The sequence below is a fragment of the Dactylosporangium sp. NPDC050588 genome (genome assembly GCF_040654975.1).
In the GTDB taxonomy this organism is placed as follows: Bacteria; Actinomycetota; Actinomycetes; order Mycobacteriales; family Micromonosporaceae; genus Dactylosporangium; species Dactylosporangium maewongense.
The window spans coordinates 63,729-117,242 of sequence record NZ_JBFAJA010000032.1 but is presented as its reverse complement, the minus strand read 5'-3'; the positions used below and the strand labels follow the sequence as shown (position 1 = coordinate 117,242).

The following is a 53,514-nucleotide window of genomic DNA, read 5'->3' as shown; positions in this document are numbered from 1 at the left end:
GTCGGGTTTTAAGTGGTGTCCACGTCCGAACCGGGGGGCTACGCGGGCGGGCGGCGCGATGTGCGGGCGGCCCCCCCCCCCCCCCCCCCCCCCCCCCCCCCGGCGCAGTTCCCCCCGTCCAGCACCGCCGGCCGGGGCATGTTCGGCGTGCACGGCACGGGCGACACCTCCGGCTTCGGCGGTCTGCGCCGGCGCCGCGAGGTCGAGCTGGACTCGCCGCGGCCGTTCGGCGGGGACTTCGACGAGGTCGTCGACGCGCTCGAGGAGGCCTACCCGGGCTTCAACGACGCGATCGAGCGGATCGTCGTCGACCGCGGCGAGCTGACGCTGCACATCGTGCCCGAGCGCATCGCCGAGGTCGCCCAGATCATGCGCGACGACCCGGCCCTGCGCTTCGAGCTGCTGTCATCGGTGTCAGGCGTCGACTACCTGGGCACCGACGGCCGGCGGCTGCACGCCGTCTACCACCTGACCTCGATGACGTTCCGCCGCCGGGTCCGGCTGGAGGCCGCGGTCACGGCCGAGGACCCCCACCTGCCGAGCGTCACCCAGGTGTACCCGACCGCCGACTGGCAGGAGCGGGAGACCTACGACATGTTCGGCATCGTCTTCGACGGCCACCCCAACCTGACCCGCATTCTCATGCCCGACGACTGGGAGGGCTTCCCGCAGCGGAAGGACTACCCGCTCGGCGGCGTGCCGGTCGAGTACAAGGGCGCCGAGATCCCACCGCCGGACCAGCGGAGGAGTTACCAGTGACCACCGATTACGCAAGCGCCCGGGAGACCACGGAAGGCCGGGTCTTCACCGTCACCGGCGGCGACTGGGACTCGGTCGTCAACGAGGCGGGCGCCGAGGAGCGCATCGTCGTCAACATGGGCCCGCAGCACCCGTCGACCCACGGCGTGCTCCGGCTGGTCCTGGAGCTGGAGGGCGAGACGGTCACGGAGGCCCGGACCGTCATCGGCTACCTGCACACCGGCATCGAGAAGAACCTCGAGTTCCGCAACTGGACGCAGGGCACCACGTTCGTCACCCGCATGGACTACCTGGCGCCGATCTTCAACGAGACCGGCTACTGCATGGCGGTCGAGAAGCTCCTCGGCATCGAGGACCAGATCACGCCCCGCGCCAAGACCATCCGCGTGCTGATGATGGAGCTCAACCGGGTCGCCTCCCACCTCGTGTGGCTGGCGACGACCGGCATGGAGCTCGGCGCGCTGTCGATGATGATCTACGGGTTCCGCGAGCGGGAGTACATCCTCGACATCTTCGAGATGGTCTCCGGCCTGCGGATGAACATGGCCTACGTGCGGCCGGGCGGCGTCGCGCAGGACGTCCCCGAGGAGGCCCTCGCCAAGATCCGCGAGTTCCTCGGCTGGATGCCCGAGCGCATCGACATGTACGAGGACCTGCTGTCGGGCAACACGATCTGGAAAGAGCGCACGCAGGGCGTCGCCGTGCTGGACGTGACCGGCTGCCTGGCGCTGGGCATCACCGGCCCGGTGCTGCGCTCCGCGGGCCTCGGCTGGGACATCCGCAAGCAGCAGCCCTACGCGGGCTACGAGACCTACGACTTCGAGGTCCCGACCGAGTCGACCGGCGACGCGTGGGGCCGTTACAAGGTCCGGCTCAACGAAATGCGCCAGTCGGTGCGGATCATCCAGCAGGCCATGGACCGGCTCGAGCCCGGCCCGATCATGATCGGCGACAAGAAGATCGCGTGGCCGGCGCAGCTGGCGATCGGCGGCGACGGTCTCGGCAACTCCCTCGACCACGTCGCGAAGATCATGGGCCAGTCGATGGAGGCCCTGATCCACCACTTCAAGCTGGTCACCGAGGGCTTCCGGGTGCCGGCCGGCCAGGTGTACGTGCCGATCGAGGCGCCCCGCGGCGAGCTCGGCGTGCACGCGGTCTCCGACGGCGGCACCCGCCCTTACCGGGTGCACTACCGGGAGCCCAGCTTCGTCAACCTGCAGGCGATTCCGGCGATGGCCGAGGGCGGACTGCTCGCCGACGTCATCGTGGGCGGCGCCTCGCTCGACCCCGTCATGGGTGGGTGTGATCGTTAATGGCGTTCAGTGAGGTCACGCGCGAGCGCGCGCGGCAGATCATCGCGCGGTACCCCGAGGGCCGGTCGCGCTCGGCGCTGCTGCCGCTGCTGCACCTGGTGCAGTCGGAGCAGGGATACGTCTCGCCGGAGGGCATCGCCTTCTGCGCCGAGACCCTGGGCATCACCAAGGCGCAGGTCGGCGCGGTCGCGACGTTCTACACCATGTACAAGCGCAAGCCGACCGGCGACTACCTGGTCAGCGTCTGCACCAACACCATGTGCGGCGTCCTCGGCGGCGACAAGGCGTACGAGGCGCTGCGCGACCACCTGGGTGTCGACCACGACGAGACGACCGCCGACGGCAAGATCACGCTCGAGCACGCCGAGTGCCTGGCCGCCTGCGACTACGCGCCGGTGATGACGGTCAACTACGAGTTCTTCGACCAGATCACCGAGGACAGCGCGCTCACGCTGGTCAAGCAGCTGCAGAACGGCGAGCGCCCGCAGCCGACCCGCGGCACGCGCCTGTGCACGCTCAAGGAGATGGCGGTCCAGCTGGCCGGCTTCGCCGACGACCGGGGCGACGACGTCATCGCCGACGGCCCCGCGGGCGAGCCGACCCTCGCCGGCAACCGGCTCGCCGAGCGCTTCGGCATCGCGGTCCCGGGCTTCGACCCGGAGACGCCGATCGCCAAGAAGGCGGAAGAGGCACCGAAGCCGGCCGAGACCATGCCGAAGGCCGCCTCGGACGCCAAGCCGGCCGGCGACAGTCCCACGCCTCAGAAAGACGCAGTGAAGGAGGCGAAGGCGTGACCCTCGACTACCAGCCTTCCCAGGAGTCGCTGTCGAAGCTGACGCCGGTGCTGACCAAGCGCTGGCTTTCGCCCGACGCGTGGAAGATCGACGTGTACGAGCGGCTCGACGGCTACACCGCGCTGCGCAAGGCGTTCAAGGCCCACCCTGACGAGCTGATCCAGCTGGTCAAGGACTCGGGCCTGCGCGGCCGCGGCGGCGCCGGCTTCCCCACCGGCATGAAGTGGGGCTTCATCCCGCAGAACGACGGCAAGCCGCACTACCTCGTGGTCAACGCCGACGAGGGCGAGCCGGGCACCTGCAAGGACCTGCCGCTGATGATGGCCGACCCGCACGCGCTGGTCGAGGGCGTCATCATCGCCTCCTACGCCATCCGGGCCAACTTCGCCGCGATCTACATCCGCGGCGAGGCCGTCCACTCCGCCCGCCGCCTGCGCGCCGCGGTCGAGCAGGCGTACGCCAAGGGGTACCTCGGCAAGAACATCCTCGGCAGCGGCTTCGACCTCGACCTGGTCGTCCACAGCGGCGCCGGCGCGTACATCTGCGGCGAGGAGACGGCGCTGCTGGACTCGCTGGAGGGGTATCGCGGCCAGCCCCGGCTGCGGCCGCCGTTCCCCGCGACGCACGGGCTCTACGCGTCGCCGACGGTGGTCAACAACGTCGAGACGATCGCCAGCGTCCCGTACATCGTCCTCGGCGGCTCGGCCTGGTTCCGCAGCATGGGCACCGAGAAGTCGCCCGGCCCGAAGATCTACTCGATCTCCGGACGGGTCAACAACCCCGGCCAGTTCGAGTGCGGCCTCGGCGTCACGCTGCGGCAGCTCATCGACCTGGCCGGCGGCATGCAGGCCGGCCACCAGCTCAAGTTCTGGACGCCGGGCGGGTCGTCGACGCCGATGCTCACCGACGAGCACCTCGACACGCCGATGGACTTCGAAGGCATGATGAGCGTCGGCACGATGCTCGGCACCACCGCCGTCCAGGTCTTCTCCGACCAGGACGACATCGTCTACGCGACGTACCGGTGGATCGCCTTCTACCACCACGAGTCCTGCGGCAAGTGCACGCCGTGCCGCGAGGGCAACTACTGGATGGTGCGGATCCTGCACCGCATCCTCGCCGGCCAGGGCACCCACCAGGACCTCGACACCCTGCTGGACGCCTGCGACAACCTCCTCGGGCGCTCGTTCTGCGCGCTCGGTGACGGTGCCACCAGCCCGGTGACGTCCTCGATCAAGTACTTCAAGCAGGACTACCTGGACTACATCGAAGGCCGCAAGGCCCCGATGTTCAAGGGCGAACTGGTAGGAGCCCACTGATGACGGACGTCGTTCCGAAGGTCGAGACGGTCAAGCTGACCATCGACGGCATCGAGGTCGAGGCACCCAAGGGCGCCCTCGTCATCCGGGCCGCCGAGCAGATCGGCATCTCCATCCCCCGCTTCTGCGACCACCCGCTGCTGGCTCCCGCCGGCGCGTGCCGCCAGTGCCTGGTCGACGTGGAAGGCCAGCGCAAGCCGGTGGCCTCGTGCACGCAGCCGGTCGCCGAGGGCATGGTGGTCCGCACCCAGATGACCTCCGACGTGGCCAAGAAGGCCCAAGAGGGCATCATGGAGTTCCTCCTGATCAACCACCCGCTGGACTGCCCGGTCTGCGACAAGGGCGGCGAGTGCCCCCTGCAGAACCAGGCGATGAGCAACGGCCAGGCCGAGAGCCGGTTCGTCGAGCACAAGCGGGAGTACCCGAAGCCGCTGCCGATCAGCACCCAGGTGCTGCTCGACCGCGAGCGGTGCGTGCTGTGCCAGCGCTGCACCCGGTTCTCCGACGAGATCGCCGGCGACAAGTTCATCGACCTCATGGAGCGCTCGTCCAACGAGCAGATCGGCGTCTTCCGGGGCAACCCCGAGTCGCCCGAGGACGACGCGCCGTTCAACTCGTACTTCTCCGGCAACACGATCCAGATCTGCCCGGTCGGCGCGCTCACCAGCGCGCAGTACCGCTTCCGGGCCCGGCCGTTCGACCTGGTGTCCACGCCGAACGCGTGCGAGCACTGCGCGGCAGGCTGTGACCAGCGGGCCGACCACCGCCGCGGCAAGGTCATGCGCCGCCTGGCGGGCGACGACCCGGCGGTCAACGAGGAGTGGAACTGCGACAAGGGCCGCTTCGCGTTCCAGTACACCAACGCCACCGACCGGCTGACCAAGCCGCTGGTGCGCGACGCTAAGACCGGTGAGCTGCGCGAGGCGAGCTGGCCCGAGGCCCTCACCGTCGCGGCCGCCGGGCTCGCCGCGGCGAAGGACAACGGCGGCGTCGGCGTCCTGACCGGCGGCCGGCTGACGGTCGAGGACGCGTTCGCGTACTCGAAGTTCGCCCGGGTCGCCCTCGGCACCAACGACATCGACTTCCGGGCCCGCCCGCTGTCCACGGAGGAGACCGAGTTCCTCGGCTCGTCGGTGGCCGGCCAGGTCGAGGTCACGTACTCCGACATCGAGCGCGCCGGCGCGGTCGTCTTCGTCGGGCTGGAGCCCGAGGAAGAGTGCCCGATCATCTACCTGCGGGCCCGCAAGACCTACCTGAAGCGGGGGCTGGCCAGCTACGCGGTCGCCCCGTTCGTCAGCCGCGGGTTCGAGAAGCTCGGCGCGACCGTCCTGCTCACCGCGCCGGGCGCCGAGGCGGAGGTGCTCGGCGGGTCCGAGCAGCTGCGCGAGGCGCTGTCGGCCGAGGGCGCGATCCTGTTCGTCGGCGAGCGGCTGGCGAGCGTCGAGGGCGGCCTGTCCGCCGCGGCGCGGATCGCCACGGAGACCGGCGCCAAGCTCGCCTGGGTGCCACGGCGCGCGGGTGACCGCGGCGCGGTCGAGGCCGGCGCGCTGCCGACCCTCCTGCCGGGTGGCCGTCCGGTGTACGACCCGGCCGCGCGCAGCGAGGTCGCCATCGCGTGGCAGCTCGACGCGGGCGTCCTGCCCAGCGCCTCGGGACGGGACACCGACGCGATCATCGCGGCCGCGAAGGCCGGCCAGCTCGGCGGGCTGCTCGTCGGCGGCGTCGACACCGGCGACCTGGCCGACCCGCGGGCGGCCGAGGAGGCGCTCGACGCGGTCGGGTTCGTGGTCAGCCTGGAGCTGCGGCTCAGCGCCGTCGCCAAGCGCGCCGACGTGGTCCTGCCGATCGCCCCGGCGGTCGAGAAGAGCGGCTCCTACGTCAACTGGGAAGGCCGGGTCCGGCCGTTCGTCACGGTGCTGAAGACCGCCGCGATGAGCGACGCCCGCGTGCTGGACGCGCTCGGCCGTGAGCTGGGCATCGAGCTGGGTGTCGGCGACGTCGACGCGGCGCGGGCGCAGCTCGCCACGCTCGCGGAGCTGCCGCTGCCGGGCACCGCCACGGCCGGTGCCGCGCTGCGCGCCAGCGTCCGGGCCGAGGTGCCGACGGTGGCCGCGGGTGTGGCCGCCACGCCGGCCGGCGGCCAGGCGATCCTGGCGTCCTGGCACCACCTGATCGACAGCGGCTCGCTGCAGGACGGCGACGGCCACCTGGCCGGCACCGCCCGCACACCGGTCGCGCGGATCTCCAAGAGCACGGCCGCCGACCTCGGGGTCGCCGACGGTGACCCGGTGACGGTCGGCACGGCACGGGGCGCGATCACCCTGCCGGCGCTGGTCACCGACATGGCCGATCGCGTCGTCTGGGTCCCGACGAACTCGCCCGGCTCGACCCTGCGGCGCACGCTCGGCGTGGCCGAAGGTGCGCTGGTCGAGATCAGCACTGGGGGTACCAACTCATGATCCTCGCCGCGAACCTCGACCAGTTCGGCAAAGACCCCTGGTGGCTGGTGCTCGCCAAGGTCGTCGTGATCTTCGCGTTCCTGGTCGTCATGACGCTCTTCGCCATCTGGTACGAGCGCAAGGTCGTCGCCCGGATGCAGGTCCGCCCGGGGCCGAACCGCAACGGCCCGTTCGGCCTCCTGCAGTCGCTCGCCGACGGCCTGAAGCTGGCGTTCAAGGAAGACATCATGCCGCGCCTCGCGGACAAGGTGGTCTTCTTCTTCGCGCCGGTGATCTCCACGATCTGCGCGTTCACCGCGTTCTCGGTGATCCCGTTCGGCCCGACGGTGTCGATCTTCGGCCACCACAGCCCGCTGCAGCTCACCGACATCCCGGTGGCGGTCCTGCTGGTGCTGGCGTGCTCGTCGATGGGCATCTACGGCGTCGTGCTCGGCGGCTGGGCCTCCGGCTCGACCTACCCGCTGCTCGGCGGCCTGCGCTCCAGCGCCCAGATGATCTCGTACGAGGTCGCGATGGGCCTGTCGATCGTCTCGGTCTTCCTGGTCTCCGGCACGATGTCGACCTCGCAGATCGTGGAGCAGCAGGCCGGCAACGGCACCGTCGACATCGGCGGCTGGAGCGCGGACCTGCCCGCCTGGTACGTCATCCTGCTGCTGCCGAGCTTCCTGATCTACTTCACCGCCGCGGTCGGCGAGACGAACCGGGCGCCGTTCGACCTCCCCGAGGCCGAGTCGGAGCTCGTCGGCGGCTTCCACACCGAGTACTCGTCGCTGAAGTTCGCGCTGTTCTTCCTCGCCGAGTACGTCAACATGGTCACCGTCTCCGGCCTGTGCGCGACGCTGTTCCTCGGCGGCTGGCGGGCACCATGGCCGATCTCGCTGTGGGACGGCGCCAACCAGGGCTGGTGGCCGGTTCTCTGGTTCACCATCAAGGTCCTGCTGCTGCTGTTCGTGTTCGTCTGGCTGCGCGGCACGCTGCCCCGCCTGCGGTACGACCAGTTCATGCGGTTCGGCTGGAAGGTCCTCATCCCGGCCAACCTGATCTGGATCCTGACCCTCGCCGGCATCCTGCTGACGATCAACACCGACAGCCTCAGCTCCGGCGGCAAGTTCGGCGTCTCCGTCGCGATCATCGTCGCGGCCCTGGCGCTCGGCCTGGTGGCGATCGTCCTGTCGCGGCGCGGCGCCACGGTCGTCGAGATCCCGGAGGCACACCCCGGCGGCCGGGTCGGTGGCAGCAAGGGCTTCCCCTTGCCGCCGCTCAACCTTGAGGTCCCGCCCAGCCCGCGGGCCAAGCGCGTGATCGTCGAGCGGGAGCCCGTCTCGACCGGCAAGGAGAACGCATGAGCGGCCAGCGGAGCGGCTCGGGCCGCTCATCGGCATTGCAGATTGGCTCAGGCCGACGCCGGAGCGAAGCGGAGGTGGCGAAATGAGCATCGGTGGAACGCTGAAAGGCTTCGGCGTCACCTTCTCGCACATGTTCAAGAAGGTGGTGACCGAGGAGTACCCGGAGCAGCGCAAGCCTCCGGCCCCCCGGTACCACGGCCGGCACATCCTCAACCGGTGGCCGGACGGCCTGGAGAAGTGCATCGGCTGTGAGCTGTGCGCGTGGGCGTGCCCCGCGGACGCGATCTTCGTCGAGGGCGCCGACAACACCGAGGACGAGCGCTTCTCGCCCGGTGAGCGGTACGCCCAGACGTACCAGATCAACTACGCCCGCTGCATCTTCTGCGGCCTGTGCATCGAGGCCTGCCCGACCCGTTCGCTGACCATGAGCAACGAGTACGAGCTGGCCCGCGACAACCGGCGCGACCTCATCTTCACCAAGGAGATGCTGCTCGCGCCGCTGTTGCCGGGCATGGAGCGCCCGCCGCACGACATGCGTCTCGGTGACACCGAGAAGGACTACTACGTCGGCGCGCTCGACAACCCCGGCACGTCCGCGGGTGCCGAGCACTACAAGGGGGGTCAGGCGTGAACTACTCCCTGGAGCTGCTGGCCGCCGCGGGTGACGTGAAGGGCGGCGAGGCCGCCACCTTCTGGATCCTCGCCCCGATCGCGGTCCTCGGCGCCATCGGCATGGTCTGGGCGCGCAACGCGGTGCACTCCGCGCTGTTCCTGGTGATCACGATGATGTGCCTGGGCGTGTTCTACGTCCTGCAGGCCGGCCCGTTCATCGGCATGGTGCAGATCATCGTCTACACCGGCGCCATCATGATGCTGTTCCTGTTCGTGCTGATGCTCGTCGGCCGCGACTCCTCGGACTCGCTGATCGAGACGTTGCGCGGCCAGCGGATGGTGGCGATCCTGCTCGGCGTCGGGCTGGCCCTGCTGATGGGCATGGGGCTGTACCGCGCGCTCGGCGGGAGCGCCCCGAAGGGGCTGGCCGAGGCGAACGCGGCCGGCAACGTGACCGGCCTGGCCAGCCTCATCTTCACCAAGTACGTGTTCGTCTTCGAGGTGACCTCGGCGCTGCTGATCACGGCGGCGGTGGGCGCGATGATCCTGGCGCACATCGAGAAGCGCAAGGAAGACAAGGTCAGCCAGCCGGAGCGGATGCTCGCCCGGTTCCGGCCGGGCAACTACCCCGCGCCGAAGCCCGGCCCGGGTGTGTTCTCCACCTCCGACTCGGTGGCGACGCCCGCGCGGCTGCCCGACGGCACCCCGTCGGACCGCAGCATCTCCAAGATCCTCCCGACCCGGGAGTTGACGTCGGCAGACGTCGCACCGAAGGGGACCGAGAAGTGACACCGACGTACTACATCGTGCTGGCGTCGATCCTGTTCACGATCGGCGCGGTGGGTGTGCTCATCCGGCGCAACGCCATCGTGCTGTTCATGTGCATCGAGCTCATGCTCAACGCGGCCAACCTCGCGCTGGTCACGTTCAGCCGGATCAACGGCTCGCTCGACGGCCAGATCATGGCGTTCTTCGTCATGGTCGTCGCGGCGGCCGAGGTCGTCGTCGGCCTGGCGATCATCATGTCGATCTTCCGGACTCGACGCTCCGCAAGCGTCGACGACGCGAACCTGCTGAAGTACTAGGGAGCGGGTTGTGGAACAAATCGCCTACACGGCGGCGTCCGGGTGGCTGGGCTCGTTCTGGCTGCTCGTCGCGATCCCGCTGGCGAGCGCGGCGGTGCTGCTGCTGCTCGGCAAGCGCGCCGACCGTTGGGGACACTGGCTCGGCGTGCTCAGCGTCGCCACGTCCTTCGTGCTGGGACTGACCTACTTCTTCACGCTCCGCGGGCTGGAGAACCGCAGCGGCGTCGAGCTGAAGCTGTGGGACTACATCGGCGTCGGGGACTTCAAGGTCGAGCTGGGTCTGCTGTTCGACCCGCTGTCGGCGATGTTCGTCCTGCTGATCACGGGTGTCGGTTCGCTGATCCACCTGTACGCGGTGGGCTACATGGACCACGACCCGGGTCGCCGGAAGTTCTTCGGCTACTTCAACCTGTTCGTCGCGGCGATGCTGCTGCTGGTCCTCGGCAACAACTACGTGATGCTCTACTTCGGCTGGGAGGGCGTCGGTCTCGCGTCCTACCTGCTGATCTCGTTCTGGTACCTGCGCCCGAGCGCGGCGACCGCCGGTAAGAAGGCGTTCCTGATGAACCGCGTCGGTGACGCCGGTTTCGCGATCGCCATCTTCATGATGTTCGCCTACCTCGGCACGGTCGACTACGCCGAGGTCTTCAACAACGTCGACAAGCTCAGCGGCGGCGTGATCCTGACCATGGCGCTCCTGCTGCTGCTCGGCGCGGCCGGCAAGTCCGGCCAGTTCCCGTTGCAGGCCTGGCTCCCGGACGCCATGGAGGGCCCGACCCCGGTGTCGGCGCTCATCCACGCCGCCACGATGGTCACCGCCGGCGTCTACCTGGTCGCCCGGTCGCACGCGATCTTCGACGCCAACTCCACGGCGCAGACGGTCGTGGTCGCGGTCGGCGCGCTGACGCTGCTGATGGGCTGCATCATCGGCACCGCCAAGGACGACATCAAGCGGGTCCTCGCCTGGTCGACGGTCAGCCAGATCGGCTACATGTTCCTGGGTGTCGGGCTCGGCGGCGCCGCCTACGCGCTCGCCCTGATCCACCTGCTCGCGCACGGCTTCTTCAAGGCCGGCATGTTCCTCGGCGCCGGTTCGGTCATGCACGGGATGCACGACCAGACCGACATCCGCCGCTTCGGCGGGCTGTGGAAGTACATGAAGATCACCTGGGTCACGTTCGGCCTCGGCTGGCTGGCCATCATCGGCATTCCGCCGCTGTCGGGCTTCTTCTCCAAGGAGCCGATCATCGTCGCGGCGTTCGAGCGCGAGGGCTGGACGGCGTGGCTGTTCGGCGGCGCGGCCCTGCTGGGCGCCGGTCTGACCGCGTTCTACATGACCAGGCTCTTCTGGCTGACGTTCCACGGCCCGGAGCGGTGGACCGACGACATCCGGCACCCGCACGAGTCGCCGAAGATCATGACGATCCCGCTGATCCTGCTGGCGGTCGGCTCGGTCGGTGCCGGCTATCTGCTGTCGACGTCGGTGCCCGAGTGGCTGACCCCGGTGTACGGCAGCGAGCACGTCGAGCACGAGCCGGTCATGGGCCACACGCTGATCACGATCCTGTCGATCGTGGTGACGCTCGCCGGTGTCGGCCTGGCGGTCGCGCTGTTCAACAAGGGCACCGCCCTGCAGGAGCAGCCGGCCGGCGTGCTGGTCACCGCGGCCCGCAAGAACCTCTACACCGACTCGTTCAACGAGGCGGTCTTCGAGGCGCCCGGCCGCTACCTGACCCGTGCGCTGGTCTACCTCGACAACCGCGGCATCGACGGGCTGGTCAACGGCCTCGCCGCGGGCGTGGGCGGCGGCTCCGGCCGGCTCCGCCGGGCGCAGACCGGTTTCGTGCGCTCCTATGCCCTGTCCATCCTTGGAGGCGCGGTGCTCGTGGTGGCCGCCATGCTGGCGGTGACGTTCGGATGAGCTCCTTTCCGTACCTGACCGTGCTCACGGTCGCGCCGCTCGTCGGCGCCGCCGGGATCGCGTTCCTGCCGAAGGACAAGCCGGAGCTGGCCAAACGCGCCGCGTTCGGCTGGTCGCTGCTGATCCTGGCGCTGACCGTCGGGCTGTGGCTGCAGTTCAAGCCCGACGGCGAGCGGTTCCAGTTCCGCGAGTCGTACACCTGGATCCCGCAGTGGGGCGCCAAGTTCACGTTCGCGGTCGACGGCATCGCCCTGGTGATGGTCGCGCTGATCGCGCTGCTGGTGCCGCTGGTCGTGCTCGCCTCGTGGCACGACGCCGACAAGAGCAAGCGGTCGGTGCCGGCGTACTTCGCGCTGCTGCTGGCCCTCGAATCCACGATGATCGGCGTCTTCGCCGCGCAGGACGTGTTCCTGTTCTACGTGTTCTTCGAGGTCATGCTCGTGCCGATGTACTTCCTCATCGGCTCCTACGGCGGTCACCAGAAGCAGTACGCGGCCGTCAAGTTCTTCCTGTACTCCCTCGTCGGCGGCCTGTTCATGCTCGCCGCCGTGGTCGGGCTGTGGGTGCTGGGCGGGCACACCTTCGACTGGCAGACGCTGGTGTCCGCGGACTTCAGCGTCACCGCCGAGCGGTGGCTGTTCCTCGGCTTCTTCCTGGCGTTCGCGATCAAGGCGCCGTTCTTCCCGTTCCACACCTGGCTGCCCGACGCCGGTGGCGCCGCGCAGGCCGGCTCGGCGGCGCTGCTCGTCGGCGTCATGGACAAGGTCGGCACGTTCGGCATCCTGCGCTACTGCCTGCCGCTGTTCCCCAACGCCTCGAAGTACTTCGCCTGGCTGGGGCTGACGCTCGCGCTGGTCGGCATCGTGTACGGCGCGCTGGTGGCGATCGGTCAGCAGGACCTGAAGCGGCTGGTCTCCTACACGTCGATCGCCCACTTCGGCTTCATCGGCATCGGCATCTTCGCCTTCACCACCCAGGCGGGCACCGGCGCCGTGCTGTACATGGTCAACCACGGCCTCGCGACCGGCCTGCTCTTCCTGGTCGTCGGCATGCTGGTCAGCCGGCGCGGCAGCGCCCTGGTGAGCGACTTCGGCGGCGCCGGCAAGCTCGTGCCGGTCCTCGCCGGCGTCTTCTTCATCGCCGGTCTCGCCTCGCTCGCACTGCCCGGCACCTCGCCGTTCGTCTCCGAGTTCCTGGTGCTGATCGGCACGTTCACGGTGAACAAGACGGTGGCCGTCATCGCCACCGCCGGCATCATCCTGGCCGCCGGCTACGTGCTCTGGATGATCCAGCGCACCACGCAGGGCACCACGAACCCGAAGCTGCTCGAGATCAAGGCGATGACCCGCGACCTGTCGCTGCGTGAGGCCGTCGTCGTCACGCCGCTGATCGTGCTGATCCTGGTGCTCGGCTTCTACCCGAAGCCGGTCATCGACGTGATCAACCCGGCGATCAAGGCGACGATGACGGACATGCACGTCACCGACCCGAAAGCCACCGCAGGCACCGTGGAGGCCGGCAAGTGAACGACAAACTCCAACTGCCGCACCTGGATTACGCGGCCCTGTCGCCGATGCTGATCCTCTTCGGCGTCGCGTGCGTCGGCGTGCTCGTCGAGGGCTTCGTACCCCGGCGGATCAGGCACACCGTGCAGCTCTCGCTGTCGCTGCTCGGCATGGTCGCCGCGCTCGTCATGGTGATCAACCAGGGCAGCAAGGAGGTGCTCACGGCGCACACCGCGGTCGCCATCGACAAGCCGGGCCTGTTCCTGTCGGCGTCGGTGATCGTCCTCGGCATCGTGTCGCTGCTGCTGATCGGGGAGCGGACGCTGGAGACCGGCGGCGCGTTCGTCGCGCAGGCCGCGGTCACCGCCAACACGGACGCCGACCGCGACCAGGCCACCCGCACCGCCGGCGCCACCGAGGTCTTCCCGCTGGCGATGTTCGCGTTCGGCGGCATGCTGCTCTTCTGCACGGCCAACGACCTGCTGGTCATGTTCGTGGCGCTCGAGGTCTTCTCGCTGCCGCTGTACCTGCTGTGCGCCCTCGCCCGCCGCCGGCGGCTGCTCTCGCAGGAGGCCGCGCTCAAGTACTTCCTGCTCGGCTCGTTCGCCTCGGCGTTCTTCCTCTTCGGCATCGCGCTGATCTACGGGTACGCCGGCCAGGTCGACTTCAAGGCGATCGACACCGCGATCCAGAGCTCCGCCAACGACGACATCCTGCTCTACGTCGGCCTGGCGATGCTGTCGATCGGCCTGCTCTTCAAGGCCGCCGCGGTCCCGTTCCACGTGTGGACCCCGGACGTCTACCAGGGCGCGCCGACCCCGGTCACCGCGCTCATGGCGGCCTGCACCAAGGTGGCCGCGTTCGGCGGTCTGCTGCGGCTGGTCAACGTCGGCTTCTCCCGCACCGAGTGGGCGCTGCAGGACGTGCTCGGCACCGTGGCGGTCATCACGATGCTCGTCGGCGCGATCCTGGCCGTCACGCAGACCGACATCAAGCGCCTGCTCGCCTACTCGTCGATCGCCAACGCCGGCTACCTGCTCGTCGGTGTCCTCGCGTTCGGCAAGGGTGTCTCCAGCTCGATGTTCTACCTGGTCGCCTACGGCTTCACGGTGCTCGCCGCGTTCGCCGTGGTGACCCTGGTCCGCGACGCCGACGGCGAGGCGACCCACCTGTCCCGCTGGGCCGGGCTCGGGAAGCGTTCGCCGCTGTATGCGACGCTCTTCACGTTCATCCTGCTGGCCTTCGCCGGACTGCCGCTGACCAGCGGTTTCACCGCGAAGTTCGGCGTCTTCGCCTCCGCCATCGACGCCGGCCAGACGTGGCTGGTGATCGCCGGCGTGGTGAGCAGCGCCATTCTGGCCTTCCCCTATCTGCGGGTGGTCGTCATGATGTGGCTGTCGGAGCCGGGCGAGACCACCCCTGCGGTGTCGATCCCGGGCGCGATGACGGCAGCGGCGCTGGTCATCGGGACCGTCGCGACCTTGGTGCTTGGTGTCGCCCCGAGCGTGCTGCTCGATGCGACCGAGCACGCCGGGGCATTCTTCGGAAAATAGCCCCGCACACCGTGACGTCCCCCGTGGCCAACCACGTGGGGACGTCGCTGTATGAAGGGCGCCGCAAGCTGATCGGACAGGCTATGGCATCGTTGGAGCTGTGGTGAGTACGGGAACCGTGCAATCGGGTGCGTCTGTCGGCCTGACTTTCGCCGATCCGGCGTTGGAAAGCAGCGTCATGGCGATCCTCAAGGACGTCGAGACGGTGCTGATCGACTCCGTCGACAGCGCCAACCCGCTGGTGACCGAGGCGGCCCGCCACCTGGTCAACGCGGGCGGCAAGCGCTTCCGCCCGCTGCTCGTGGCGCTCGCCGCGCACTTCGGCGACCCGAGCTCGCGCGACGTCGTGATGGCCGGCGCGGTGGTCGAGCTGACCCACCTCGCCACGCTCTACCACGACGATGTCATGGACGAGGCGGACGTGCGCCGCGGCGCGCCCAGCGCGAACTCGCGCTGGGGCAACTCCCTCGCCATCCTGATCGGCGACTACCTCTTCGCCCGTGCCGCCGCGTGCGCCACCGAGCTCGGCCTCGAGGCGGTCAAGATCCAGTCGAGCACGTTCTCCCGCCTCGTGCACGGCCAGGTCGCCGAGACCGCCGGCCCGATGCACGGCGAGGACGCGATCTCGCACTACCTGCGGGTCATCTCGCAGAAGACCGGCTCGCTGATCTCGACCAGCGCCCGCTTCGGCGGCATGTTCGGCGGCTGCAGCGAGGAGGAGATCGAGGCGCTCGCGACCTTCGCGGAGACCTTCGGCATCGCCTTCCAGCTGTCCGACGACCTGATCGACATCGCCAGCGAGAGCACCCAGTCGGGCAAGACGCCCGGCACCGACCTCCGCGAGGGCGTGCCGACCCTGCCGGTGCTCTACGCGCTGGCCTCCGGCGACGGCGACGCCGCGTCGATCCGCCTCCGCGAGATCCTGTCCGCGGGGCCGGTCACCGACGACGCGCTGCACGCGGAGGCCCTGGGGCTGCTCCGGGAGTCCGCGGCGCTGAAGCAGGCCCGCGAGACCGTCCGCGGCTATGCCGACCGCGCACGGGCGTCCCTGGCCCCGCTGCCGCACGTGCCGGCGCGCGTGGCCCTCGAGTCGCTCTGCGACTTCATCGCCGACCGCACCAACTGATCCCTTTCCGAAGCCCCGGGGTTGGTCATGACGACCGCACCGGGGCTTCGGCATGTCCGGCCATATTGCTCATAGCGACCTGGCGCCGGTACCTGCCCCCGCAACAACTCGCAACGGCGTGATGACAGCCAGGAGCGGCTTGGCGGAACTCGCGCGACGGTTACTCAAGCGGGCACCCATTACTTCCACAGATGACACGCGCGCAGCCTGAGCATTACTCACGCTACACGGCGTGTCGAAAGCGTGACTGCACATGACCGATGTCCAGAATGGGCCATTCATCGCTATGTGTAGAGCCGCCGGATTCCCTGACCTGGCTCCAGAAATGATCAAAGTGTTCCCTGGACCCGCTCCAGTTTCATATGGTGTGAATCCAGTTACTGCTGCGGCTGGGGAGGGCGGCGGTGCGGGATCCACAGGCCGAACCCTCGGACCTCATCCGGAGCGTTTCGAGGGCACTACGAGTCTTGGAGGCCGTGGGTCAGTCACCACGCGGCCTCACCGTGAAGCAGATCGCCAGGCGATGTGACTTCACGGTCGCTACTACCTATCACCTGGTGCGCACCCTCGCGTACGAGGGCTACGTCATCCGCCGCGAGAACGGCACCTACGTGGTCGGCCTGGAGATCGCCGACCGCTATCGGGAGCTGGTGCTCGCGTTCCGGGGGCCCAGCGCCGTCACGGACCGGCTGCGCCGCGCCGCCGCCGAGACGGGGTACAGCCACTACCTGGGGCGCTTCATCGGCGGCAGGATCGCCGTGACGGCCGCGGCCGAGGGCCCGCGGACACCGCCGCTCGACGACCTGGTGCCCGGCTACGACGAGGCCGCGCACGCGACCGCGCTGGGCAAGGCGCTGCTCGCCACGATGAGCGCCGACCAGCGGTGGCGGTTCCTGAAGGAGTACGGGATGCGCGCCTACACCTCGGCGACGCTGACCTCGCCCGAGGCGCTCGACTCCGACCTCGCCGCCGGCGACCGCCGCGGCATGCAGATCGAGATCGGCCAGTTCCGCCAGGGCCTCGCCTGCGCGGCCGTCATGGTCGTCAACGACCGCGACCCCGACCGCCGGGTCGTGCTGGCGTGCGCGCTGCCGCCCGCCGAGCTGATGTCCTCGGCGAAGGTCGTGCGGACCCGCCTGCTGGCCACCGCGCACCACCTGGCGACGGTCCTGGCCGAACAGTGAAGCGGGTGCCTCCCCCTCGTACAGGGGAGACACCCGCCACAGAGATGCGGCTCAGACGCCGATGTTGCGGCCGTCCACCCGCCACGCCACCGCGACGCCGGGCTTGGCGAAGTCGCCGTCGGGCCAGTTGGACGCCGGCTTCTCGATCGAGGCGCCGGTGATCTCACCCGGGTGCTGCACCGCGACGAACGCGCTCTTGTTGTCGCCGTGGATCCACGGGCCGCAGGTCTCGGCGCCGTAGGGCACCGTCAGGAACTGCTTCAGGTGGCCCTTCTCCGGACCCTCGAGCGGCACCGCGAACAGGCCGTCGTTGGTGCCGAGCGCGTTGCCGTCCGTGGAGATCCACAGGTTGCCGGCGCCGTCGAACGCGACGTTGTCGGGGCAGGAGATCGGCGACACCTGGGCCTTGTCGAAGCCCATGAAGTAGGTCGCCGGGTCCTTCGGGTCACCGCAGACGATCGGGATCGTCCAGGTGAACGTCGTGCCCGTGTGGTCGCCCTTGTCCTCGGTGATCTCGAAGATGTGGCCGTGCTTGTTGTTCGTGCGCGGGTTCGCCTCGTCGGCGGGCGCCTTGCCGGCCGGGCCGCGCGCGGTGTTGTTCGTCAGCGCGACGTAGATCTTGCCGGTCTTCGGGTTGGGCTCGACGTCCTCGGGGCGGTCCATCTTGGTCGCGCCGACCGCGTCACCCGCGAGGCGCGTGAAGATCAGCACCTCCTCGACCGACATGCCGGGGACCTGCGACTTGCCGTCCTTGACCAGCGCGACCCACTCGCCGGTGCCGTTGAACGCGCCGTCGGCGGGCAGCTTGCCACTGCCGTCGATCTCCGCCGCCGACGTGAAGCCGAGCTTCGCCACGTACAGCGAACCCGACTCCAGCAGCGTCAGGTTGTGCCGGCGGGCGAAGTAGGACTTCCCGCTGTCGAACTTCTTGTCCGACACGAACTTGTACAGGTAGTCGAAGCGCTCGTCGTCGCCCATGTATGCCACGGCCTTGCCGTTCTTGGCGATGATGATGTTGGCGCCCTCGTGCTTCACGCGGCCCAGCGCGGTGTGCTTGCGCGGGGTGGAGCCCGGCGTGAACGGGTCGATCTCGACGACCCAGCCGAAGCGGTTGGCCTCGTTCGGGTTCTTCGTCAGGTCGAAGCGGGCGTCGGCGCGGTCCCACTTGCGGCTGCCCGACGGGTAGTGGTTGACCGTGTCGATGCCGTACCGGTTGAACCGGGTCTTCGCCGGCTCGACGGCGGTCTCGGCGCCGACGAAGTACTGGTTGAAGTTCTCCTCGCCCGACAGGATCGTGCCCCATGGGGTCACGCCGCCGGCGCAGTTGTTGAGCGTGCCGATGACGTCGCGGCCCGACGGGTCCGCCGCGGTCTTCAGCAGGGCGTGGCCGGCCGCGGGGCCGGTCATCTTGAAGTGCGTCGCCAGTGCGGTGATCCGGCGGTTGTACCGCCGCCACCCGCGGGAAACCGGGGTCCAGCGGCCCGAGTCGCCGACCCGCTCCAGCTCGACCACCGACATGCCGTGCGCCGCCATCGCGGTGCGCAGCTGCTCGACCGACAGCCCGTCGATGCCCGGGAAGTTCGGGAACATCAGGTCTTCGTTGGTGTACTCGTGGTTGCACACGAGCAGCGCCCGCTCGCCCCGGCGGTCCAGCGGCAGCACCGCGACGAAGTCGTTGTTGTAGCCGAACTGCTTGGACTGCGCGTCGGCGGACTGCTTCGCGACGTTGAACCGCGGCGCGCCCGGCACGACCTCGTCGCCCCACTTGATGACGACGGCGTGGTCGTACCCGTTGGGGACGACGATGCCGTCGACCTGGTTGGGCGTGACCGCCTTGAACGTCAGCTGCGACGGCTCGGGGCTCTTCGCCGCGAACGTGTCGACCTCGGGCACCACCACGTCAGGCTCGACGGCCTCCCCGGCCGGCGCGGCGAACGCGGGCGTCCCGACGGCGGCTCCCGCCCCGGCCAGACCCAGCACCAGCGCGCCGGCGCGCATGACGCCCCGCCGCGACACCGCGTTCACCTGGTCGGTGAAGTACGGGTTGTCGGACTGGTTCGGCACCGGGTGCTCGCAGGCGTTGCCGCAGCGGTACAGGCAGGTCATGCGGTCACGGCCGCCGTGCGTCACGTTGGCCGCGCCGATGAACGGTAACGGCCGGCGATGGGTATCCGACATTACGGACTCCTGATCCTGATCAGCGACGGGGGATGACACGCGACCCTAGGGATGTCGGGTGAATGACATGTGACGCCGCCTTGAACCGCTGTGCGTATTAGTGCGTAGAAGCCAGTGGAAGGGATGCGGATAGTGCCAAAGCGTGAGTACAGACGATGCTGACCTGCTGCTGAAGGCGCTCCACAAGGAGCATGGAGACGCGCTGCTCGCCCACGCGCTGCGACTGACCGGCGGAGACCGTCAACGGGCCGAGGACCTCGTGCAGGAGACCCTGCTGCGGGCCTGGCAACACCCGGAGGCGCTCGACCCGGCGCGCGGCTCGGTGCGGGCCTGGCTCTTCACCACCGCTCGGAACCTTGCCATCGATGCGTGGCGGCGACGCTCCGCGCGGGTCGGCGAGGTCTTCACCGACCAGCTGCCGGAGGCTCCGGTCGCGGTCGACGAGACCGAGCGCGCGGTGGAGTCCTGGGTCCTGGCGGAGGCACTGAACCGGCTTTCCCGACCGCACCGCGAGGTCCTGGTGGAGTGCTTCTACCAGGGACGTTCGGTCGCTGAGGCGGCCGAACGACTGGGCGTGCCCCCGGGCACCGTCAAGTCGCGGACCTACTACGCACTGCGTTCGCTGAAGGTCGTCCTGGAGGAGTTGGGGGTGGGCAATGAGGTGTGAACACCTCCATGACTCGGCCGTGTACGTGCTCGGGGCGCTGTCGTCCGAGGAGCGCGACGCGTATGAGCGGCACCTGGCGGGCTGTGCGGAGTGCCAGGCGGAGGTGGCGGAGTTCGGCGACCTGCCGGAGCTGCTCGGCAAGCTCGATCCTGGCGTCGCTTCGTGGGCCGGTCCCTCGGCTGTGCCGCCGTCCTCGCCCGCGTCTTCGTCTTCGTCTCCGGACCTGTCGTGGGCCGGTCCGTCAGTCGCGTCTTCGTCTTCGCCTTCGTCTTCGTCTTTGCCGGACGCTTCGTGGGCTGGTCCGTCCGCCGTTCCTGCGCCGGCCGATGCTTCGGGGGTTGATCCGCTGCTGCCGCGGGTGCTCGACCGGGCGCGGCGCAGCCGGCGCACCGAGCGGCGCCGCCGTCGCTGGCAGACCGCGGGGACGGCGCTCGTCGCCGCCTGCCTGGGCGTGCTCGCGGTGCTCGGGGTGCGGTCCGCGGGGTTCGGCCAGCCCGACTTCGTCGCCATGCAGGAGGTCGCGGCGACGGTACCGGTGACCGCCAGCCTCGCGCTCGAAGGGCTCGACGACGGCACCCTCGTGCGGATGCGGTGCGCGTACAAGCCCGCTGGTGGCTACGGCAAGTGGACGTACAAGCTCTACGTCGTGCCGAAGTCCGGCGAACCCGAGGAGCTCGACTCGTGGACCGCCGGCGCCGGCGACGAGTACGAGCTCAAGGCGCACAGCCAGTTCCGGCGCGACAACATCCAGAAGATCGAGATCCGCGGGGCGGACGGCACGGCCCTGCTCGCCCTCGACGCCTGACCTTCGTCGTCTGACTCACACCGCTTCACGGACGGCGGTCGCCGGTTCCTTCACGGCGGCCGCCCTTCGCTTGTGGCTGTGCCGGATCGCGTCGGCGGTGAAGATCGCGAGCGCGCACCACACGATGGCGAACCCGGCCAGCCGCACCGGCGGCATCGGCTCGTGGAACACCAGCACGCCCAGCAGCAGCTGCAGCGTCGGCGTCAGGTACTGCAGGATCCCGAGACCCGACAGCGGCACCCGGTTCGCCGCCTCCGCGAACAGCAGCAACGGCACCGCGGTCAGCAGGCCGCTGCCCGCCAGCATGATCGTGTGCCAGGCCGACACCGTGCCGAACGTCTCCTGGTGCCGGCTCGCCAGCCACGCCAGGAACGCGAGCGCCGGCAGCGTCAGCACCGCCGACTCCAGGAACAGCCCCTCACCGGCGGGCAGCCCGAGCCGCTTCTTGATCAGGCTGTACGTCCCGAACGACCCGGCCAGCGTCAGCGCGATCCACGGCAACCGCCCGTTGTCCACGCTCAGCACGACGACGGCGACCAGGCCGACGCCGAGCGCGACCCACTGCAGCCGCCGCAGCCGCTCGCGCAGCACCAGCACGCCGAGCAGGATCACGAACAGCGGGTTGATGAAGTACCCCAGTGACGCCTCGACCACGTGATCGGTGTCGACGGCGAAGATGTAGACACCCCAGTTGACGGCGATGAACACCGCCGCCGCGGCGATCCCGGCGAGCCGCTTGCCGTCCTTGACCAGCGCCTTCAGGGTCTTCCACCGCGCCAGCACGGTCAGCAGCACCGCCACCGAGATCAGCGACCACACGATCCGGTGCGCGAGCACCTCCACCGCCCCCGCCGGCCGCAGCGCCCGGAAGTACAGCGGGAACACGCCCCACATGATGTTGGCGGACAATGCGGACAAATACCCACGGCGCAGCGGTTCCACGCCTCTTACCGTAAGGGGCGGTCGGCCAATCGCCCCTCACCGGGTCGTCCGCCTACCTGTAGTTGCGGGGGTAGTACTGCTGCTGCCGGGCCGGCGGGGGCTGCCGGCGCTGGTTGCGGTCCTTGTCGCCACCGTCGGGGATCACGAGGTTGATGATCCAGCTGACGACCCCGATGAACAGCGCCCCGAGCACCGCCGACGGCCAGAAGTTCTCGACGTGGAACGCCAGGTCCACCTGCTCGGCGATCCAGCTCGTCAGCATCAACAGCAGCCCGTTGACGACCAGCGAGATCAGCCCGAGCGTCAGCAGATACGCCCAGCACCCAATAGTCTTGATGATCGGGCGCAACACCGCATTGACGATCCCGAAGATCGCGGCGACGACGAGCACGGTGAGCACCGTCCGCCCAGTCGTCCCCTCAACAGTGATGCCCGGGATCACCAGCGTTGCCAGCCACACCGTGAACGCACTCACGCCGAGCCGGATCAGGATTCCCATGCGGGTGATCGTGCCACGCCCCACCAAGGTGGTGCTAGCTGCGACGCTGTACTTCCGCCGCTGCACTTCCGCCCCACCGCTGCGCGGCGGGTCCCGGCGGGGCTTCCCACCCGACCGCTGTGCTGCCGCCCCACCGCTGTCGCGGCGGGTCCCGGCGGGGATTCTCACCCGCACCCCAATGCTCGCTGCGCTCGCACCGCCTGCCACGCTGCGCTTACTGCGCGCCTACGGCGCGAGGCGGCGGCTTCCGCGCATGCGCGGCGCGTCAGGGGCCGGCGTCCGCCGTGCCCCATGATCCCGTGCGGTTCTGGTAGCCAGGACCACCACAACCATTCGGGATCATGGCGAACCGCCCTGCCCCCAATCCGTCCAGCCATCGACCCTCGCCGTTGCCCAGCCGGCTGCACCGAGCAAGCGCTGACGGCCGTCAAGCCCGACCGGGACGCGGAGAGCTGGTGCATCCTGGTGCCCCCTCTGCACACCTCCACGGCCCGGGCGTTGCGGTGCCCGGGAAGCGTTGGTGGATTGAAGCTCGGGGGAATAGGCGACTCCTGCATCTGGACCAGGGACATCGGCGGCGACAGTGGCATTGCTCGGATCAAGGGTTCGAGAAGGACGAGGCCGGCGTGGTGGCCGCGACGTGGCGTTGTTGAGTTCGTCGATGGTGGTAGCGGCTGTTGGGTCGGATGGGTGTGCTATGCGCAAGGTGGCTCTGATCAGCGGATAGGGCGGCCGGCGAGTTGGAGTTTCGGTGGGGGCTCGGTTCGAGACGACGTGCGTTCCTGGCGGGTCTGAACGCGGCGAGGTGTGGGGGCCGCGATGTGGCGTCGTGGAGTTCGTGGATGGTGGTAGCGGTCACGGTCCGTCGGGTCAGGACGGGAGTTGCCACGCGCAAGGTGGCCTGGATCAGCGGGTGGGGCGGCCGATGAGCTGGAGCTCGATGGGGGTTGGGGACAGGTGGGTCCAGCGGAGGGTGTGGTGGTTGATCACGGTGCCGAGCATCTCGGGTGGGATGCGGGTCAGCCAGGAGGCTGAAGCGGTCAGGCCGAGGACGTCGGTGGCGATGGTGGCCTCGGCTGGGGTCAGGGGCTGAAGGAAGACGAGGTCGGCCTCGGTCAGCAGGTCGGCATCGGCGAGCGTCAGCCCGTCACGGATCACGAGCGTGGCGCGCCAAGCGGACTCGGTTGAGATGGCCGGGAAGCCGGCTCCGACAACGAGATCTGCGTCAGGGCCATCGACGGGAGTGGGAGTGAAGCCGGTCGACGGCGTGGGTGTGGATGCGGGCGCGGGTGTGGGGCCGTTGGCGGGAGCAGAGATAGCGGCCGGCCCGAAGCTGGTGGCAGCGGATGCGGGCGCGGGTGTGTGGCTATCGGCGTGAGCAGCGTTGGCCGACCTGGAGCGGGCAGCAGGCGCGGAAGCAGGTGCCGGACGGCTCGTGTGACCAGAGGCGGCGGCGGGCCTGGAGCCGACGGTGGGGGTGGATGCGGGCGTGGGTGGGCGGCCGTCGACGTGAGGAACTGTGGCGGGGCTGGAGCCAGAACCGGATCTGGGGCTGTTGGCGTGAGCAGGGGTGGCGGCGGGCCTGGAGCCGGCGGTGGGAGTGCGGCGAGCAGCGGTCGCGGGTCGGGCGGTGGGGGCGGTGTCGAGGTCGAGGATCAGGAGTTGGGGATGGGTGGGGGTCGGGGCGGAGAGGGTGGCGGGCCGGCTTGCTGGGAGCAGGGTGATCTGCTCGCCGGTGAGGGACCGCAGGAACGGGGACCAGGTGTCGGGGCGGGACGACTGGACCGTGACGTGGGCGCCGACGGCCAGGGCGCGCAGGGTCAGGAGCTGGGCGCAGCGGGCGCCGCCGATCAGGACGGCGCGGGTGGGCTGGGCGCGGAACGGGTGGATGACGGCGGGGGCGCCGCGGCGGTCGCGGCCGAGCATCAGGCCGGCCGGGGCGGGGGTGGGCTGGAGGGAGGCCAGGTCGGCGGCGGTGACGGGTCGGGCCGGGGTGCCGTCGGGTGTCAGGTCGTCGCGGCCGGTGAGCAGGCCGGCGAGCGCGGCGGTGCTCGACGCGGCGCCGCCGCCGAGGGGGAGCGTGGCGGCCAGCCCGTCGAGCTGGGCGCCGCGCAGACGGGTGACGGCGGCGTCGTGGGTGGTGGCCAGGCGGTGCAGCGCGGCGATCGCCCGGTCCAGGGCGGCCGGAGTCAGAGCCGCGAGGCGGATCGTCAGCTCGGCGCGGCACGGGTCGTCGCCGGCGGCGGTGAGGGCGACCGTCACGGCGGCGCACGGCAGCGTCAGCAGATGTGTGGCGAACGGGCCCTCCCGCGGGCGGCGGCGCAGCCTGAACACCGCCTGGTGCAGGCCGCCGACCTCCAGGCCGCGCCTCGTCCCGCGGGTCGGCAGGCCCGGCCGCTCGCCGGCGGTCTCCGCGAGCGCGGCCGAGGCCGACGGTGCTGACAGGGGGTGGGCGGGCAGGTGGGCCTTGGTGAGCTGGCGGCACGCGCGGCGGACCGCGGCGACGAGGGTGTGCTCCAGGTCCTCGCGCTGGAAACCGCCGGCGCGGCGGGTGCGCACGCACAACAGGACCCGCTGGTGCGCGAGCACCTGGCCGTCGGTGAGCTGCCGGTAGGACACGGCGGAGGGGGACGCGTCGCGGTCGAGGGCGGCGGTCGCGCTGATCAGCAGCTGGACGCGGAGCTCCGGAAGGTCCGGGGCGGGCGGGGGCAGCAGCGTGCTCAGTGGCGGGAGCGGCGGCGGGGCGTCGCCGAGCAGGTCGGACAGGTCGCCGAGCTGGAGCATCACGGCCAGCCCGTCGGCGTCCTCCACCACGCCCGCGGCGACGCCGTCGATGTCGACGGATGTCAAGAAGGGTCGGACAGCGGTGCCACGCGAGCGGGCGAGCAGGCCGACCGGCGCCACCACCAACCCCAGGGCCCACGCCGGGTGCACCGTCCACGCCAGGACGGACAGCGCCAGCGCGGCCTGCGCCAGCACCACGTACAGGACCTTCCTCATATCGCCCCCCGCCTATGCGATCCACGGAATATCGTAAAGCGCCGGTACGACAGTTTCGGAGGGGATGCATGGCGTCGCGGCAGGACCAGCTGCATTCGTATCAGTTCATGGTCCAGCGGGTCGTGGCCGCGTTGGTCATGCGCGAGGGCGACCCGCCGAGATCGCCGTTTCGGCGCGTAGCAGGGGCAACGCTGGTCGGGGTCCTGCTCGCGGCGCTCGGCATCGGAGGCGCCGCGGCTTATGCGCTGATCGTCCCCGGCACCTCCGGCAAATGGCGCGACGAAACAGCGATCATTGTGGAGAAGGAGTCGGGCGCACTATTTGTGTATCGCGACCAACGCGTCCATCCAGTCCTGAATCAGGCGTCCGCGCTGCTCATCATCAACCGCGCCGGAGCGAAAACCGTGTCGGTCGGCAGGAAGGCGCTCGCCGAGGCGCCCCGCGGCGCGCCACTCGGCATCCCGGGTGCGCCTGCGTCGCTGCCGCCCGCGAAGAGCCTCCACCGCGGGGCATGGGCAGTCTGCGCGCAGCAGGGCGAGTCGGTGCTGTTCGTCGGCGCGAACGCGCCACGCGACGGCGCGCCGCTCGGGACCAGAGCGCTGCTGGCGAAAGGAACGACAGAAAGCCTGTACCTGGTCGTACACGGGCGAAAACACCTCATCAGACAGCCTGGGAGCGTCCTGCCCGCGCTGGTGTGGTCGGGACGCGGCCAGGCCAAGGTCGCCCAGGCGCTCCTGCACGCCATCCCATCAGGCCCTGACCTGGTCGTCCCCGACATCGCCGACCGTGGGCGCAAGGTCGCCGCGGGCACGGTCGGGCAGCTGTTCGAGGTCCGCACCGGGGACAGGGCCGACGCGTTCGTCGTGACGGCCGGCGGGCTCGCCTCGGTGACCCCGCTGCAAGCCGCGCTCCTGCAGGTCAGGCCGCAGCCGCTGACGCCGGGGGAGTTCGCCGCGCTGGTCGGGGACCGGCCCGTCCACCCGCTCGCGCCCGGCGCCGGCCTGCCCTCCGAGGTGCCTGAGCTTCTCGACGATGTCTCCGGCGTCGCGTGTACGACCAGTGAGGCCGCCATCACGACCGGCAACGCGCTGCCCGACCTCGGGGCCGCACTGCAGACGTCCTCGGCGTCGGCCTCGGGCGCGGTGCTGGCCGACCGGATCGTGGTGGCGCCGGGTGGGGGTGCGCTGGTCCGTACCGACTCCGGAAACCTCACACTGGTCACCGATCTCGGCCGCAGGCACGCCCTTCCCGTGGCGGGCGTCCTGTCCGGCCTTGGCTATCAGGGCGTGGAGCCGGTCGTCGTGCCCGGCGAGTTCGTCGCGCTGCTGCCGGCCGGACCGGCGCTCGACCCGGAGGTCGCGCTCAGTAGTTCGTGAGGATCAGGTCCGAGCTGGCCCGCGCGTCGGACCGCAGGTTGATGTCGCGGCGCGTGGCCATCGTCGTGGCGGTGAAGTCGCCGTAGATGCGACGGGTGGCGTCGGTGTCGCTGTTGGTCATGGTGATCAGGACCCCGCGTCCGGTGGCGGCCCGCATCGCGGCGGCGAGGCGCTCGTGGTCCGTGTCGCGGAACTGCCCCGGCGTGTACCGCTTGAAATCCGCGAACCCGCCCTCGGGCAGATACGGCGGGTCGAGAAACACCCAGTCGCCCGCCGCCGCCTCACGCAGCGGCTCCTCGAAATCGCACAGCCGGATGTCCACCCCGGCGAGTGCCGCCGCCGCCGCGAGCAGCGTTTCCCGGCGATAGTACGGGCGGTCGTAAGCGCCATAAGGTGCGTTGAACCCGCCCCGCCGATTGACCCGCCAAAGCCCGCGAAACGCGGTCTTGTTGAGGTAGATCACCCGGGCGGCCCGCTCGATGTCGGTCAGATCGGCGGGATTCTGCGCCCGGACCGCGGCGAACCGCTCGGCCGTGTTGGGCAGCGCGTCCAGCCGCCGCATGACCGCTTCCGGATGCGCGGCCACGGCGCGGAAACAGGCGACGAGCTCGGGATTGGCGTCTGACAGCACCGCCTTGGCCGGCCGTAACTCGAAGAACACCGCGGCACTGCCCATGAAGGGCTCCCAATAGCGCCCCGTGAACGGCGGCGCCATCGCGATCAACTGCGTCGCATACCGGGTCTTCCCACCGGCCCACTTGATGAACGACCGGCCATCCGCCACGCGCACCATCGTAAAGGAGCGGCGAAATGCCGGAAGTTATCCACAGGGAGGAATTACGTCTGGTTGCGGATCGGTGACTGCCGATACGGTCGGCGAGTCCGCGACACGAGAGACGGGGTGAGCACCGTGGCACAGACGACACAGGCGCAGCAGGCCGAGCTGCAATCGGCGGCACAACGGTTCGAGCAGGTCAACGGCGAGCTGCAGACCATGCTCAGCACGCTGATGCGCGAGCTGGAGACGACGAGGACCGGCTGGCAGGGCGCGGGCGGCCGGTCGTTCGACACGGTCAAGCAGGCATGGCACCGCGACCAGGACACGCTCAACAAGAACCTGCTGGAGACCGCCGAGGGCCTGCGCTCCGCCGGCCGCAACTACGAGGTCTCCGACTCCGACGCCGGCGCCCGCTTCCGGGGCATCGGCACCAAGCAGCTGCCGCTCTGAGCCGGGGGAGACACTCATGGACGACACATTGGTGGTCAACTTCGCCGCCATGGACCACGCCGGGCAGTCCATCCAGAGCGCGCTCAACACGCTCACCGCCCGCCTCGACGAGGTCTCACAGCTCGGCCGGCGCCTGACCGCCGGCTGGCAGGGCGAGTCCCAGCAGGCGTACGCCGCCCGCCAGGCCAACTGGGAGCGCGCCGGCGCCGACCTGGCCGCGACGCTGCGGGAGATCAAGGTCGCCCTGGACGAGTCCATGCGCCGCTACCTGGAAACGGAGCAGCGCAACAGGCACCTGTTCCCCCAGCGCTGAGGCGCCCGGAGACGGCCCGGTCCGCACCTGCTCGCGGACCGGGCCCCTGCCATGCCCGCGGCCTCGCGGTCTGCGGGCAGGTCCGACGAGCGTCGGGGGTCGGCCCCGGCGCCTTTCGGCATGCCCGACGCTCGCTGGTCTGAGGGAGAGGTCCCGAAGGGAAGCGAACGGCACGGTGCCTGGCCGGGTTCGTCAGCGGCGCGGGGTGAAGGCGGGGGCTGAGCGGTCGGGCGTGGTGTCGGTGGGTTCGGGGAGGCGTTGGAGGCCTGGGCGCCAGCGGCGGTTGCGGCCGCGGGGCAGGACGACCGCGGTCAGCAGGAGCAGCGCGGCCGCGACGGTGGTCAGGGCGGCGATGAGGAGCGTCCGGTGTTCGGCTGCGGCGCGCTCCGCTGCGTGTGCGTCCGTGGCGATCGGGGGGAGTGGCAGGCCCGAGCGGGTCGGTTGGGCGCCGGTCTCCTCTGTCAGTGCGCGGTAGGGGTTCAGCACGCCGGCGCCGTAGCCCGGGCCTGCCGTGCCGCCGTCAGCGGTTGCCGTGAGGCGGGCGGCGATCTCCTGTGCCGTCAGTTCCGGGTGGTACTGGCGGAGCAGGGCTGCCGTGGCGGCGACGTACGGCGTCGCGAAGCTCGTGCCCTCCACGGTGGCGAGGCCGCGGGGTGGGGAGGTCGTCACGACGCGGCCGCCGGGGGCAACGAGGTCGACGTGCGGGCCGGTCTGCGAGCCAGGCAGGCGCTGGCCGTCCGGGCCGATGGCGCCGACGCCGATCACACCGTCGTACGCGGCGGGGAACGGGGTCCGGTTGCCCTCCGCGAACCTGTTCCCGGCCGCGGCGACCAGGACCACGTCGCGCGACACCGCGAAGCGGACCGCCTCACGCACGCCGGGATTGTCCTGGTACGACACCAGCGACAGGTTGATCACTCCGGCGCCCAGCTCGACGGCCGACCGGATCGCCGCGGCGACGCCTGCCGGGGTGCCGCGCCGGCCGGCGGTGCTGCCGTCCTCGAGCTCGACCAGCTCGCTCACCCGGATCGCCAGGATCGTCGCGGCCGGGGCGAGGCCCCGCAGCGGTGAACCGGCGACCGGGCGCGCGGCGATGATGCCCGCCACGCCCGTGCCGTGGCCGACGCAGTCGACCAGCGAACCGCCTTCCTGGAACTGGTCTGGACCCTCCCGGACCGCGCCCTGGAGCTGCGGGTGCCCGGCGTCGACGCCCGAGTCGACGACGGCGACCGTCACGCCGTGACCGTCGGCGAGGGGGTCGAGCTTGCGGTGGTCGTACATCTGCGAAGGCCATGGAAGCGAGGTCGGGGCGGGCGCGGGTGGCCGGATCGGGGCCGGGCAGGCAGATGGAGCGTGCGCCTCGACCGTCGGAGGTGCGACAAAGAATGCGACGAAGCAGCATGAAACACTCAGAAAGGCCGTTCTGACGGCTCCTGGCATGCGCAGATCGTAGTCGTTCGACCCTCGGACGGTGACGCTCGTGAGACAGGCCTGGGTTCGGAGGCGGTTGGATCGCTATGCTGGCCGGAGCGCTTGCAGGGTCGCACCCCTCGGATTGCCGTGGCCGTATAGGTTAAGTTTCGCGAGCGCGGCGGTTCCGAGCCCGACAGAGGGGGTGGCCGTGAGCGAGTGGCAGCCGGCCACCGAGGCTGAGGGCGCCATGCGTGACGCCCTGCGCGCCAATGACCAGGAGCAATACTTCCGCATCCTGGCGCGGACGGACATCTTGCTGCCCATCGCGCCCGAGGGCGTGCAGAGCGGCGACTCCGGCTGGGGCACCTGGACGACCGAGGGTCGCACGCACGTGCTGGCGTTCACGTCGCCCGAGGCGCTCCGGGAGTGCCTCGCCGGGCATCCGGGCACGCATCGGCGGGTGCCGTTCCGTGACCTGTCCAGCATCTGGCCCAACGTCGAGTGGTGGCTGGCGGTCAATCCCGGCCTGCCCATCGAGGGCTACCTGCCGTCGTGGTTCGTGACCCAGATCACTCGCGGCGACGTCCGGCTGCCCGGGCGCACGCTCGGGGCCCGGGCCAGGATCGAGCAGGCGTCCGGCCCGCGGGCCAGGGCGACCGCGCAGGTGCCGGTCCGCGGCGTGCCCAACCAGCCCGCCCCGACGCCGATCGAGCGCCATCGCATGAAGGCCGCCGAGTCGTCGTCGCCCGCACCGACCTCCGCGCCGCCCGGTTCCGGGCCCGGGGCTGCTGGAGCCGGCGGCGCCCGGTCCGGGATTCCTGGCGCCGGCGCCGGTGCTCCGGGGGCCGGTGGGTTCGCGGGCGCGGGGCAGTCGGGGCTCGCCGGGCGGTCGCCTGCCGGGCCGCCGCCGAAGCGGGACGTGCCGCCGCCTGACGTGGCGCCGCCTGGGGCGTTCCTGCCGACGCGGGCCGATCGGCCGATCAACTACGAGCGCACGACGGGGGCCGCGGGCTATGAGCGGCCCGCCGACTTCCGCCGTCCCCGGCCGCCGGTGGCGCCCGCCGCCGCTCCGCCGCCGGTGCCGCCGCCGACGGGCCGGTCCGGGCTCTTCGACGAGTCGGACCGTTCGTCGCTGGACGTGCCGGGCGAACGCGAGCTTTTCGGCGACCTGCAGTCCGAGGCGCCCAGCCGCGCGCCGGGCTGGTCGCCTGGTGCCGACACCCGCCCGGCAGCGCAGTCCAAGTCGTCCGGCCTGCCGATGCGCCCGACGTCGCCCGCTCCCGGGTCCGCCGGCTCGTCTGGTCTGCCGGCGCGGCCCGGCGCCGGTGAGGCCGGTTCGCAGGGTTTTGCGGGGCGTTCGGGTGCCGAGGCTGGTCCCGGTGGCCTGCCGATGCGGCCGACGTCTCCTGCTCCTGGGTCTGCCGGCTCGTCCGGCCTGCCGATGCGGCCCGGCGCCGGTGAGGCCGGGCCCGGTGGCCTGCCGATGCGGCCGACGTCGCCCGCCCCTGGATCTGCCGGCTCGTCTGGTCTGCCGATGCGTCCTGGCGCCGGTGAGGCCGGTTCGCCGGGCTTCGCGGCGCGTGGCGAGGCCGGGCCTGGTGGCCTGCCGATGCGGCCCGGCGCGGAGCCTGGTGCTTCCGGGCTGCCCACGCGGCCCGGTGGCGAGTCCGGCCTGCCGACGCGGCCTGGTGGTGAGTCAGGGCTGCCGATGCGGCCGACGTCGCCGGCGGGGGGCTTGCCGTCGCGGCCGTCCACGGCGCTGAGTGGTGGCTCGGCGTCCGCTCCCGGGCGGCCGCAGTCCGGTGGCCTGCCCTCGCGCGGTGCTGACGGTCCTGGGCAGGACGACCGTGAGGGCGATCCGCGCCGGTACTGGCCACGCCGCGAACCCGCACGCAGCCTCGGCGAGATCTTCACCGAACACGCCGACCCGGTGATCCCGGCGGCGTGGCAGCCGCCCCCGGACCTGCCGCTGTCGACCGCTCCGCCGCTGCCGACCCGCCAGCCGGGTGGGCGTGGCGAGGCCGACGTGCCGGCCGCGTTCCGGTCTGGCGAGGGCGGCGCGCTGCCGTCCCGGCCGACCCCCGGTGGCGGCTCGCTGCCGTCGCGACCCGGTGCCGGGGAAGGCCCTCAGCCCGGCGGTCCGGGCGCTGTCCCGCAGCGGCCCGCTGGTCAGGGCGCGCTGGACGGGTTGCCGGTGCGTCCCGGGCTGGTCGACCCTGGCGCGTTCCGGCCCGGCGAGGGCGCACCGCGTGAGGGCGGGTTCCCGCAGCCTGCGCCGGGTGGGTTCCTGGGCGGGCGGGACAGGGGCGAGGAGCCCCGCCCGGGTCAGAGCGAGAGCGGGCCGCAGGAGCAGGGCGGTTTCCTGTCCGCACCCGCGGGGTCCCGCGCCGAGGAGCCGCGCCGGCCGCAGGCGGAGCCGCCGTTGCCGTTCGACCGGCCGGTGTTCGACCGGCCAGGGTTCAGCCGGCTGGACATCGAGGCGCCCGAGGTCGATGAGGCGCCCGCGCCCGCCGACGAATCTGCCGCGCCGGTGGACGAGCCGAGTTCGCTCTTCGGGCCGGTGAAGGGGCGAGCCAAGGCCGCCGGGTTCGGGCGGATCTCGGACCTGGACGATCACCCGTTCTTCGCCGATTCCGAGCCTTCCGGGTTCGATGCGCCGGGCCGCTCGTCCGGGCTGTCCGACCGCGCGCCGCACGAGCAGGTGCCGTGGGGCCCGGACGCGTTCGAGCAGAGCAACCGCGACCAGATGGCCCGGGAGATCGCCGCCCAGCAGGCAGCGCGCGAACAGGCAGCGCGCGAACAGGCCGCCCAAGAGGCCCGCGAGCAGGAAGCCCGCGAACAGGAAGCCCGCGAACAGGAAGCCCGGGAGCGGGCCGCTCAGGAGGCACGCGAGCAAGAAGCCCGGGAGCAGGAAGCCCGTGAGTGGGCCGCCCGCGAGCTGGCCGAACAGGAAGCCCGGGAGCAGGAAGCCCGGGAGCAGGAAGCCCGGGAGCGGGCCGAGCAGGAGCGGGCCACGCAGGAGGCCGCCCGGGAGCTGGTGGCCCAGCAGGCCCGCGACCTCGAAGCGCAGGAAGCGGCCCGTGCGCAGGCAGAGCGGGACGCCGAGGCGGCGGCCGCCCAGAGCGCGTTCGAGCCGTGGCGGCCGTCCGACGAGGCGACAGGCCTCGACCTGGCGGCCGAGCTGCGGGCGATCGAGGAGCGCGCCGCCCAGGCCAGGGCGGCCGAGGAGCAGGCCGCCCGCGAGCTGGCCGAGCAACTGCGGGCGATCGAGGAGCGCGTGGCCCGGTCCAGCGCCGTCGAGGACGCCCGCCGCCGCGCCGAGGAGGCCAGCGGCCGAGCCACGGCAACGTCTGAGACGGGCAGCGGCGCCGCGTTCAGCCACGCCGACGCCGACCACGCGGTAGGCGGTGCCGGGCAGAGCTGGACCGGCGCGCACGACGCCCCCCGAGGCGACAGCGAATCGACCCAGGCGATCGGCCGGACCGCTGAAGACACCCCGATCTCGTTCTTCGCCGCCGGCGCGGCCGCCGGTACATCAGCCGAAAACGCAACGGGAGCGGCGCCCTCGCACGAGGTGAGGTCCTTCTTCGAGTCGGTCTACGAGCCCGAGGTCGTCGACGAGCCGCCGGTGCGGCTGCACGCCGAGGTCGTCGACGCGGAGGTCGTCACCCCGCCCGCGACGGTGCCGGTGAAGTCGGCCGCGGCGCAGGCGCGGGACTTCCGGCCGGCCAACACGGTCGAGCAGGACCTGTTCGAGGCGGTGCAGGCCAACAGCACCGACCGGTTCCTGTCGACGCTGCTGCTGGCCAAGGTCCTGGTGCCGGAGTGGACCGGTGAGGGGCTGATCGATCCGGCGTCGTGGCGGACCGAGCACATGAACGGCCTGCCGCACCTGGTCGTGTTCACGTCCGCGGAGCGGATGGCGGACCGCCTCGGCGCGGACACGCAGGGCAGCTGGATCAAGTTCACGCGGCTGATCCGCAACTGGCCGCCGGGAGACCAGCTGGCGTTCGCGGTCAACCCGGACTCGCCGACCGGGGCGGTGCTGCCGGGCACGGAGGTCGTGCAGCTCGCGACGTGGGCCGCCGAGCTGGGCCTGGGCGTCGACGAGCCGGAGCCGGTGCAGCCCACGGCGGCCGCGAGCCCCGTGCAGCAGCCGAGGCCGGCGTTCGAGCCGCCGGCGGCCAGCGGGCCGCTGCTGATGCAGAAGCCGATCTCGCCCGAGCAGCTGTCGTACTACCTGGAGCGCGGCTACGACCGGGTGTCAGGCTTCGTGCACCGCGCCGGCGAGGTGGCGCATCTGCAGACGCCGGAGCAGCTGTATCAGGCGCTGGGTCTGGGGTACGCGGGCTCGTCGTTCAAGCCGGACGCCGAGGAGGCGTACGTGCTGCGCTGGAAGGCGTACCGTGGCGACCTGTACCGGATCCCTTACGGCGGGCCGCACGAGGCGGGGATGCGGGCGATGGAGGGCTGGGTCATCGAGCGCCCGCCGTTCCGGGGCAACGGGTTCGCGCCGAGCGAGACCAGCGACGTGATCGCCGAGTTCAAGGTCGACAGCGCCCGGCTGCCGCACCAGGCGGAGCTGTGGCGGCTGCGGCGCGACGGCAGGCAGGAGCTGATCGCCCGCCTCGACGCCGACGGGCCGGCGTGGCGGAAAGGCCAGGAGCTGTGATCCGGGACGGTTACGCGGCCCGCTGGCAGGGCGCGGAGTACGAGGCCAGCCCGGACGGCGACAACGTCCGCCTGTACCGGCCGGATCCGAGCGACGGCTTCGAGGAGGTGCGGCCCGGCCGGTTCCGGCGGGTGGTGCCGCTCGGCGAGGTCGACTTCGCGTACGTCCGCACGACGTGCTTCTGGCGCGACGAGCCGTTCATCGTGCTCGGCGAGCACGACGGATGGCTGCGCGTCGAATACACCGGCGGCAAGGCGACCGTGGCCGCCGAGCTCGGCCTGGAGGAGTTCGACTACGGCGTGTACCAGGGCTGGGCCCCCCGCGCCGACGTCAGCGAATTACGGGAATATCGGGTCTAGCCCGTTTTGATCCACCGCAGGATCTCCCCGGTCACGAGCTCCGGCTGCTCCAGATGCGGGAAATGCCCGACATCGGGGATCAGTCGCCACTCGTACTCGGCCTGCGCGTAACGGCCCGAGCCCTGCGCGGTCCGTGGCAGCACCGCCGTGTCCAGCGCGCCGTGCAACTGGAGCACGGGCGCGGTGATCGGCGTCTGGAGCTGCTTGACGAAGCGGTACCCCTGCAACCGCAACGCCGACCGCGCCGCCCACCGGTAGGTCTCCAGGGCGCAGAACGCCGCCTGCGGGATGCGCATCGCCTGCCGGCAGCAATGCTCGTAGTCGCGGTACTCGTCGGTGCCGACCCACGCCGGCCCGCCCCACATCGCCAGGTACTCGCCGACCAACGCGGCGTTGTCGCGGGTCAGCACGTGCTCGAAGCGCGGCAGCTGAAACTTCAGCACCGGCCGCGCGGCGGCGAGCTGGCCGCGGGGGTCGGTCGCGAGCGCCGCCCGCAGCCGCAGCGGGTGCGCCGCGCCGAGCACGACCAGGCGCCGGACCAGCTTCGGGTGGAACGCCGCCGTCGCCCAGCCGATCATGCCGCCGTACCCGGCGCCGACGAGGTGCGCGGTCCGCTCGCCGAGCGCGCGGATCAGCCCGGCGACGTCACCCGCCATCGTGTACCCGTCGTAACCGCGCGGTGGCTTGTCGCTCGCACCGTAGCCGCGCAGATCGACGGCCACCGCCCGGAAGCCGGCGTCGGCGACCGCGCTGAGCTGGTGGTGCCACGCGTACCAGAACTCGGGGAAGCCGTGCAGGAACAGCACGAGCGGACCGGTGCCGGCCTCCACGACGTGGAACCTCGTGCCGTTGGCGCTGACGAAGCGGTGCGACCACGGCCCGTCGAGCATGACGCACGTGTCGTCTACCGCGGGGTTCATGTAGCTCAGCGTAGGGCCCCGGAGCCCGGATCTCTGCCAGGCGACCGGGTGTGATCCGCCGCTCCGGGGAACGCCGAGGGTTCTCGGCAGGGGTGGGTCACGCTTAGCGTGCAGCGCATGAGCCTGCCGTTGCCGCTGATCGAAGTCTCGGGCACGCCCGGTGAGTGTGGCGTCGCTTACGGTGCTGCCGCCCGTTCGATGATCGCGGCGAACACCGCGAACTACATCGAGCGGTTCGCGGCGACGGGGCTCGACCGCCCGGCCGTCCGGCGTGCCGGCAGCCTGTTCCGCGCCGCGTCCCGGCAGCACGCCCCCCGCGTGGCGGAGATGCTCGACGGCGTCGCCGAGGGCGCCGGTGTACCGGTGGAGGAGATCTACGCCCTCAACGCGCGCACGGAGCTGCTGTACGGCAACACGGAATGCACCTCGATCGGCGTGCTGGACGCGCGGACGGCCTCCGGTCACACCCTCCTGGCGCAGAACTGGGACTGGCACCCGGCGCAGCGCCCGTACACGCTGCTGCTGGCGACCCGGGACGAGCGCGGATCGACGGTGCTCACGCTGACCGAGGCCGGCATGCTGGCCAAGACGGGGTTCAACGACGCCGGCCTGGGCGTGTGCGTCAACATGCTCACCAGCGACCGCGACGGCCGGCCCGGCGGTGTGCCCTATCACGTCCTGCTCCGGGCCGTGCTGGAGGAGGACGTGCTCGGCTCGGCGCTGCGGGTGGCGTGCGCCACGCCGCGCAGCGCGAGCATCAACCTGCTGCTCGGTCAGGCGTTCGCCGCGGGTGTACCGGGGGAGCTGATCGATCTGGAGGTCGCTCCCGGTGACGTCGGCGTGCTGCATCCGGTCGACGGCGTGATCACCCACGCCAACCACTTCGAGGCGCTGCCGACGGTGCACGACACCTTCCGCGACTTCGGCGGCTCGTCGTTCTTCCGCGGCGCCCGGGCGCGCCGCCTGCTCGGAACGCTCCCCGTGGATGAGAAGCACCTCCAGTCGGTGCTCGCGGACCACGGCGGCCACCCGCAGGCGATCTGCCGGCACGACGTGAACGCGCCGACGGAAGAGGACCGCTCCGAGTCGCTGTACGCCGTGATCCTCGACCTCGACGAGCGCCGGATGTCCATCGCCGCCGGCCCGTCGTGTCAGGCAGACACGTATCGCGAGGTCCGACTAACCGGACTTTTCACCTGACCGCTACGGTTCAGCACCACCTTAAATGTACCTGTGCTGACGGGGGTGGCCGGCGGCCTCAGCGGCGCCCTCCGGAGACCTGTTTTCGCAGCTCAGCACGGTTAAGGTCGGCGATTGATCGGTGATCTTCGTTGTAGGCGGCCACGTGGCTCCTTAAGTCCTGGTCAGAGCGCTTCATACGCGGCTTGTCGGTGCTCTTGGCACCTACTACCTTCCCGATCGACGCACGTGAGCCCCCACCTCGTCGGAATCGGGATTTGTAGATGAACGAGCGAGACGTGCCGAGACGGCGCCCGGGACAGGGCCCTGACGGTAATTACGACCCGTACGCCGACTCGTACTACGAGTCCGGCTACGAGGACCAGACCGGCAGCGGCCGGCGTGGTTACGACCGCGCCATGCCCGCCGACCGCGGCGGCTCGGGCCCGCACTTCTACGACCCCAGCACCGCCGCCCGCAACTACGGCGCGGGCCTGCCCGACATCGACGATGAGGACTTCGACGACGAGCAGCCGTCGAACTGGCGCCGCCGCACGGCGATGATCGCCATCGGCGGTGGCGCGGCCGCCCTCATCGGTGGTGGCGCCTACGCCGTCACGCAGTTCTTCGGCGAGGGCACCCAGCCCTCCAACGCCGGCGCCGAGACGCCCGTCGACACCGCCGCCCCGGCGTACGTCGACCAGAACCAGAGCCTGATGAACGGCCAGGCCGGCCTCGGCATCCGCAAGAACACGCCGACCACGGGCAACTCGTTCGGCACCCCCGCCGACGCCGCCAAGAACGCCAAGGTCACCGCGAAGACCGTGCTGCCGACCAAGGACCCGGTCCGGCACCTCGCTTCGCGGCTGACCTTCGGGCCGAACGCCAAGACGATCGCCGACATCAACAAGCTCGGTATCAACGGCTGGATCGCCAAGCAGCTGAAGCCCGAGACGATCCCGCTCACGCGCGGCGAGCAGAAGGCCGACGCCGAGCTGGTCACCTGGGCCATGTCGTACGACCAGCTGAAGGCCCAGCGCGAGGACCTGGACAAGAAGGGCATCCAGGCCGACGACCAGAACGTCCGCTACGCGATCGCCAAGCAGCTCTTCTCCGACCGCCAGCTCTTCGAGATGATGGTCGACTTCTTCGGCGACTACTTCCACGTCGCGGCCTTCCACGACGGCAACGAGCTGATCCGCGCCTCCTTCGAGCGCGACGTCATCCGTAAGCACGCGCTGGGCAACTACGTCGACATGTTCGTCGCCGGCAACAAGCACGCGGCGCTGCTGCGGTACCTCGACCAGGACGAGTCGACGAAGGACCAGATCAACGAGAACCTCGCCCGCGAGAACCTCGAGCTCTACACGGTCGGCGCCTTCAACGGCTACACCGAGACCGACGTCCGGCAGGCCGCCATGCTGCAGACCGGTCGCAGCATCCGGGACAACCAGTACGTCTACCGCCCGGAGCAGCACTACGTCGGCCCCGTGAAGATCATGGGCTTCTCGCACGCGAACGGCGACGCGGCCGGCGGTGAAGCGGTCCAGGAGGCGTACTTCCGCTACATCGCGCTGCACCCCAACACCGCGCGGTACATGGCGCAGAACCTGGCGACCCGGTTCGTCTCCGATGTGCCGCCGAAGACGCTGGTCGACGCGATGGCGAAGACGTACCTGGACAAGAAGAGCAACATCCCGGCCGTGCTCATGACGATGCTGAGCCGCACCGAGTTCTGGGAGTCCGTCGGGCAGAAGGTGCGCCGCCCGGGCGAGTACCTCACCGCGACCTACCGCGCGCTGGACATCGGCGCCGAGGCCCCGGCCGGCTTCACCTCCAACAACATGAACGTCAGCCCGATGGTCCAGGGCCTCGGCGACATCAAGCGCAAGCTGGAGGAGTACGGCCACGCCCCGATGGAGCTGCCGACCCCCAACGGCTACCCGGACGTCTACGTCGCCTGGACCTCCGCCGGCACGATGGTCAACCAGTGGAACGACGCGTACGGCGCCGTCACCGGCGGCCGCCGCCAGTTCACCTGGCAGAAGCCCGAAGCGATCATCGCCGCGCCGCCGGCGACCGCGGGCGCCTACCTCGACGCGCTGACCAAGAAGCTCATCAACGTCACGCTCGACAACGACCGTCGCCTGGCGATCCTGCACATCCTCGGCCCGGCGACGACCGCGAGCACCCCCGTCGACGCCACGTTCAACGGCGCGATCGCCTCCATCGTCCGGGCGATCTTCGCCACTCCCCACCACCACCTCCGGTAAGTCGAGGCATACCAATGGAGAAGACAGTGCGCGCACAACACCCGTCACTGCACCCTGAGTGCCCCGACCTGCTGAAGCTCGGCCCCAACCGGTTCGAGGCCGCCCTGCGCGCCGAGGCCGTCGCGGTGCAGGAGGAACAGAAGGCGACCCGCGACGAGTACCTCGAGCTCGCCCGTCAGGAAGACGAGCAGGACGACGGCAAGGGCGTCACCCGCCGCCGGTTCTTCGTCGGCGCCGCGGCCACCACGACCGCCCTCGCGACCAGCCAGTTCCTGACCACGCAGGCCTCGTTCGCGGCCACCCCCACGGGCACGCTCATCCACGTGTTCCTGTACGGCGGCGCCGACGGGCTCTCGCTCTTCGCCCCGATGAACGACGCGGTCCTGCAGCGCGTCCGCCCCAGCTTCACGCTGCCGGAGAACGGGTCCATCCCGCTGGACCGCGGGTTCGGCCTCAACCAGTCCTTCGCCCCGCTGAAGAAGTATCTGGACGCGGGCCAGCTGGCCTTCATCCCGGCCGTCAGCGACCGGCGCCTCGACCGCAGCCACTTCGCCGCGACCGACATCTGCCAGCTCGGCGGCCTCCCCGCCGAGACCGGCGGCATGGGCTGGCTGACCAACCTCGCCGACAAGCTCGGCCCGGGCACCGCCTTCCGCGCCATCGGCATCGGCTCGACCCTGCCCCGCTCCCTCGTGGGCGGCGGCGGCGCGCTCGCGCTCAACAGCGTCGGCTCCCTCAACGTGAACGGCGACGGCAAGTACAAGCAGGCCACCGTCGACGCCATCCAGAAGCTCTTCACCGGCACCAACCACCCGATCGAGGCCCCGGTGAAGGCCGGCATCGACGCCCTCACCCTCGCCTCCACGCTGGCGCAGAAGGGCTACACCCCCACCGAGGGCGTCAAGTACACCGGCGTGGGCAACGCCTTCAAGGAGCTCGCTCAGCTCATCAAGGGCGGCGCCAACGTCCGCATCGCCACGATCGGCATGGGCGGCTACGACACCCACGAGAACCAGGGCACCCGCGGCGGCTACCTGGCCGGGCGCTTCGGCGAGCTGGCCGCCGGCATGGCCGCCTTCTTCGACGACCTGGGCGACCTGGCCGCCAACATCACCGTCATGGTCTCCACCGAGTTCGGCCGCCGCGTCGCGGAGAACGGCGGCGGCACCGACCACGGCAAGGGCGGCGGCGTCATCGTCCTGTCCGGCAAGAAGCTCGCCGGCAAGCTCCTCGGCACCTGGAACGGCCTCACCACCCTCACCAACGGCGACGTCCCCGAGTACAACAACATGTTCAGCGTCTTCGGCTCAGTGGCCCAGGGCCGCTTCGGCCTGACCGACGCCGAGGTCGGGCAGATCTTCCCGCGCCAGACCTACACGCCGGTCAAGATCTACGCGTAGCTCCACCTACGCGTAAGTAGGGGCGGCCCCGGTCCCGGGGGCCGCCCCGCTGTTCTTCCGCCCCACCGCTGTCGCGGCGGGTCCCGGCGGGGATTCTCACCCGCACCCCAATGCGCCGCTGCGCGGCGCACAGCCGACGCTTGCGCGTGGCTGGAGTTGCGCATACGCGCCCATCCCGTGGTCACCCGCCGCCGCGCCCGGGGGAGAGCCACCCCTCCGCCATCCACCGGGACCATCCGCCGCGACTAGTGATCGAAGGACAATCGTGGCCGCGCGGGCGACCATCACGCGACTTGGATCATGCGTGGTGGCCGCTGGGGCGGTCGTTCTTGAGCCTGGTCCGGGTGCGATTGCGGGTCTGGGTCGAGGGGTGTTCGCGGCGTTTGGTGATCGATGGACGGTCGTGGCTGTGTGGGCGACCGCAACGCGACTTGGATCACGAATGGGGACTACGCCGCCAGGTGCATCCGCCTGAGACAGGCTCGCGCGCCATCCATTGCCCGCCAAGCTGCGGGCCGAACCGGGTCTGCTGTTGATCCAAGACGGCTGTGGTTGTCCGGGTGGGCCACTACGCGAGTGGAATCACGAGCGGCGGCCGGAAGCGCCCGAACGCATCTCCCCGACAGGCGCGCGCCACCGTCGGTCCCGGCTTGACGGAATCGGGACCGCTGCCTTCTGATCGCCGGCTACGTAGTCGTCTGGCTCGCCCGACTCCGGCTGACGACAGGCGCGCCATTCGTCGGTCCCGGCTTGGTGGAGTCGGGACCGCTGGCTTCTGGCTTCATGGTCGTCTGGCTTGGCTCGGCCGGTTCCGGCTGACAGCGGGCTCCGCGTCAGCGACCTCTGGCTCGGCTGGCTTCGGCGGATGGCTGGGCTCCGCGACGGGCCGGCGGCGGTGAGACACTGCCGGCCCGGAAGCGGAGCTGTCAGTCCTCTGGCTCGGCTGGCCTCGGCGGGATGGCTGGGCTCCGCGACGGGCCGGCAGCGGTGAGACGCCGCCGGCCCGGAGAAGCGGGCTGTCAGTCCTCGGACTTGCCCGACTGGAGGCCGGACGAGATCAGGTCCATGACGGTCGAGTCCTGCAGGGTGGTGACGTCGCCCAGGCTGCGGTTCTCGGCGACGTCGCGGAGCAGCCGGCGCATGATCTTGCCGGAGCGGGTCTTCGGGAGCTCCGGCACGAGCATGATCTGGCGGGGCTTGGCGATCGGGCCCAGGGTCTTCGCGACGTGGTTGCGCAGCTCCTGGATGAGCGCCTCGCCCGCGTCGCCCTCCGTGTCGACGCCGCCGCGCGGGATGGTGAACGCGACGATCGCCTGCCCCGTCGTCGGGTCGGTGGCGCCGACGACCGCGGCCTCCGCGACCTTCGGGTGGCTGACGAGCGCGGACTCGACCTCGGTCGTGGAGATGTTGTGACCCGAGACGAGCATGACGTCGTCGACGCGGCCGAGGAGCCACAGGTCGCCGTCGGCGTCCTTCTTGGCGCCGTCACCGGCGAAGTACATGTCCTGGAAGCGTGACCAGTACGTCTCCTTGAACCGCTCGTCGTCGCCCCAGATGGTGCGCAGCATCGACGGCCACGGCTCGCGCAGGACGAGGTAGCCGCCACCGCCGTCGGGGACGGACTGGGCCTGGTCGTCGACGACGTCGGCGGAGATGCCCGGCAGCGGCCGCATGGCGCTGCCCGGCTTGGCGGCGGTGACGCCCGGCAGCGGGGAGATCATGATGGCGCCGGTCTCGGTCTGCCACCAGGTGTCCACGATCGGGCAGCGGTCGCCGCCGATGTGCTCCCGATACCACATCCAGGCCTCGGGGTTGATCGGCTCGCCCACGGAGCCCAGCAGGCGCAGCGAGGAGAGGTCGAACCCGGCGGGGATGTCGTCGCCCCACTTCATGAACGTGCGGATTGCCGTCGGCGCCGTGTACAGAATGGTGATCTTGTACTTCTGGATGAGCTCCCAGAAGCGGCCACGGTGCGGCGTGTCGGGCGTGCCCTCGTACATGACCTGCGTGGCGCCGTTGGACAGCGGTCCGTAGACGATGTAGCTGTGCCCGGTCACCCAGCCGATGTCGGCGGTGCACCAGTACACATCGCTGTCGGGCTTGAGGTCGAACACCGCGTTGTGCGTGTAGCTCGCCTGGGTCAGGTACCCGCCGGTGGTGTGCAGGATGCCCTTCGGCTTCGCCGTGGTGCCCGACGTGTAGAGGATGAACAGCGGGTGCTCGGCGTCGAACGCCTCCGCGGTGTGCTCGGCCGAGGCGGTCTCGACGACGTCGTGCCACCACAGGTCGCGGCTGTCGTCCCAGTCGACGTCCTGGCCGGTGCGGCGCACCACGATGACCTTCTCGATGCTCGGCGACTTGGCCGCGGCCTCATCGACGATCGCCTTGAGGCCGCTGGGCTTGCCGCGGCGGAAGCCGCCGTCGGCGGTGATGACGACCTTGGCGCTGGCGTCGTTGACCCGGCCGCCGAGCGCGTCGGCCGAGAAGCCGCCGAAGACGACGCTGTGCGTCGCGCCGATGCGGGCGCAGGCGAGCATCGCGACCGCGGCCTCGGGGATCATCGGCATGTAGATCGCGACCCGGTCGCCGGCGGTGACGCCGAGGCCGGTCAGCGCGTTGGCGGCCTGGCAGACGGAGCGGTGCAGGTCGGAATACGTGATGGTGCGGGTGTCGCCGGGCTCGCCCTCCCAGTGGATGGCGACCTTGTCGCCGCGGCCGGCCTCGACGTGCCGGTCGACGCAGTTGTACGCCACATTGAGCTGGCCGCCCACGAACCACTTGGCGAACGGCGGATTGGTCCAGTCAAGGACCTGCTCCCACTCCTTGGCCCAGCTCAGCCGGTGGGCCTGCTTCTCCCAGAATGCGAGCCGGTCCTGCGTGGCCTCTGCGTAGGCACCCTCCGTCACGTTGGCGGCGGCGGCGAACTCGGCAGGCGGGGGAAACTGCCGAGTCTCGTTGAGAAGGTTTTCCAAGGTCTCGCTCATCGGTGATGGCTCCTCGATGTGGTCCAGCTCTCGCAAGCAGGCTAGTTGGGGGGTGTGACAGTTTGCGAGTGTTCTGCGCTGAGTGGCGCCTGTGAAGCGCCGGGCTCTTCTGTAAGCATTGTTACCAGTAGAGGCACGATACCGTTTGCCCGTGCAAGATGACCCACTCGCTCCGCTGTTGGATCTGGCCGATGTCCGGCCGGCGTTCGACGCCGCGCGCGTCGCCGTCGACGCGGCCATGCGCCATCGTGCCCTGCGCCGCTCCGGCGGGCCCGTCGCCGCCGAGGTCGCCCTGCGTTCGTCGGTCGCCAGCGCGGCGCTCGACACGCACGGCTTCGACCTCGAAGGAGTGCGGGCCGGTGTCGTGACCGACCCGGTGGTCCACGGCGCGCTGCGGGCGACCGCGGCCCTCGACGGGCTGACGGGCACCTGGTCGAAGGCGCCCCGTCAGGCACTCGCCCGGCTGCACACGCTGGTCGCCCGCGACGTCGTGCCCGAGGCGTCGCTCGGCCGGCCGGTCAAGCCGGAGGCCGCGACGCGTCTCGATGCACTGTCAGCGCTCATCACCGGCGGCACGAAGGTTCCCGTGTTGGTGTTGGCGGCTGTCGTACATGGTGAGCTTCTGGCTCTGAAGTCTTTTGACGGGCCGAACGGTGTGGTGGCGCGTGCGGCGGCGCGGCTGACCTTGATCGGCGGCGGTTTGGACCCCCGGGGCCTGCTGGCGATGGATGTGGGCCACCGTAGCCGCGAGCCCGAGTATGTCGGTGCGGCCAACGCCTTCGCGACGGGCACGCCGGATGGTCTGCGCTCCTGGCTGCGCCACTACGCGACGGCGGCCGAGCGGGCGGCCGAGGAGTTGGTCGAGATCTGCGACAGCGGCGCCTACGTACAGTGAACGGCGCCCCATCCAGAGGCGCCGTCACACACGTCCTACCGGGTTACCATGCGTGCACTTTGAGTCCGTTGTCGGCGGTCCTTGTGGAGCCGCCGCAACGCGCCTACCGCGGCTGATCGCTCGTGGGTGCCCGGTGGCCGTGCACGAGATCCGTGCAGATCCCGCTCTTCTGTTCTACGCCGCGACCTCCATGAGCGGAAGTCCTCGGCGGCAGAATGTGACGGATGGTGCTGCTGTGATCATGCCGCGGTGAGGGCCGCCTTGGTCCGGCGGTGCTTGCTGTACAGCGCGAACGCGATCGCCAGCCCGACACCGACGCCGATCGCGGCGGCCGTCACGGGCACCGCCGGCCGCTCCCGCAGCCGCCGGCTGAGCGGGATCGGGTGCCGGAATGCGAGCATCGGCCAGCCGCGCTCAATAGCGATCTTGCGAAGGCCGCGATCGGGATTGACGGCCGTCGGGTGTCCGACGAGGCTCAGCAGCCCGGCGTCGGTGACCGAGTCCGAATAGGCGAAACAAGCAGCGAGGTCGTAGTCACGCTCCGCTGCGAGCTCCTTGACCGCGACGACCTTGTTGGGTCCGGCGGCGTAGAAGTCGACGTCGCCGGTGTAGCAGCCGTCCTCGCCGATGACCATGCGGGTGGCGACGATGTCGGTGACACCGAGCTGCTCGCCGATCGGCCGCACCATCTCGTCGCCCGAGGTCGAGACCAGGACCACGTCCCGGCCGGCGGCGCGGTGCTCCTCGATGAGCAGCACGGCCTCCGCATAGATGTACGGGTTGATCAGCTCCTCGAGCGTCTCCCGCACGATCTGCCGGACCTGCTCGGCGCGCCAGCCCTTGACCAGGGCCGCGAGGTAGTCCCGCGTCTTCGCCATGGTCTGCTCGTCGGAGCCGCCGCCGACGCGGAAGAGCAGCTGCGCGTAGGCGCCTTTGATCACGTCGCGGCGGTTGATCAGCCCATCGCGATAGAACGGTCGACCGAAGGCCAAGGCGCTTGACTTGGCGATCACCGTTTTGTCCAGGTCGAAAAACGCGGCGCTACGCCCCACGGCGGGCAAGTGTAGCGTTGTCGGACATGGTGTGGGGGCCGGACGCCGCAACCCCGACTATGGATCACGCTGGGCGTGTGCTCGATCACGCAAGATTACCGGCGGGCGAAATATTGATTGGCGTTCCGGGCGTGTTGCGGGCCGGGCCTACTCGACGTATGGCGGTCCACTCAGGCATGCTTATGTTTACGACGCGGTTTCACGTCGACGCGACAACGATCTGCTATTGACTCTCAGCGGTTGCACCCCCCGTAGCCGCTGAGTGGGTTCGGCTCGACCCCCCCGGAGCCGAACCCCCGGCGACCCCCGTCACCCCCCGGCGGGGGTCGTCCCCTTTGTCACTCGACTGCCACATGGCGTTTTGCTAGGTGGACCAGCGATTGGTCGGGCTAAGGGCATTGACGCTCGATGCTTTGTTGAGCGTTCACGGTTAGGCATCTCCTGCCGTTTTGATTTTCCTCCACGGTACTGCCGGCGCAGCGCGACGCGGCATTGCACCCGATTTGTCCGTACTGCTGTAGCAGATCGACTGGTGGTGCGGGAGATATCCACAAGCGGCGGGTTATCCACAGAAACGAGCCGGCGGTCGAGCGGCCTCGGTGGGGTCGGGGCGATGGTGTGCGGAGTCCACCAGCCCGTCTAGACCGTGGAGCACGCCGTGACCCGTCACCGACCGCTGCTCGTCACCGCCGACGTCGACCTGCTCGACGACGTGCTCGCCCTCGCCGCCGGGGTCGCCCTCGACGTCGACGTCGAGCACGGACCCGAGCCGGCCAGGGCCCGATATCCCCACGCGCCGATCGTCCTGATCGGCGACGCCGCGGCGCAGGCGTGCGCCCGGGCCCACCTGCCGCGCCGGCGAGGCGTCGTGCTGCTGACCCGCGACCACGGGACGGACCGGCTGGCGGCGCTCGCCGACGCGGTCGGCGCCGAACAGATCGTCCGCTTCCCCGACGGCGCCGCATGGCTCACCGAGCGCCTCGCCACGGTGGCCCACGGGCCCGCCGTCACCGTCTCCGCCCGCGGCAGGATCCTCGCTGTCCTCGGCGGGCGCGGCGGCGCGGGTGCCAGCGTCCTCGCCGCCGCCCTGGCGATCACCGCCGGCAACGTCGGCCTGCGCTCCCTGCTCGTCGACGCCGACCCCCTCGGCGGCGGCGCCGACCTGATCCTCGGCTGGGAAAACGTCGCCGGCCTGCGCTGGCCCGCGCTCGCCGCGACGAGCGGCGCCGTCGACCCGCCGGCGCTCGTCTCGGCCCTGCCCAGCCGCGGCGACGTCGCCGTCCTGTCCTGCGACCGCGGCCAGCCCGGCGGCCTGTCGCAGGACGCGATGGCCGCCGCCCTCGACGCCGGCAGCCGCGGCCGTGACCTCGTCGTCACCGACCTGCCCCGATCGCTGGACGACGCGGCGGTCCTCGCCCTGCGCGCCGCCGACCGGGTGCTCCTCGTCGTGCCGGCCGAGCTGCGCGCCTGCGTCGCCGCCGCCAGGGTCGCCGCGACCGTCACACCACACACCGACGAGCTGCGGCTGGTCGTCCGGGGCCCCGCGCCCGGCCGACTGCGCACCAGGGACATCGCACGCTCGCTGGGCGTGCCGGTCGCCGGCACCCTGCGCGCCGAGCCCGGCCTCACGCGCCGGCTCGAGAAGGGCAGCCCACCGGCCGGCGACGGCCGTGGCCCCCTCGCCCACCTCTGCCGCCGCATCATCGGCGACCTCGGCCTGGCGACCGGAGCGGCGGCATGAGCGGGCCGCGGATCAGGACGGCAGGTCCTTGCTCAGGCGGGCGCTGGGGTGCAGCGGAGGTGACGGCATGAGCGCGCTGGTGCTCGACGAGCGCAGCAAGGCGGCGCCGGGCAGGCGGATCATGGCGGCCGGCGGAGGGGTCGTCACGAGTTCGCTCGACGAGTTCGCCGAGCGGGTCAGGCTGCGGATGACCGTCGGCAGCGTCGAGCCGACCCCGTCGGCGGTGCTGGAGGCGGTGCGCGCCGAGCCGGGCGCCGCGCTGCTCGGCGAGAGCACGCTGCGGCAGGTCGCCGACCGCCTCATCGGCGAGATGATCGGCGCGGGTGGGCTCGCCCCGCTGCTCGCCGACCCGTCCGTGACCGACGTGCTGGTCAACGGTGTGGAGGTGTGGGTCGACCGCGGCGCCGGGCTGCGGCGGGCCGGTGGGCGGTTCGGCGACGCGACCGAGGTGCGGCGGCTGGCGCAGCGGCTCGCGGCGAGCGCCGGGCGGCGGTTGGATGACGCGTCTCCGTTCGTCGACGCGCAGCTGGCCGACGGCACCCGGCTGCATGCGGTCCTGCCGCCCATCGGCCGGGAGGGGCCGTATCTGTCGCTGCGGACGTTCCGCCGGCAGACGTTCACGATCGACGAGCTCATCGCGCGCGGCACGTTCGACCCCGGCGCGGCCCGGCTGCTCGCCGCGATCGTCGCGGCGCGGATCCCGTTCCTGGTGACCGGCGGCACGGGCACCGGCAAGACCACCGTCCTGGCGGCGCTGCTGTCCCTGGCCCCGCCCACGGAGCGGCTCGTCGTCGTCGAGGACGCCGCGGAGCTGCGACTCTCACACCCGCACGTCGTGTCGATGCAGTCGCGGATGTCCAATGTGGAGGGCGCCGGCGAGGTGACCCTCCGCGACCTGGTCCGCCAGGCGCTGCGGATGCGTCCCGACCGGCTGGTCGTCGGCGAGTGCCGCGGCGCGGAGATCGTCGACCTGCTCGGCGCGCTCAACACCGGGCACGAAGGCGGAGCGGCCACCCTGCACGCCAACTCGCCGGCCGACGTGCCGGCCAGGCTCGAAGCGCTCGGGCTGCTCGGTGGCGTGCCGAGAGCGGCGCTGCACGCCCTCGCCCACGCGGCGCTGCGGGTCGTGATGCACCTGCAGCGAGCCGCCGACGGCAGCCGCCACCTCAGTGAGATCTGCCTGCTGGAGGCGCATCCGGAGCAGCGCACCACCGTCATGGCCACCGCCTGGCGGCGCGGCACCGGCAGGGCGGCCGCGGCCGACCAGCTGGAGACGTTGATCGCCGCCCGAGGCATCACACCGCCCCGCTCCTCCGGGCCCTGGCGCTACGAGAGAGGAGTGGGCTGGCAATGAACGCCATCGACCTGGCCCTCATGACCGGCGGCGGCATGACCGTCTTCTGTGGACTGTTCGTGCTCCGCCGGCGCCGGGCGCGCGCCCGGCTCGACCGCATCACCCGGCATCGCAGGACGACCATCGCCGCACGGTGGCCGAAGGTGGACCGGCTGCAGGCCGCGCTCGTCGACCGTCCCCGCACGACCATCACCGCCGGCTGCGTGGTCGCGGCCGGGATCGGGCTGCTGAGCGGTGGCCCGGTCGCCGCCGTGCTGGCGGGGGCGTATGCGGCGGTCGGGCTGATCGGTGTGCGCCGCCAGCTGGCACGCCGTGCGGCCGACCGTGCGGTTGCCGAGCTGCTCGACACGATCGAGGACGCGGTCGGAGATCTGCGCGCGGGCATCGTGCCCTTTGCCACCGCCGCGCCGTATCCGGGCGGGGCGGACGTTGAGCTGTACACCGCGCCGAGCCCGTTCCGCACGCCTGGTGCGGGCGGCCTCGGGGCAACCGTCCGCCGGATCTGGGAAGCCGCCGACAGGCAGGACGGTCAGCCCACCGGCCGCGACCGGAATGCGCAACGGCGTCGGCCCCCTGCAGGTCGGAATGCTGCCGAGGCCGCACTTGCTGCGAACCGTCGCCACACCGGTCGGGGCGCCATCACCGGCCGGGCTGCCGTTGGCGGCTGGGCTGCTGTCGATGGTCGCGCTGCTGTCGGCGGCCCGGCCGGGGCGGATGGCTGGCCCGCGGTCGGTGGCTGGGCTGCGGCTGATAGCCACGCTGCGGTTGACGGCTGGGCTGCGGCTGATAGCCATGCTGCGGTTGACGGCTGGGCTACGGCTGATGGTCGGGTTGCCGTTGGTGACTCGGCCGCGGTTGAGGGCAGCCCCGTCATCAATGGCCGGGCTGGACTTGACGGCCCACCAGCGGTTGACGGTTTGCCGGCGGTCAATGGTCGATCTGCAGTTGCCGGCCGACCTCCGGTCAGCGGGTGGGTTGTGGCTGACGGTCCGTCCACGATCCGTGGCTGGGCTGCCGTCAACGATCAGCCTGCAAACGACGGCCGGCCTGCGGTCGATGGCCGACCTGCGATGGATGGCTGGGCTGCGGTCGGTGGCCGAGCTGCGGAACGAGGCAGGTTCGCAGGCGGCTGGCAGATGACGAATGGCCAGGTTGCCGAGCATGGCGGGGTTACCGACGGCTCCCCGACGGTGGTGAACGGCTGGGCCTCGGGCGATCTCTCCGCAGCAGATGGTGGCCGGGCGGTCGGCCGGTATGGGGTCGAGAGTGGCCGGGCGACGACAGGCTGGCCCGCGGCGGGAACTGGTCAGGCCGCGAACGGCTGGCCGGCCACGAGAACCGATCGGGCCGCGGGTGGCCGGGCTGCGGGTGGCCGGACTGCGGGTGGCTGGGCTGCGGGTGGCTTGGCTGCGAATGATCTGGCTGCTGGTGGCCGCATGGCGGACGGGGGCGTGGTGTCGAGCGGTGGCCTGGTCGTCGGCGGGGTCGGGGCGGCCGGGTCGTCTGGTCGAGCGCGCGGCGGGCGGGCGCGGAGGCGTGAGGAGGCGGCGGTCGCGGTCGCGATGGCGCGGCTGGAGGCAGCGCACCGGGTCAGTGAGGCGCTCGGCACGCCGCTCGCCGATCTCCTTGACCAGGTTGAGGCCGACCTGCGGGCGGGGCAGGCCCTCCGGCTCAACCTTGCGGCGCAGACGTCCGGGGCGCAGACCACCACGACGCTGCTGGTCGGGTTGCCGGTGGCGGGGCTGTGGCTCGGCGCGAGCATCGGGGTCGACCCCGTCGGGCAGCTGCTGCACACGCCGCTCGGTGCGGCGTGCGCGATCGTCGCGGTCGCGTTGCAGTGCGCCGGGATGTTGTGGACCGGGCGGATGGTCGGGTCCGTCGTCGCGGAGGTGCGGTGATGGGCCGGGGGCGACGGTGGCTGTACGCGATCGGTTGTGGCCTGGCCGCCGGGCTGCTGCTGGGCGGGTTCGTGGGTGTCGTGGCCGGCGTCGTGTCGGCGGTCGCGGCGGAGCGGATGCTGCGGCGGGTCGAGTCACCGCACGTGCGGCGGGAGCGGGCGATGGCCCGGGGTGATCTGCCGTTCGCGACGGATCTGCTCGCCGCCGCGTTGAGGACCGGCGCGCCACCCGATCGTGCGGCGATCGTGGTCGGGGAGGCGGTCGGCGGGCCGGTCGGGGCCAGGTTGACGCTCGTCGGACGGGCACTGCGGCTCGGTGCGACGCCGCGGGATGCCTGGGCGCACCTGGCCGATCTGCCCGGCGGGCGGCGGCTTTCCCGGGTCGCCGCCCGCAGCGCCGACCGGGGCACGGCGCTGACGCAGGCGCTGGAGCGGCAGGCGGCGGACCTGCGGGTGGCGAAGGCCGCGGCCGGCGAGGCGTCGGCGCGCCGGGTCGGCGTGCTGGTGGTGCTGCCGCTCGGGGTGTGTTTCCTGCCCGCGTTCGTGCTGATCGGGGTCGTGCCGGTGGTCGCCGCCATCATCCGCGACGTGGTAAGCGCCCTGTGATTCGTATTTCATTTCATCGATCAGTTTGGTTCAGCGTCATCGTGAAGGAGCACCAGTGCACAACCTCCGCGCCCGTCTTCGTGCCTTCCGCCGGGAAGACCGTGGGTCGCACAGCATCGAATACGTCCTGGTCATCGGCGTCGGGGTGGCGCTCGCCGCGGTGCTGCTGAGGGTGGTCGTGTCGGATTCGACGTACGACGCCATGTTCCGCCTGATCGGCGGTGCGCTGGCATGAGAGACGACCGGGATCGTGGCGCCTGCCGTGGGGGTCCGTGGCGCCGGCGGAGATGGACGCTCCGCAACGGCCGGGCCGACGACCGCGGATCGGCGACGGTCGAGTTCGCCGTGACACTTCCTGGAGTCGTCGTCCTGCTGCTGATCTTCGTCGCCGGGTGGAGCGCCTTCGCGGCCAAGGTGCGCCTCACCGACGCGGCGGGGCTGGCGGCACGGGCGGCGGCCCGCGGCGAGCCGGGGGCGTCCCGCGGCGCCATGCCGGCGGGCGCCACGATCTCGGTCCAGCGCGACGGCGACCTCGTCCGCGTGACGGTGCGCCAGCGGGTCGGCCTCGGCCCGCTGCCGTCGATCACGTTGCAGGAGGAGGCCGCCGCCCTGATCGAACCCGGAGCGGAGTCCTCATGACCGGGCGGCGACAGGCGGCCGGGGCTCGGGATCGCGGGTCGATCTCGCTGCTCATGGTGGTGCTCGGGGTCGCGTTCGTCGGGGCGCTGCTCGCCGGGATCGGCCTGGGCGGGGCCAAGGTCGCGCGGCACCGGGCGCAGAACGCGGCCGACGCGGGTGCGCTGGCCGGGGCGGTGTGGGCGATCGACGGTCCGGAGGTGGCCTGCGCGGTCGCCGGCCGGGCGGTCACGGCCAATGACGCGAGGCTGGTCAGCTGCGCGGTCGACTGGTTCGAGGTGCGGGTGACCGTCGAGGTCCGCCTGGGCGACGGGATGGCCGGCGGCAAGGCGAGCGCCCGCGCGGGGCCGGTGTGGGCCACCGGCACCGGCGACGCTGACGACGACAGATGACTACAGCGACGCGAGGACGAGCGAGAGGACCTGGACCGCATCGTGCTTGTTGAGAGGGTTGTTGCCGTTGCCGCACTTGGGGGACTGCACGCACGAGGGGCAGCCCTGCTCGCAGCGGCACTCGGCGACGACGGCACGGGTGGCGCCGAGCCAGTCGGTGGCCACGTCGAACGCGCGCTCCGCGAAGCCGGCGCCGCCGGGATGCCCGTCGTAGACGAAGACGGTCGGCAGGCCGGTGTCGGCGTGCAGCGCGGTCGACAGGCCACCGATGTCCCAGCGGTCGCAGGTCGCGACGAGCGGCAGCAGGCCGATCGACGCGTGCTCGGCGGCGTGCAGGGCGCCGGGCCAGTCGACCTCCGCGATGCCGGCCTCGTCGAGCGCCTCGGGGGACACGGTCCACCAGACGGCGACGGTCTTCAGGATGCGTTCGGGGAGGTCGAGCTGGCAGGTGTCGATGACCTCGCCGCTGGTGATGCGGCGGCGCTGGTAGCTGACGACCTGGGAGGTCACCTCGACCTCCCCGAGCGAGAGCGTGACCGGGCCCGTCGTGCGGGTCTGGCGGACCGACAGGACGGTGAGGGAGGTGACGTCGCGGGGATGGGTGCTCCAGTCGGGCTCCTCGGCGTGCACGAGCGCGACGGAGTCGGCCAGGTCGAGCTTGTCCACGACGTACGAGACGCCCTGGTGCAGGTGGACCGCCCCGGTGTGGACCTGATGGTGTGCGGAGCCGGTGTCGACCGTGCCGAGCAGGCGGCCGGTGGCCTCCTCCACGACGGCGATCGGCCCGCCGCCCGCCCCGCGGAGGTCGACGTCCGGGCGGTGGCGCTCCGTCCAGTACCAGCCGCTGGGTCGCTTCCGCAAGATCCCCGCGGCGACCAGGGCGTCGAGCGTGGCCTCGGCGGTCGGCCCGAAGAGCGGCAGGTCCGCCGGGGTGAGCGGCAGTTCGGTGGCGGCACAGCACAGTTGCGGCGCGAGGACGTGCGGGTTGCCGGGGTCGAGGACCGTCGCCTCGACCGGCTTGCCGAACAGGGCCTCCGGGTGGTGCACGAGGTATGTGTCGAGCGGGTCGTCCCGGGCGACCAGCACGCACAGTGCGTCGCGGCCCGCCCGGCCGGCGCGGCCCGCCTGCTGCCAGAGGGAGGCGAGGGTGCCTGGATAGCCTGAGATGAGGACCGCGTCGAGCCCGACGAGGTCGACGCCGAGCTCCAGGGCGTTGGTGGACGCGAGGCCGAGCAGGGTGCCGTCCATGAGGTCGCGTTCGAGGGCGCGGCGCTCTTCGCGGAGGTAGCCGGCGCGGTAGGCGGCGACCCGGTCGCCGAGGCCCGGCACGGCCTGGTCGAGCGAGCGCCTTGCCATGCTCGCCACCACCTCGGCGCCCTTGCGGGACCGGACGAAGGCGAGTGTCCGTACGCCGGCGATGACCGCCTCGGTGAGCAGGTCGGCGGTCTCCCGCAGCGCCGACCGTCGCACCGGCTCCGCGTCTCGCCCCGCGCCTGTGAGGTCACGCGCCGCCCCGCCACCGCCGCCCGCTGCGGTTGCGACGCCGCCGCCCGTGGGTATTGACCTGCGCGCGATTGCGGGGGCGCCGGCGGTGGTGGAGCTGTGAGCTGCGGTTGGGTTGGCCGCGGTCGTGGAGCTGCGGGTGGTTGCGGGGGCGCCGGTGGTGGTGGAGCTGTGAGCTGCGGTTGGGTTGGCCGCGGTCGTGGAGCTGCGGGTGGTTGCGGGGGCGCCGGTGGTGGTGGAGCTGTGAGCTGCGG

Annotated in this window: 41 protein-coding genes and 1 pseudogene; 32 read left to right on the top strand and 10 right to left on the bottom strand. The window is 71.2% G+C overall.

The genetic code is table 11. The features are described 5' to 3' along the window. Positions 1 to 138: 138 nt before the first annotated feature. The 14 genes from AB0I21_RS23350 (at position 139) to AB0I21_RS23285 (ending at position 16,976) form a co-directional block, all read left to right on the top strand. Entirely contained in the window at positions 139 to 759 is a 621-nt protein-coding gene (locus AB0I21_RS23350) for an NADH-quinone oxidoreductase subunit C (protein ID WP_360564085.1), read from the top strand. After that, positions 756 to 2,072 carry an NADH-quinone oxidoreductase subunit D gene (locus AB0I21_RS23345; RefSeq protein WP_360564083.1) on the top strand — a complete coding sequence of 439 codons (1,317 nt, stop codon included), beginning with the start codon at positions 756 to 758 and terminating at the stop codon, positions 2,070 to 2,072. The genes AB0I21_RS23350 and AB0I21_RS23345 overlap by 4 nt, the downstream gene beginning before the upstream one ends. Further along, positions 2,072 to 2,866 (top strand): NADH-quinone oxidoreductase subunit NuoE, encoded by a 795-nt coding sequence (gene nuoE / locus AB0I21_RS23340; RefSeq protein WP_360564081.1) that lies wholly within the window; start codon positions 2,072 to 2,074, stop codon positions 2,864 to 2,866. Before AB0I21_RS23345 ends, nuoE begins: the two co-directional genes overlap by 1 nt. Further along, positions 2,863 to 4,185, top strand: a complete 1,323-nt coding sequence (nuoF, locus tag AB0I21_RS23335) for an NADH-quinone oxidoreductase subunit NuoF (RefSeq protein ID WP_360564079.1) — start codon at positions 2,863 to 2,865, stop codon at positions 4,183 to 4,185. Before nuoE ends, nuoF begins: the two co-directional genes overlap by 4 nt. Then, positions 4,185 to 6,644 (top strand): NADH-quinone oxidoreductase subunit G, encoded by a 2,460-nt coding sequence (locus AB0I21_RS23330; RefSeq protein WP_360564077.1) that lies wholly within the window; start codon positions 4,185 to 4,187, stop codon positions 6,642 to 6,644. The genes nuoF and AB0I21_RS23330 overlap by 1 nt, the downstream gene beginning before the upstream one ends. Then, complete coding sequence (gene nuoH / locus AB0I21_RS23325; RefSeq protein ID WP_360564076.1) at positions 6,641 to 7,990, top strand: NADH-quinone oxidoreductase subunit NuoH; 1,350 nt, start codon at positions 6,641 to 6,643, stop codon at positions 7,988 to 7,990. Before AB0I21_RS23330 ends, nuoH begins: the two co-directional genes overlap by 4 nt. 82 nt (positions 7,991 to 8,072) lie before the next feature. Then, positions 8,073 to 8,621: an NADH-quinone oxidoreductase subunit NuoI gene (gene nuoI, locus AB0I21_RS23320; protein WP_360564074.1), complete on the top strand. Its 549-nt coding sequence runs from the start codon at positions 8,073 to 8,075 to the stop codon at positions 8,619 to 8,621. Then, a complete protein-coding gene (locus AB0I21_RS23315; protein ID WP_360564072.1) occupies positions 8,618 to 9,391 on the top strand; it encodes an NADH-quinone oxidoreductase subunit J in 774 nt (257 codons plus the stop codon). The genes nuoI and AB0I21_RS23315 overlap by 4 nt, the downstream gene beginning before the upstream one ends. Continuing rightward, positions 9,388 to 9,687 (top strand): NADH-quinone oxidoreductase subunit NuoK, encoded by a 300-nt coding sequence (gene nuoK / locus AB0I21_RS23310; RefSeq protein ID WP_344509027.1) that lies wholly within the window; start codon positions 9,388 to 9,390, stop codon positions 9,685 to 9,687. Before AB0I21_RS23315 ends, nuoK begins: the two co-directional genes overlap by 4 nt. Before the next feature lie 10 nt (positions 9,688 to 9,697). Beyond that, positions 9,698 to 11,608 carry an NADH-quinone oxidoreductase subunit L gene (gene nuoL / locus AB0I21_RS23305; protein WP_360564070.1) on the top strand — a complete coding sequence of 637 codons (1,911 nt, stop codon included), beginning with the start codon at positions 9,698 to 9,700 and terminating at the stop codon, positions 11,606 to 11,608. Beyond that, complete coding sequence (locus AB0I21_RS23300) at positions 11,605 to 13,134, top strand: NADH-quinone oxidoreductase subunit M (RefSeq protein WP_360564069.1); 1,530 nt, start codon at positions 11,605 to 11,607, stop codon at positions 13,132 to 13,134. Before nuoL ends, AB0I21_RS23300 begins: the two co-directional genes overlap by 4 nt. After that, positions 13,131 to 14,666: an NADH-quinone oxidoreductase subunit NuoN gene (gene nuoN, locus AB0I21_RS23295; protein WP_360564067.1), complete on the top strand. Its 1,536-nt coding sequence runs from the start codon at positions 13,131 to 13,133 to the stop codon at positions 14,664 to 14,666. The genes AB0I21_RS23300 and nuoN overlap by 4 nt, the downstream gene beginning before the upstream one ends. A 163-nt stretch (positions 14,667 to 14,829) precedes the next feature. Further along, on the top strand, positions 14,830 to 15,792 hold the full coding sequence (locus AB0I21_RS23290) for a polyprenyl synthetase family protein (protein WP_360564065.1): 963 nt from the start codon (positions 14,830 to 14,832) through the stop codon (positions 15,790 to 15,792). Positions 15,793 to 16,196: 404 nt separating this feature from the next. Then, a complete protein-coding gene (locus tag AB0I21_RS23285) occupies positions 16,197 to 16,976 on the top strand; it encodes an IclR family transcriptional regulator C-terminal domain-containing protein (RefSeq protein WP_344509037.1) in 780 nt (259 codons plus the stop codon). Positions 16,977 to 17,027: 51 nt separating this feature from the next. On the opposite strand, the gene AB0I21_RS23280 is transcribed toward AB0I21_RS23285, so the two are convergent. Beyond that, positions 17,028 to 19,154 (bottom strand): PhoX family phosphatase, encoded by a 2,127-nt coding sequence (locus AB0I21_RS23280; protein WP_360564063.1) that lies wholly within the window; start codon positions 19,152 to 19,154, stop codon positions 17,028 to 17,030. Positions 19,155 to 19,296: 142 nt separating this feature from the next. Between AB0I21_RS23280 and AB0I21_RS23275 the strand changes: the two genes are divergently transcribed. Both AB0I21_RS23275 and AB0I21_RS23270 read left to right on the top strand, forming a co-directional pair. Then, entirely contained in the window at positions 19,297 to 19,821 is a 525-nt protein-coding gene (locus tag AB0I21_RS23275) for a sigma-70 family RNA polymerase sigma factor (RefSeq protein ID WP_360564062.1), read from the top strand. Positions 19,822 to 19,840: 19 nt separating this feature from the next. Continuing rightward, entirely contained in the window at positions 19,841 to 20,626 is a 786-nt protein-coding gene (locus AB0I21_RS23270; protein WP_360564060.1) for a zf-HC2 domain-containing protein, read from the top strand. 15 nt (positions 20,627 to 20,641) lie between these two features. Here the strand turns inward: AB0I21_RS23270 and rarD are convergent, their stop codons facing one another. The 3 genes and pseudogenes from rarD to AB0I21_RS23255 form a co-directional block, all read right to left on the bottom strand. Next, a complete protein-coding gene (gene rarD / locus AB0I21_RS23265) occupies positions 20,642 to 21,568 on the bottom strand; it encodes an EamA family transporter RarD (protein ID WP_360564058.1) in 927 nt (308 codons plus the stop codon). A 139-nt stretch (positions 21,569 to 21,707) separates the two neighbouring features. Beyond that, positions 21,708 to 22,067 (bottom strand): annotated as a pseudogene (locus AB0I21_RS23260) (phage holin family protein); the annotation flags it as partial. Positions 22,068 to 22,973: 906 nt separating this feature from the next. Next, positions 22,974 to 25,067 carry a hypothetical protein gene (locus tag AB0I21_RS23255; RefSeq protein WP_360564056.1) on the bottom strand — a complete coding sequence of 698 codons (2,094 nt, stop codon included), beginning with the start codon at positions 25,065 to 25,067 and terminating at the stop codon, positions 22,974 to 22,976. Between the two features lie 14 nt (positions 25,068 to 25,081). Between AB0I21_RS23255 and eccB the strand changes: the two genes are divergently transcribed. After that, complete coding sequence (gene eccB / locus AB0I21_RS23250; protein ID WP_360564054.1) at positions 25,082 to 26,443, top strand: type VII secretion protein EccB; 1,362 nt, start codon at positions 25,082 to 25,084, stop codon at positions 26,441 to 26,443. On the opposite strand, the gene AB0I21_RS23245 is transcribed toward eccB, so the two are convergent. Then, positions 26,430 to 27,227: a Dam family site-specific DNA-(adenine-N6)-methyltransferase gene (locus tag AB0I21_RS23245; RefSeq protein WP_360564053.1), complete on the bottom strand. Its 798-nt coding sequence runs from the start codon at positions 27,225 to 27,227 to the stop codon at positions 26,430 to 26,432. The two genes, eccB and AB0I21_RS23245, sit on opposite strands and share 14 nt — an antisense overlap. Positions 27,228 to 27,353: 126 nt before the next feature. Here AB0I21_RS23245 and AB0I21_RS23240 point away from each other — a divergent pair, with 126 nt between their 5' ends. Further along, the gene (locus AB0I21_RS23240; protein ID WP_360564051.1) at positions 27,354 to 27,671 is read left to right on the top strand and encodes a WXG100 family type VII secretion target; all 318 of its coding nucleotides are present in this window, start codon (positions 27,354 to 27,356) and stop codon (positions 27,669 to 27,671) included. 16 nt (positions 27,672 to 27,687) lie between these two features. Then, the gene (locus AB0I21_RS23235) at positions 27,688 to 27,984 is read left to right on the top strand and encodes a WXG100 family type VII secretion target (protein ID WP_360564049.1); all 297 of its coding nucleotides are present in this window, start codon (positions 27,688 to 27,690) and stop codon (positions 27,982 to 27,984) included. A gap of 192 nt (positions 27,985 to 28,176) precedes the next feature. Here the strand turns inward: AB0I21_RS23235 and mycP are convergent, their stop codons facing one another. Continuing rightward, a complete protein-coding gene (mycP, locus tag AB0I21_RS23230) occupies positions 28,177 to 29,265 on the bottom strand; it encodes a type VII secretion-associated serine protease mycosin (RefSeq protein WP_360564047.1) in 1,089 nt (362 codons plus the stop codon). 340 nt (positions 29,266 to 29,605) lie between these two features. Here mycP and AB0I21_RS23225 point away from each other — a divergent pair, with 340 nt between their 5' ends. Together AB0I21_RS23225 and AB0I21_RS23220 are read left to right on the top strand one after the other, a co-directional pair. Further along, entirely contained in the window at positions 29,606 to 34,069 is a 4,464-nt protein-coding gene (locus AB0I21_RS23225) for an SseB family protein (protein ID WP_360564045.1), read from the top strand. Beyond that, positions 34,066 to 34,428 (top strand): hypothetical protein, encoded by a 363-nt coding sequence (locus tag AB0I21_RS23220; RefSeq protein ID WP_344509059.1) that lies wholly within the window; start codon positions 34,066 to 34,068, stop codon positions 34,426 to 34,428. Before AB0I21_RS23225 ends, AB0I21_RS23220 begins: the two co-directional genes overlap by 4 nt. Here the strand turns inward: AB0I21_RS23220 and AB0I21_RS23215 are convergent. Continuing rightward, positions 34,425 to 35,348: an alpha/beta hydrolase gene (locus AB0I21_RS23215; RefSeq protein WP_360564043.1), complete on the bottom strand. Its 924-nt coding sequence runs from the start codon at positions 35,346 to 35,348 to the stop codon at positions 34,425 to 34,427. The genes AB0I21_RS23220 and AB0I21_RS23215 overlap by 4 nt on opposite strands. A 117-nt stretch (positions 35,349 to 35,465) precedes the next feature. On the opposite strand from AB0I21_RS23215, the gene AB0I21_RS23210 reads away from it, so the two are divergent. From AB0I21_RS23210 to AB0I21_RS23200, 3 genes are all read left to right on the top strand, one after another. Then, positions 35,466 to 36,548 carry a C45 family peptidase gene (locus AB0I21_RS23210; RefSeq protein WP_360564042.1) on the top strand — a complete coding sequence of 361 codons (1,083 nt, stop codon included), beginning with the start codon at positions 35,466 to 35,468 and terminating at the stop codon, positions 36,546 to 36,548. A gap of 278 nt (positions 36,549 to 36,826) precedes the next feature. Next, positions 36,827 to 38,800, top strand: coding sequence for a DUF1800 domain-containing protein (locus AB0I21_RS23205; protein ID WP_360564040.1), 1,974 nt, complete (start codon positions 36,827 to 36,829; stop codon positions 38,798 to 38,800). A gap of 26 nt (positions 38,801 to 38,826) precedes the next feature. After that, on the top strand, positions 38,827 to 40,200 hold the full coding sequence (locus AB0I21_RS23200) for a DUF1501 domain-containing protein (protein WP_360564038.1): 1,374 nt from the start codon (positions 38,827 to 38,829) through the stop codon (positions 40,198 to 40,200). A gap of 1,019 nt (positions 40,201 to 41,219) precedes the next feature. Here the strand turns inward: AB0I21_RS23200 and acs are convergent. Further along, entirely contained in the window at positions 41,220 to 43,184 is a 1,965-nt protein-coding gene (gene acs / locus AB0I21_RS23195; RefSeq protein WP_360564036.1) for an acetate--CoA ligase, read from the bottom strand. Between the two features lie 151 nt (positions 43,185 to 43,335). Between acs and AB0I21_RS23190 the strand changes: the two genes are divergently transcribed. After that, positions 43,336 to 44,079 (top strand): oxidoreductase, encoded by a 744-nt coding sequence (locus AB0I21_RS23190; protein WP_344509069.1) that lies wholly within the window; start codon positions 43,336 to 43,338, stop codon positions 44,077 to 44,079. A 239-nt stretch (positions 44,080 to 44,318) separates the two neighbouring features. On the opposite strand, the gene AB0I21_RS23185 is transcribed toward AB0I21_RS23190, so the two are convergent. Then, complete coding sequence (locus AB0I21_RS23185) at positions 44,319 to 45,131, bottom strand: HAD-IB family hydrolase (RefSeq protein WP_360564034.1); 813 nt, start codon at positions 45,129 to 45,131, stop codon at positions 44,319 to 44,321. 658 nt (positions 45,132 to 45,789) lie between these two features. On the opposite strand from AB0I21_RS23185, the gene ssd reads away from it, so the two are divergent. The 7 genes from ssd (at position 45,790) to AB0I21_RS23150 (ending at position 51,757) form a co-directional block, all read left to right on the top strand. After that, complete coding sequence (ssd, locus tag AB0I21_RS23180; protein ID WP_354889432.1) at positions 45,790 to 46,872, top strand: septum site-determining protein Ssd; 1,083 nt, start codon at positions 45,790 to 45,792, stop codon at positions 46,870 to 46,872. Positions 46,873 to 46,993: 121 nt separating this feature from the next. Next, positions 46,994 to 48,226 (top strand): TadA family conjugal transfer-associated ATPase, encoded by a 1,233-nt coding sequence (locus AB0I21_RS23175; RefSeq protein ID WP_360564088.1) that lies wholly within the window; start codon positions 46,994 to 46,996, stop codon positions 48,224 to 48,226. Then, positions 48,223 to 50,124, top strand: a complete 1,902-nt coding sequence (locus AB0I21_RS23170; RefSeq protein WP_360564031.1) for a hypothetical protein — start codon at positions 48,223 to 48,225, stop codon at positions 50,122 to 50,124. Before AB0I21_RS23175 ends, AB0I21_RS23170 begins: the two co-directional genes overlap by 4 nt. After that, positions 50,124 to 50,729 (top strand): type II secretion system F family protein, encoded by a 606-nt coding sequence (locus AB0I21_RS23165; protein ID WP_360564029.1) that lies wholly within the window; start codon positions 50,124 to 50,126, stop codon positions 50,727 to 50,729. The genes AB0I21_RS23170 and AB0I21_RS23165 overlap by 1 nt, the downstream gene beginning before the upstream one ends. A gap of 55 nt (positions 50,730 to 50,784) precedes the next feature. Further along, positions 50,785 to 50,964: a DUF4244 domain-containing protein gene (locus tag AB0I21_RS23160; protein WP_344509081.1), complete on the top strand. Its 180-nt coding sequence runs from the start codon at positions 50,785 to 50,787 to the stop codon at positions 50,962 to 50,964. A 110-nt stretch (positions 50,965 to 51,074) separates the two neighbouring features. Next, positions 51,075 to 51,368, top strand: a complete 294-nt coding sequence (locus AB0I21_RS23155; protein WP_360564027.1) for a TadE family type IV pilus minor pilin — start codon at positions 51,075 to 51,077, stop codon at positions 51,366 to 51,368. After that, a complete protein-coding gene (locus AB0I21_RS23150; protein ID WP_360564025.1) occupies positions 51,365 to 51,757 on the top strand; it encodes an Rv3654c family TadE-like protein in 393 nt (130 codons plus the stop codon). Before AB0I21_RS23155 ends, AB0I21_RS23150 begins: the two co-directional genes overlap by 4 nt. Here the strand turns inward: AB0I21_RS23150 and AB0I21_RS23145 are convergent. Beyond that, positions 51,758 to 53,514, bottom strand: a 1,757-nt coding sequence (locus tag AB0I21_RS23145) for a Zn-binding domain-containing protein (RefSeq protein WP_360564023.1), incomplete at its 5' end; no start/stop codon positions are given.

Excerpts from the sequence above, each read along its gene's own strand:
- AB0I21_RS23330 (WP_360564077.1), top strand. The coding sequence starts at position 4,185 with ATGACGGACGTCGTTCCGAAGGTCGAGACGGTCAAGCTGACCATCGAC.
- AB0I21_RS23165 (WP_360564029.1), top strand. The coding sequence starts at position 50,124 with ATGGGCCGGGGGCGACGGTGGCTGTACGCGATCGGTTGTGGCCTGGCC.
- eccB (WP_360564054.1), top strand. The coding sequence starts at position 25,082 with ATGCGATCCACGGAATATCGTAAAGCGCCGGTACGACAGTTTCGGAGG.
- AB0I21_RS23300 (WP_360564069.1), top strand. The coding sequence starts at position 11,605 with ATGAGCTCCTTTCCGTACCTGACCGTGCTCACGGTCGCGCCGCTCGTC.
- AB0I21_RS23210 (WP_360564042.1), top strand. The coding sequence starts at position 35,466 with ATGAGCCTGCCGTTGCCGCTGATCGAAGTCTCGGGCACGCCCGGTGAG.
- AB0I21_RS23215 (WP_360564043.1), bottom strand. The coding sequence starts at position 35,348 with ATGAACCCCGCGGTAGACGACACGTGCGTCATGCTCGACGGGCCGTGG.
- nuoI (WP_360564074.1), top strand. The coding sequence starts at position 8,073 with ATGAGCATCGGTGGAACGCTGAAAGGCTTCGGCGTCACCTTCTCGCAC.
- AB0I21_RS23235 (WP_360564049.1), top strand. The coding sequence starts at position 27,688 with ATGGACGACACATTGGTGGTCAACTTCGCCGCCATGGACCACGCCGGG.
- AB0I21_RS23175 (WP_360564088.1), top strand. The coding sequence starts at position 46,994 with ATGGCGGCCGGCGGAGGGGTCGTCACGAGTTCGCTCGACGAGTTCGCC.
- AB0I21_RS23170 (WP_360564031.1), top strand. The coding sequence starts at position 48,223 with ATGAACGCCATCGACCTGGCCCTCATGACCGGCGGCGGCATGACCGTC.
- AB0I21_RS23350 (WP_360564085.1), top strand. The coding sequence starts at position 139 with ATGTTCGGCGTGCACGGCACGGGCGACACCTCCGGCTTCGGCGGTCTG.
- mycP (WP_360564047.1), bottom strand. The coding sequence starts at position 29,265 with ATGTACGACCACCGCAAGCTCGACCCCCTCGCCGACGGTCACGGCGTG.
- nuoH (WP_360564076.1), top strand. The coding sequence starts at position 6,641 with ATGATCCTCGCCGCGAACCTCGACCAGTTCGGCAAAGACCCCTGGTGG.
- nuoE (WP_360564081.1), top strand. The coding sequence starts at position 2,072 with ATGGCGTTCAGTGAGGTCACGCGCGAGCGCGCGCGGCAGATCATCGCG.
- acs (WP_360564036.1), bottom strand. The coding sequence starts at position 43,184 with ATGAGCGAGACCTTGGAAAACCTTCTCAACGAGACTCGGCAGTTTCCC.
- AB0I21_RS23280 (WP_360564063.1), bottom strand. The coding sequence starts at position 19,154 with ATGTCGGATACCCATCGCCGGCCGTTACCGTTCATCGGCGCGGCCAAC.
- AB0I21_RS23255 (WP_360564056.1), bottom strand. The coding sequence starts at position 25,067 with ATGAGGAAGGTCCTGTACGTGGTGCTGGCGCAGGCCGCGCTGGCGCTG.
- AB0I21_RS23150 (WP_360564025.1), top strand. The coding sequence starts at position 51,365 with ATGACCGGGCGGCGACAGGCGGCCGGGGCTCGGGATCGCGGGTCGATC.